Source organism: Salinisphaera japonica YTM-1, assembly GCF_003788585.1.
GTDB lineage: Bacteria > Pseudomonadota > Gammaproteobacteria > Nevskiales > Salinisphaeraceae > Salinisphaera > Salinisphaera japonica.
Window position 1 is genome coordinate 1 of record NZ_AYKG01000007.1, and the last position, 57671, is coordinate 57671.

A 57671-nucleotide genomic window follows, 5' to 3' on the forward strand; every position below is an offset into this window, starting at 1 on the left:
CGGTTACTTTCGTTTGGACAAGCAAACGAAAGTGACTCGCGCTGCAGCGCGAAACCGCACGGTTAAAGCGGCTCGTGGGTGCTAAAAGAGCTCGTAGGCGGTCGAAATTTCGAACGGCCGGCAAGACACGATCAGAGTAAGCTACCGCGCGTAATCACTCCCCATGCGCTCCAACTTACGCAATAACGCCGGCCAGGCCAGCTTGCCGGCCGCCCCAAGCCCCTTGGCCTGTTCGGCGGTGGTGTCGAGCGCGGCCTGGGACGGCATGTGGCCGGGGCCCATGGCCAGGGTTTTGACCTGGATTTCACAGGCTTTCATCAGAAAATACATATAGATGAAGGCCTCGCCGACGTTGCGCCCCACGGTCAGCGTGCCGTGATTACGCAGCAGCAGGATGTCGTGATCGCCCAGGTCGGCGACCAAGCGCTCGCGCTCGTCCAGATCCAGCGCCACGCCTTCGTATTCGTGGAAGGCGATATGGGGCCGCACGAGCATGGCGGTCTGGGACAGTGGCAGGACACCCTCGGGATGGGCGCTGACAGCCACGCCGTCAGCAGCGTGCAGGTGCAATACGGCACCGGCTTCTTCGCGCGCCATATGGACCGCGCTATGGATGGTGAAGCCGGCGGGGTTAACGTTGTTGGTGGCGCCCGGGTCAACGATGGTGCCGTTCTCGTCGACCTTGACCAGCGACGAGGCGGTGATTTCGTCGAACAGCCAGCCGTAGGGATTGATGAGGAAATGATGCTCGGGCCCCGGCACACGGGCTGAGAGATGGGTGAACACGAGATCGTCCCACCCATAGAGCGATACCAGGCGATAGGCGGCGGCCAGATCGACACGGGCCTGCCATTCGGCGTCGGTCATGTGATCGGGTTTGGGTTGGGTTTCGGCCATGACAAGCTCCGGCGGTGCGCGTGGTTTGAAAACAACCCGGGCGCTCCGCGCCGGGCGTGGATCCACGCTAGGCGGGCTGCGCCACGGCGTCCATGCGACCAACGGCGAGTCGCATCACGGCTTGATCTGCGTTAAAACGAAACACTGTTTCGAATTAATTCATCGGAAACCTGGCGATCATGCTCGATGCTTATATCTACGACGGCCTGCGGAGTCCGTTCGGCCGTCATGGCGGCGCGCTGGCCTCGGTTCGGCCAGATGACCTGCTGGCCACGGTCATGCGCACGCTCATCGAGCGCAATTCGTTCGCCGGTGAGCGCTTCGAGGACGTGACGATCGGCTGTACCAACCAGGCTGGCGAGGATGCGCGCAACGTGGCACGTCATGCCGCACTGCTGGCGGGCCTGCCCGTTTCTGTGGCTGCACAGACCGTCAACCGGCTGTGTGGCAGCGGGCTGTCGGCGATCATCGGCAGTGCCCGCGCGATCACCGTGGGCGAGGCCGAGCTGACAATTGCCGGCGGGGTCGAGTCGATGAGCCGGGCGCCGTTCGTCATGGCCAAGGCCGAGAGCGCTTACAGCCGCTCGATGCCGATGTTCGACAGCACCATCGGCGCGCGTTTTCCCAACCCCGCGGTGCTTGCGGCATTCGGCGGCGACACGATGCCCGAGACCGGACAGAACGTGGCCAGTGCCCATGATCTGGCGCGCACGGATATCGATGCGTTTGCGGCCCAGTCGCAGGCTCGCTACGAGGCGGCGCGGCTGGCCGGTTTCTATGACGCCGAGCTATGCCCGATCACCGTGTCCGGCGGGCGTAAATCGCCGGATATCGTCGTCGACGCCGACGAGCATCCCCGGCCCGGTACCACGGCCGAGAAACTGGCCAAACTACCGCCGATCGTGGATGGCCAGGCCGTAACGGCGGGCAACGCCTCGGGCGTCAACGACGGTGCGGGCGCGGTCATTCTGGGCTCGCGGGCCGCGGGCGAAGCCGCCGGTATGGCGCCTCGCGCGCGGCTGATCGCCGGTGGCGTGATCGGCGTGCCGCCGCGGGTGATGGGCCTGGGGCCGGTCGGTGCGATCAACAAGGTACTGGATCGGGCAGGGCTCACGTTGGCCGATATGGACGTCATCGAAATCAACGAGGCCTTCGCGGCGCAGGTGCTGGGGTGTTGTCGTGAGCTTGGGCTGTCGCCCGATGATCCACGCCTGAATCCCAACGGCGGTGCCATCGCCGTGGGCCATCCGCTGGGGGCCTCGGGTGTGCGGGTCGCGCTCACCGCGCTGCGCCAGCTCGAAGCCATCAACGGGCGCTATGCCGTGGTCAGCCTGTGTATCGGCATCGGCCAGGGCGTGGCGTTACTGATCGCCCGCGACTGAATACTTTTCTCCTTAACTTGCCACGAGAGACTGCATGAAATCGTTCACCTGGTCCGACCCGCTGAGCCTGGATGCCCAGCTTGATGAAGACGAGCGCATGATCCGCGACGCGGCCCATGACTACTGCCAGAACAGCCTCAAGCCGCGAGTGCTGGAAGCCAATCGCCACGAGATCTTCCACCGCGAGATCATGACCGAGATGGGCGAACTGGGCATGCTCGGCGCCACGGTCGACGAGGCCTATGGCGGTGCCGGGCTCAATCATGTGTGTTACGGGCTGATCGCGCGTGAAGTCGAGGCGGTGGATTCGGGCTATCGTTCGGCCATGAGCGTGCAGTCGTCGTTGGTGATGTTTCCGATCGAGACGTTCGCCAGCGAGGCAGTCAAGCAGCGCTATCTGCCCAAACTGGCCACCGGCGAATCGGTGGGCTGTTTCGGCCTGACCGAGCCCGACCACGGTTCGGACCCGGGTTCGATGTCGACCAAGGCGAAAAAAGTCCACGGCGGCTATGTCCTGAACGGTGCCAAGACCTGGATCACCAATTCCCCGATCGCTGACGTGGCGGTCGTCTGGGCCAATCTTGACGGCAAGATCGCCGGTTTCGTCGTCGAGCGCGATTTTGGCGGCATGACCACCCCCAAGCTCGAGGGCAAGTTCTCGTTGCGGGCCTCGATCACCGGCCAGATTCTGCTTGATGACTGCTTCGTGCCGGAAGAAAACCGGCTTGACGTTACCGGCCTCAAGGGCCCGTTCTCGTGCTTGAACAAGGCGCGCTACGGCATCGCCTGGGGCAGCATGGGGGCGGCCGAGTTCTGTTGGCACGCCGCGCGTGACTACACGCTCGATCGTAAGCAGTTCGGCCGGCCGCTGGCGGCCACCCAGCTCATCCAGAAGAAACTGGCCGACATGAGCACCGAAATCACTTTGGGCCTGCAGGGCGCGCTACGCCTGGGCCGGCTGATGGATCAGGGCGAATGGGCACCAGAAATGGTCTCGATGATGAAGCGCAACAACTGTGGCAAGGCGCTGGATATCGCCCGCATGAGCCGCGACATGCACGGCGGCAACGGTATTTCTGATGAATATCACGTGATTCGCCACGTGATGAACCTGGAGGCGGTCAATACCTACGAGGGCACACATGATGTCCACGCCCTGATTCTGGGGCGGGCTCAGACGGGTATTCAGGCCTTCGGATAACAAGCGCCGGCGGGCCGGCGCTGATGGCGATCGGCCCGTGCCCGCTACTCGCCGTCGTCGTAACTCTGGCTGCTGGCGCCGCCGCTGCGATTGTAGTTACGTACGTCCTGGCTCAGTTTCTGTGTGGCGCGTTGTTGTTCAAGTGTGCGTTGACGTTCGACCGTTGCGGGTTGTCGACCATCGATTGCCGAACTGCTGTCGTCGGGCTCGCTAGTGCGGTTGTAGGCATCCACATCACGGGCCAGATTCCGGGCTGCCGGATCAGCCGAGTGGTCGTTGGCCGGCGTACGGTTGGCGTTATTCAACGCCGGTGCGCTTGTCTTGCTTTGTGCGTTGTATTGATCGATTTGAGTGCCTATCGTGTTCTGATCCTTAATCTCCGAGGGTGTGCCATCGATCGTGGCTTTTGCAGCAGGCTCTGAGTGAGAGGCGCATGCGCTCAGACCACCAAGAATAGAAAGCAATAAACAATAGGTTAACCGTCTGTTGTTATTCATATTTTCCCCTTTAAAAGATTTAATTGTTTTATACAAGGTAAATATGATATCCGCTTTTCTTGTCGGGCGCTGTTATACGATTGGCCGACACCGAGACACAAAAAAGCCGGGGTGTGTCCACCCCGGCTTCTATCGACTGGCTATTTGTTGCCGACGTTACTGAATCATGGCGCTTGATTGGCCGATCCCGTCCAGCGAGCCGCCGGTCTGGTTGAAGCGCGTGATTTCGCGTCCCAGTGCCAGGGCCTGACGGTTGGGGCCGTTGCTGTAATTGGTTGTATCGCTCACCGGGCGGAGTTCGCCGTTATACGCGCGGATATCGAAAGCCAGGCGTCGAGCCGCCGGCGTGACTGGCGTATTGGTCACCGCAGTCGCGTCAATGGCGCTCGGCGCGACTGCGCCGGTGTTGGGCCGCGTGTTGTAGGCATCGATTGCGTTGGCCAGGCGCGCGGTACTCGCACTTTGGCTGGCCGCCGCCACGCTCGGCGAGGCGGGCGCTGTCGTTTTTGTCTGCATCGCCTCGAGCGTCTCCTGCTGGGCGAACGCTGTAACGCTGGTCAGCAGCAGGGTGGTCGTCAAAAGAGCGTATGTCTTAAAAGCCATGTCCAAACCTCCAATGAAGCCGGTGTCGATACATCAGGCTTCTGAATCTGGAGCGAACTATACGACTTTAGATGTATTGACACAAAGCGGCTGATTTATATTTCTATTAAGCCTATGTGTTGTTGCGGCGGGCATTTCGTGGTTCGGCATCGAAAAACAAAACCATTCAAAGGGTTATGTATTTCGGTGTGACACAACGCCACGGGCCGCGGTCGATTCGCGCGGATGCAGCTCGCGCAAAATGACATTGAAATACTGTTTTAGATGCGCCGTATTGGCTCGATAGTCTTACGCTTTAGTCGAAGTTGGCAACGACTCGCGAGCGCGTCGGCGCCGATATCTCAGCGCGAATAGTGTGGCGTACGAGCGTATCGGCGGCCAGTCGGGCTACACCTTTTGGCTTATATATTTTGAATGTCTTGGCGGCGAGCGTTCTGTTGGAGTGCGATAAGAGACTGTTTTTTATAAATTTTTAAAGATTGGCCGATGGTCGGCCGGTTTTGGCCGGTCTGCGTTGGGAGCATCCCTGTTTGCGCCGGCCGAGCGCGGCGCGCATACCCATGCAAAGACGTTGGGTTTGCCCGGCATCGTTTCGGGGTCGACAAGGCGTTTCCTATTCGCAAACGTTCAGCGGGAGAGCACCATGAACAAGTCCGGTATTGCCATCGCCACGGTCGGCGCGATCCAGCTCGTCTTGAGCAGCCTGCTGCTGTTTTTCTTCGCCCAGACCAGCGGCACGAATTTTTCGACCTACTGGTCGGCCAGCGGCTGGACGATCTGGTACCCACAATACGTGGCCGGCGCCACGCTCATCGTCGTGGGCCTGGTCATTCTGTTCGTGACGCCTGGCGAGCCAGGCAAGTCTCGGACCGCGCGTTAGGACATTATTTACGGGAGAACGCCCCGATGTCTCACCCGCCGTCGGGTGAGGGGGCGTTGTCGATCGGCCAGTCGAGGTTGGTCGGCGTGGATTCGGTGTCGCTCGGCTTGCCGCGCTTGTCGAAACGCGCGCCGCCGGCGGCTTCCATCGATACACTCATGCGCGGTGCACCGATATTGATGTACTCGGCCTCCATTCGGCGCTTGAGCGCCAGGTTGAAGGCACGTGAGACATCCCACTGATACTCGGGCGCGGTCCGCAGGCGCATGCGCAGAATCGGTGAGCCGTTGTCGAACTCGTGTATGCCCTGCATTTCCAGGTGTGAGCGGATCAGGCCGCGCATGAACGGGTCTCGGTGCAGGTCAGCGGCGGTCTTGCGCATCAGCTCGATCGCGTCATCGATACGCAGGTCATGCGGGATACGAATCTTCATGAGCGCGATCCCGAACTGTCGCGACATGTTGTGGATGGCATCGATATGCGAAAACGTCGTGATATGCACGACGCCGTCCAGGTCGCGCAGGCGCACCGTGCGCAGGTTCAGGCCTTCAACGGTGCCCATATAGCCGTTCATTTCGACGAAATCACCCACCGCCAGCGAATCCTCGATGAGGATGAAGATACCGGTGATCAGATCGGCGACCAACGACTGGGCGCCAAAGCCCAGCGCAATCCCGATCACGCCGGCGCCGGCCAGCAGCGGGGTGACGTTGACGCCGAGATTGGCCAAGCCGGCGATACTGGCGATGATCAGAATCGTGAACAGCGCGATATTGCGGATCATCGGTGTGATGGTCTGTGCGCGATTGCTGTTGCGTCGGCGTCCGCGGGCATCCTTGCCGTGCAGCGCGCGATGAATGGCGCCGTCCACGGCGATCCACACGAGCCAGGCGATGAGTACGGTCAGGCCGATACGAATCAGGGCATGGCCGATTTGAGAGCTGGTCGCCCCGGGCTCGCCAATGCCAAACAGCGAAAACCCCCAGACCCGCAGCGAGAGATCAGCGAACATCACCCAGACCGCGCAATGCGCGAGTGTGAAACCCAGATGACGCAGCCGGTTGGCGAAATGGCTTTTGAGCGTGCGGCGTGCTGCCCGCTCGTGTTGACGTCGAATGACGCCGGCGACCACCAGGGCAAGCACGAGAAAGACGGTACAGACCATGGCGCGGGCAAAGGCGGCATCGGTTTCGCCGCCGGTCACGAAGATCGCCACCAGCGAGGCGATGACCAGCAGCAGCGCCGGTACGTGCCACAGCCGGGCCGCAAACGTCACCAGATCGCGAAAATTGTTGTTCAGCCGGTTTTTCAGGCGTCGGTTACTGATCAGATGCGCGACCGGCCGGCGGATACGGATGACCAGAATGCCGCTCAACACGGCGGCCACGATATTGGCGGACACCGACAGCCAGTCCGACAGGCTGTATCCCAGTAGGCCGATCATGCGGTTGCTGTTGACGGCATCGCCGAATGCAACCAGCGCGCCAATGAAAAACAGCGGCACCAGCGCCTTGTCATGAAGAATCGATACCGCCACCCGGCGATGCCCGCGCGTGAACAGGGCGATCACGACATCGAAGACGGTCGAGAGCAGGCGACCACACAGCGCGACATAAGCCAGAACCAGCAACGTCGCGCGTGCCGGTGTCGCCGTTTGCAGCAGGCGCACGCTGGCCAGTAGCAGTCCGAACGTGAAAAGCCAGGGAAAGACACGGCGCATGAAATGCGCGAGCAGCATCCATGGTCGCGGCTCCGGCGGCAGCACAAGCGGCCAGCCGCGATAAACGAACAGCCGTCGCGCCGCGGCCATCAGCCCGGCCAGCAGCGTGGCCCATATCATAAGACCGATACCGATCTCGCCGAGGTTGCGGGCCAGGGCGCGTCGTTCGGTCTGGGCGATCAGCTCGTTGGCGCCGGCGGCGGCATTACTGGCGTGTGCTTCCCACACGGCTATCGGTGAGTCGTTGCTGGTCGACTGCGACGACAGATCTGAAAACGAATCGGCCAGAGCGCCGAGCAGGCCGCCGCTGGTGGTGACCGAGGTCTTGTTCTGGTCGGCTTCGGCCTCGGTGGTTTGCTTGAGCTGTTTGAGCTGCGTCAGGAGCGCGCGCCGCTCGTCCTTGTCTTCCAGTGTCTGGATCACCTCATCCAGCGATGCCGAGAGCTGTTCGCTATCGGCCCGCTTGTTTTCCGAGCCTTGCCCGGCCAGCGACTCGACGCTGGCAATACCCTGTGCCGATACGCCGGTGCTGAACGTGGTGATCGCGGCGAACACGACAAGGAACAGGCCGGCAACTAATGGGCGAGGCGCCAATCGAAGCATCATCGAACCGAGGTTGGAAGGAAAAAGCAGGCACGCGCGGCATCTGCCGATAGACGAAGTATCGAGCCCCGATCGTGTGCGAACAAGTCGACGGCGCGCTCGATTGTGTTTTCACCATGCACAGATTTGATGAATTGTGCGCAATCGGCCGCGGCGTTTTGTCGCAGTTACCATAGCGATATCGACGGTCGCTCAGGCCTCGGCACGAGCACAATGCCGATGATTGCTTGGTCCAGGCGTGTCCGGTCGTTAGTCAGCGCTCTCATGGCCTCGCCTCAAGATTGACCGCGACTTAACCGCCCATGTATTTTGCTCAACGTGAAACACGATTCGCGCAAGTGGTTCGTGCATTTCTACCGGGTCGGCGGCGGGTGCCGACCCCGCCGTTTTCACGAGCTTCGATAGCGCAGCCATCGCGATTCGCCGGTGGCCTCGATCGGCTCCAAGGCTTGAGACGCAATGCTTAGAAACAGTCTTCGCTTGTTCGCGGGCGCGATGATGATCGGCCTTACGTTGCTGGTCAGCGGTTGCGACTTCAGCTACATGTCCACGATGGACCCGGTCGGGCCGATCGGTGAGACAGAGCGCGATATCACGCTGCTCACGATCCTGCTCATGGCGTTCGTGTTCATCCCGATTCTGGGCATGACCATTGCCATCGCCTGGCGCTATCGCTCGACCAGCACCAGCTCCAAGTACACGCCGGACTGGGATCACTCCTGGCTGGTGGAATTGTTTGCCTGGGGCGGGCCGATCATCATTCTCATCATCCTGGCGGTGATGACATGGATATCGACCCACGATCTGGATCCCTACAAGGCGATCGAGTCGGATGCCAAGCCGATCCGTATCGATGCCGTGGCAACCGACTGGAAATGGCTGTTCATCTATCCAGAGGAAGGTGTGGCCTCGGTCAACGAGTTCGCCTTCCCCAAGAATGTGCCTCTGGAAATCCATCTGACGTCCAACTCGGTCATGAACGCATTCATGATCCAGCGCATGGGCACGCAGATCTTCGCCATGTCCGGCATGCAGACCAAACTGCATCTAATGTCGCGCGAAACGGGTAATTTCGATGGCGGCAACTATCAGTACACCGGCGACGGTTTCTCCAAGATGCGTTTCCTGGCCCGGGCGATGACCGAAGACAATTATCAGCAATGGCTGGATCAGGTCCGCAGTCAGGGCAGTGCGATCGATCTGGCCAAATTCCAGAAATTCGCCCAGCCCAGCGTAGCCGACGGCGTGACCTATTTCGCCCCGGTGCAGGACGGTTTGTTTGACAAGATCATCAACCAGTTCCGCGAGCCCGGCGCGCTGCCCGAGCAACAGATGGCCCCCGGCCACGGCGCGGGCGGCCATCAGGCTGCAACCGCCCATGAATGAGTTCGCCGCAAGCGATTTTCCGGTTCCCAGTGAGATGAAATCATCATGAACCTACTCGGCAAGCTGTCACTCGACGCGATACCCGACGAACCGATCATTCTCGCCGCCGACATCATGATGGTGTTGGTGGCCGTTGGTCTGGTCGCGGCGGTCACGTACTACGGCAAGTGGAAGTATCTGTATGACGAGTGGTTGACCACGGTCGACCACAAGAAGATCGGCGTGATGTATATCATCGTTGCCATGATCTTCCTGCTGCGCGGTTTCATCGACGCCTTGATGATGCGCGCCCAGCAGGCGTTTGCCAGCGGTGGCTCAGAGGGCTACCTGCCGGCGCATCACTTTGCCGAGCTGTTCACCGGCCACGGCACCATGATGATCTTCTTCATGGGCATGCCGTTTCTGATCGGGCTGATGAATATCGCCGTGCCGACACAGATCGGTGCCCGCGACGTGGCCTATCCGTATCTGAATGCGGTCAGCCTGTGGTTGACGGTATCGGCCGGCATGCTGGTCATGGCCTCGCTCGCGGTTGGCCATTTCTCCGACGCCGGCTGGACCGGTTATGCCCCGTACTCGGGCATCAAGTCCAACCCGGGCGTCGGCGTGGACTACTGGATCTGGGCGCTGCAGATTTCGGGTATCGGCACCACCATCACCGGTATCAACTTCTTCGTGACGATCATGAAGGAGCGCGCGCCGGGCATGAACCTGATGCGTATGCCGATGTTCACCTGGACATCGCTGTGCACGAACATCCTGATGGTACTGGCGTTTCCGGCGCTGACGGTCGTGCTGGCCCTGCTGACGCTTGATCGCTACGTCGGTACGCACTTCTTCACGTCGGACGGCGGCGGCAACCAGATGATGTTTGTGAACATGTTCTGGGTCTGGGGCCATCCCGAGGTGTATATTCTGATCCTGCCGGCGTTCGGTGTGTTCTCGGAGGTGACCGCCACGTTCTCCAACAAGCGTCTGTTCGGCTATGCCTCGCTGGTCTACGCGACCATGGTGATCGCGTTGTTGTCGTTCACCGTGTGGGTGCATCACTTCTTCACGATGGGCCAGGACGCCACGCGTAACTCGATCTTCGCCATCGCGACGATGATCATCGGCGTGCCCACGGGCGTGAAGATTTACGACTGGCTGTTCACGATGTTCCGTGGACGTATCCGTTTCAACCTGCCGATTCTGTGGACGCTGAGTTTCATCATCACGTTCACCATCGGTGGCATGACCGGCGTGATGCTTGCCATTCCAGGCATCGACTTCAAGATGCACAACGGCCTGTTCCTGGTCGCGCATTTCCATAACGTGCTGATTCCGGGCATGTTGTTTGGTCTGTTTGCGGGCTATCACTATTGGTTCCCGAAAGCCTTCGGTTTCTGCCTGGATGAAGTCTGGGGCCGACGTGCATTCTGGGGCTGGACCATCGGCTTCTATCTCGCCTTCATGCCGTTGTATATCCTGGGTTTGATGGGCATGCCGCGTCGTATGGTGACCTACGATGATCCGGCCTGGCAGCCGTTCTTGATTGTGGCCGCTATCGGCGCGTTGTTCGTGGCCTTTGGTGTGTTGTCGATGATCATCCAGCTGATCGTCTCGATCCGGGATCGCGAGCAGCTCAAGGATGTTTCGGGCGATCCGTGGAATGGCCGTACGCTCGACTGGGCGACGTCATCGCCGCCGGCCGAGTACAACTTCGCGGTCATCCCGGAAGTCAAGGATCGCGACGCCTGGACCGACATGAAGGCACGCGGCGTGGCCTATGCCCGTCCTGACAAGTACGACGATATCCATATGCCGAAGAACACGGCAGCTGGCTTCATCCTCGGCGCCCTGTCGTTCGTGTTCGGCTTCGCTCTGATCTGGCATATCTGGTGGCTGGTGGCCGCCAGTGGTGCGGCCATGATCGCGACGGTCATCATCCGTGGCTGTGACGACGACACCTGGTTCGTCATTCCGGCCGATGAAGTCAAGCGACGCGAAGACAAGCGTTTCGAAGCGCTCGAAAAAGCCGGCGTGGTCTAACGACCCGCCGGCCCGAGCCGCCCTTTTCGTCCTGCCTAGTCAACTGGAAAGCTAATATGAGTCACGGCGCCAACACCGTTCATGGCGCATCGAGGCCCGATACCATCGTCAACTTCGGGTTCTGGGTGTACCTGATGAGCGATGTGATCCTCTTCTCGATGTTGTTCACGATGTTCGTAGTGGTATCGGACAACACCTTCGGCGGTCCCGACGGGGCCGAGCTGTTCAAGCTCCGTGATGTCTTTTTCGAGACGATGGCGCTGTTGTTCTCCAGTATCACCTTCGGCTTTGCGATGCTGTCGATGCATGCCAAGCACAAGGGTGGGGTGCTGCTCTGGCTGCTGGTGACCTTCATCTTCGGCGTGCTGTTTGTCACGCTCGAACTGCATGAGTTCTACGAGCTCATTCACGAAGGCGCGACCCCGCAGACCAGTGCGTTCCTGTCGGCGTTCTTCACGCTGGTGGGCACGCACGGTACCCACGTGACCTTCGGCCTGATCTGGATTTTGGTGATGGTCGGTCAGGTCGCGTTCAAGGGCGTGACGCCGCCGGTGGCCTCGCGGTTGTTCCGCCTGGCGCTGTTCTGGCACTTTCTGGACATCGTGTGGATCGCGGTGTTCTCTACGGTCTATCTTTCGGGAGTCATGGGATGAGTCATTCTCCGGCCCACGAAGAACATCACGAAGACACCCGTCTTGGCGGTCTGAACGTCAAGACCTATATCACGGGCTTCGTTCTGTCGTTGATTCTTACCGTTATTCCGTTCGGGGCCGTTGGCTTTGAATGGTTCAGCATGGGCACCACGCTGATCGTGGTGGCTGTGGCTGCGGTGGTGCAGATTCTGGTGCAGATGTTCTTCTTCCTGCATCTGGACTTCTCGGCCGAAAACGCCTGGAACACCGGTTCGGCGCTGTTCAGCCTGCTCATTCTGGCGGTGCTGGTCGGCGGTACGCTCTGGCTCATGTATAGCCTGGAAATGCGTACGATGGCGGGCATGTAAGCCGACGCCGAACGAAGAAAAAGCCGGGTCGTCGAAAGGCGATCCGGCTTTTTTGCGTCTGGCGTTTGGGCTTTGTTGTTTTGTTTATCTGCAGATTGCGCAGATGACGCAGATTGGCTCACGGGTGCGGTAGCTCACCGAGTCATCGCGGCTCACCAGTCGACTTATCTACCGATCGCGAACGCCTGAAACCCGCGGATAACCGCCCGTATTCATTCGCTTTTATTGGCGTTCATTCGCGGACGTTGTCGAAAGAAGCGTTCTCTTGGCACAGATCGCGATCAAGGTCCTTCCTTCTAGTTCGCGACGTCTGCGTTTGTTGGCGTCCATCTGGGGATAAAAGAAGGCGCCCAAGCGCTAAAACGCAGCCCGCAACGCCGGGTAAAGCCGCGTGAAGGTCTCGTAGCGCGGCCGATATACGGCGACAAGATCTGCATCGGGCTGTTCGAACTGGGTGGGCAGTTCGACCATCGCGGCGACGGCGCTGTGGACGTCGTCGTAGACGCCGGCCCCGACGGCGGCCAATAGCGTGGCGCCGTAGGCCGGGCCTTCCTGATCATCCTGTACGGCCACGGGTTTGTTCAACACGGCGGCAATGATCGCGCGCCAGACCGAGCTGTGAGCGCCGCCGCCGCCGAGCATCAGGCGCTGCGGCACCACGCCCTGGGCTTCGATACGCGTGAGTGAATCGCGCAGCGAGAATGCGACACCTTCGAGAATCGCCCGGATCATGTGGCGTTTGTCGTGCGATAGCGTCAAGCCGATCCAGGCGCCGCGGGCCGTGGCATCCATATGTGGCGTGCGTTCGCCGGCCAGATAAGGCAGAAAGAACAGGTCGTCGGCGCCGGGCGCCACGGTCGCTGCTTCATCAGCCAGTAGGCCGTGTAGATTCACGCCCAGGCGCTCGGCCACGCCGGCTTCTTCCTGGGCGAACTTCTGGGCAAACCAGGCAAGGCTGCCGCCGGAGGCCAGTGACACGCCCATCAGGTGATAGGCGCCGGGTACGGCGTGACAGAAGCAGTGCAACTCGCCGCTGGCATCCGGGGTCGCGGTGTCGCTGTGGGCAAATACGACCCCGGAGGTGCCGACCGAGACCAGTGCGGTCTGCCCGTCGACGATGCCGCCACCCACGGCCGCTGCGGCATTGTCACCGGCGCCGGCAACGATCGGTGTCGCTTCAATCAGGCTGGTGGCGGCCGCGCCGTCTGCCGACACGCTGGCACAGATCGCCGGGCTTTCGTAGACGTCCGGCAGCCAGGCGCGCGGAATATCGAGAGCGCTCAGAATCTCTGCCGACCAGTCGCGCGTTGCCAGGTCGAGCAGCAGGGTGCCCGCGGCATCGGAGGCGTCGGTGGCCAACGTGTTCGACAGCCGATAACGAATATAGTCCTTGGGCAAGAGCACATGGGCCAGCCGCGCGTAGTTTTGTGGCTCGTTGTCGCGCAGCCAGACGATCTTGGGCGCCTGAAACCCGGTGAGCGCCGGATTGCCGGCGATTTCACGCAGGCGGGTCTGGCCGACGGCGGTTTCGATCTGATCGCATGCAACGCTGGTGCGCTGATCGTTCCAGAGGATGGCCGGGCGAATCACGTCGCCGGCCGTATCCAGGAACACGGCACCGTGCATCTGCCCGGTCAGGCCGATGGCGCTGATGGTGGCATCGGTTTCGTCGGCCAGCTTGCCCAGGACATTGCCCAAGACCGTGCAGGTAGCGGCCCACCAGTCTTCCGGGTGTTGTTCAGTCCAGCCGGGCTGTGGCGTCAGCAACGCATAATCAGCCGAGGCCCGGGCCAGCACGCGGCCGTGCTCGTCCACCGCGACGGCCTTGGCCGAGCTGGTGCCGATATCCAGGCCGATAAAGCACTTGCGCGTGGGGCTGCCCATTTGTGAATCTCCTCGTGCCAGAATGATGACAAGCCGTCACGATCCATGGCCTTTGTTTTTTGGGTCAATCGTGGGACCGAAACCATACACCAGCCGTAACCGGCCCGCGGCGGCCGATTCGCTGTCAGCTCAAAGGAAAGCATATGAAGTTCTTTGTCGATACCGCCAATGTGGATGAGATCCGCGAACTTGCCGATGCAGGCCTGCTCGACGGCGTGACCACCAACCCGAGCCTGATCAACAAGGCCGGGCGCGATTTCATCGAGACCATTACCGAAATCTGCAAGTTCGTGGATGGCCCGGTCAGCGCCGAAGTGGCCGCGACCGATTATGAAACGATGATGAAAGAGGGCGAGAAGCTGGCCACCATCGCCGATAACGTCTGCGTCAAGGTGCCGCTGACGCCGGCCGGTCTGAAAGTGGGCAAGAATCTGGTCGATAACGGCCAGGCCATCAACGTCACGCTGTGTTTTTCCGCGGCCCAGGCATTGCTGGCCGCCAAGATCGGTGCGACCTATATCTCGCCTTTCATCGGCCGCCTGGATGATATCGGCCAGGAAGGCATGACGCTGATCCGCGAGATCAGCGATATCTATACCGCCTATCCCGAGATCGATACCCAGGTGCTGGCCGCCTCGATCCGTGGGCCGCAGCACGTGGTGCAGGCCGCGCTGTCCGGCGCCGATGTCGTGACCGTGCCGCCCAAGGTGCTGCACCAGATGTTCAACCATCCGTTGACCGACAAGGGTCTGGAGCAGTTCGTGGCGGATTGGCAGGCCACCGGTCAATCGATCCTGTAAGCGGGCGCTCTCATGACCGATATCGTGACGTTCGGCGAAGTGCTGGCCGAGTTCATGGCGCTGGAGACCAACCAGTCGCTTGGCGCGCCCGGCCACTTCGCCGGCCCGTTTCCCGGCGGCGCGCCGGCGATCTTCATCGATCAGGCCGCCAAGCTGGGTAGTGGCGCGGCCATGGTCAGCTGTGTGGGTGATGATGCCTTCGGGCGCATGCTCGTTGAGCGCCTGGCGGCTGACGGTGTGGATGTCTCGGCGATCGCCACGCGGCCTGATGCCACCACGGCCAGCGCGTTCGTGACCTACCATGACGACGGCCAACGGGATTTCATCTTCAATATCGCCAATGGCGCCTGTGCCGAGATCGCACCGCGTCAGTTCGACGGCGTGCTTGCCGGCTGCAAGCTGTTTCATATCGCCGGCACCTCTCTGTTTTCCGGACACATGATCGATCTGGCCCGTCAGGCGGCCGACCGCGTGAAAGCCGCCGGCGGGCGTGTATCGTTCGACCCGAACGTGCGCAAGGAAACACTGGCTCGTTCGGGGGCGCGGCAGGCGCTGACGGATCTGCTCTCGCGTACCGATATCCTCTTGCCCAGCGACAGCGAGCTGAACCTGCTGGTCGATATCGACGACGACGAGCAGGCCGTCGAGCGTGCGCTGGCGCTGGGCGTTAGCGAAATCGCATGGAAGAACGGCAGTCACGGCTGTCGGTATTACGACGGCGCCACGGTCACCCATCACGAGAGCTTTGCCGTGAGCGAGGTGGATCCGACCGGCGCCGGGGATTCCTTCGGCGCGACGTTCTGCACACTGCGCACGCAGGGCATGGCCGCCGCCGATGCCCTGGTCTATGCCAATGCCGCCGGCGCCACCGCGGTGTCTCGACGCGGGGCGATGGAGGGAACCTCCACACGGGCTGAACTCGATGCGTTCATCGATAGCCACGGCTGAGCGTGGCACCGGGCCACTCGAACCGTCGTCCTTGGATAGGGCGGCGGTTTTTTTATGCCCGCGGCCTGCGAAGTGGCTGTCTACGATGAAAGGCGAATAGCCGCGGGCTGAAACTTTTTCCATCATGAGAAAAATATTGCACGTCGCCACCGAGGATCGGCGCGCGTCGTTTCATGGGGAAGGAGTAAGGCATGACGTTCAAGTATCTGACGGCACAGGGGCTGATTGGCGGGCTGATCTTCAGCGCGGCGGCGCTGACGAGCGCTCAAGCGGCCACCCAGGTCACGATCGCCACGGTCAACAATCCCGATATGGTGACGATGCAGAAGATGACGCCGGCGTTTGAGAAAACGCATCCGCAGATCAAGCTCAACTGGGTCACGTTGCCGGAAAACGAGCTGCGACAGAAAGTGACCACCGATATCGCCAGCAATGCCGGGCAATACGATGCGGTCATGCTCTCCAACTACGAGGCGCCCATCTGGGCCAAGAACGGCTGGCTCGTACCCTTCGACAACCTGCCGGATTCATACCACGCCGACGATCTGCTGGAATCGGTGAAGCAGGGGCTGACGGTCAAGGACAAGCTCTACGCGCTGCCGTTCTACGCCGAATCCTCGATCACGTACTACCGCACCGATCTGTTCAAGAAAGCCGGCCTGTCGATGCCCGAGCAGCCGTCCTATGACCAGATCGAGACATTCGCGGCCAAGCTCAACGATCCGAAGAACCATACCTACGGCATCTGCCTGCGCGGCCTGCCGGGTTGGGGCGAGAACATGGCGTTCTTCTCCACCATGGTGAATACCTATGGCGGGCGCTGGTTCGACATGAGCTGGAAGCCGCAGCTGACCAGCGACGCCTGGAAGCAGGCCGCCACGCAGTACAAGAAGCTGCTGACCCAGTACGGCCCGCCCGGCGTAACCTCCAACGGTTTCACCGAATCCGAGACGCTGTTTGCCAACGGCCAGTGCGGGATGTGGATCGACTCGACCGTGGCCGCGGGCTATCTGTCCGACCCGGAGAACTCGAAGGTCGCTGAATCCACGGGCTTTGCCCAGGCCCCGGTGGCCAAAACAGAAAACGGCTCCAGCTGGCTTTATAGCTGGGCGCTGGCGGTACCGAAATCCTCAAAGAAGCAGGATGCCGCCAAGGCGTTTGTCGAATGGGCCACCTCACAGGATTACATCCAGCTCGTGGCTGACAAGCGTGGCTGGGTGGCCGTGCCACCGGGCACGCGGCATTCGACTTATGACAGCGCCGAGTACCAGAAAGCCGCTCCCTTTGCCGGGTTGGTCGAAAAAGCGATCGCAAGTGCTGATCCCAAGCATCCGACCGCGGAGCCGGTGCCCTATACCGGTATTCAGTTCGTTGATATCCCGCCGTTTCAGGCCATCGGTACCCGCACCGGCCAGATCATGGCCGGCATCCTGGCTGGCCAGACCAGCGTGGAGCAGGGGCTGAATCAGGCCCAGGCATTCACCAAGCGCATGATGATGCAGTCGGGCTATCCGAAAAAATGATCGCGTGCCGATGACGGTTTTCGATGCGAGCCGGACCGGTTCCGGCCCGCGTCGTCTTTTTGACGCTTTGGCGTTTCGTGAGAGACACGCCTAACGCAACAGGATCTGCTCTTGGCATCCACCACAACACACGACACCGCGACGGCCCGGGCCGCGGCCCGGCGCGAGAAGGCACGTCGCGCCCCGGCCAAGTGGTTGCTGGCCCCGGCCGTGATCTTCCTGCTGGTCTGGATGATCGTGCCCTTGGCGATGACCGGCTATTACTCGTTTCGCAACTACAACCTGATGATGCCGTCCATCACGGGCTGGGCCGGCTGGACGAATTACAAGATCCTCTGGAGCGACCCCACGTTCTGGTCGGCCCTCGGTATCACGCTGCTGATCGTGATGATCTGTCTGGCCGTGACCGTGGGCCTGGGCTTAGCACTTGCGCTGCTGTTCCATCGCAATTTCGTGGGGCGCGGCGTGGCGCGCACGCTGGCCGTGGCCCCGTTTTTCGTCATGCCGGTGGTCACCGGTCTGATCTGGAAGAACATGCTCTTTCATCCGGCCTACGGCCTGCTGGCCTGGCTGTTTCGCACCCTGGGGCTCGAGCCCATCGACTGGCTGGCCCAGTTCCCGTTGACCTCGATCGTCACCATGATCAGCTGGGAATGGACGCCGTTCGCCATGCTGGTGCTGCTGACCGGCTTGCAGTCGTTGCCCGAGGATCAGCTGGAGGCGGTACGCCTGGACGGTGCCAACAAGTGGCATGAGTTCCGTCATATTGTGATCCCTCATCTCGGCCAGGTGCTTTATGTGGTGGTGATGCTGGAGTCGATCTTCTTTCTGACCTCGTTCGCCGAGATCTATACCACCACCAGTGGCGGCCCGGGTACGGCCACGACCAACCTGCCGTACTACATCTTCCAGGGCACGTTCGTGCAGTACGACATCGGCGTGTCCTCGGCGGCGGCCATCGGCGCGGTGATTCTGGCCAATATCTTCGCGATCTTCCTGATTCGTTTCGTGGCCGGTAATCTCAACGCAGGAGAGGCCCGATGAGCGCACAGGCCAAACGTTTTTCCGGCGCCAATATCGCCTTCGGGGTGCTCGGCTGGGCGGTGGCACTTTTGATGTTCTTGCCGCTGATCTGGCTGGTGGTCACTGCGTTCAAGACCGAGGCCGAGGCGTTCACCGTCACGCCGCAGCTGTTCTTCGAGCCCACGCTGGAAAGCTTCAAGGCCGCACTCGCCCAGGGCGGCGGCTACTGGCACTACGCCTGGAACTCGGTGTTCACGGCCGTGGCCTCTACATTGATCGGCCTGGTGCTGACCGTGCCGGCGGCTTATGCCATGGCGTTCTATCCGTCCAAGCGCACGGACTTCACGCTGGTCTGGATGGTCTCGACCAAGTTCATTCCGGCGGTGGGCGTGCTGGTGCCGATCTTTCTGGTCTACAAGACTATCGGCCTGCTGGATAACGTCTGGGGGCTGATCGCGCTCTACACCGCCATGAACCTGCCGATCATGATCTGGATGGTGTATTCGTATTTTCGCGATATTCCGAAGGATCTCGTCGAGGCCGCGAATATCGACGGCGCCTCGATGGGCCAGACCATGCGCAAGGTGATCCTGCCGCTGGCGACCCCGGGCCTGGCCTCGACCGGCCTGCTGGCCTTGATCCTGGCGTGGAACGAGTCGTTCTGGTCGATCACCATGACCAACCATGCTGCCTCCACGCTGCCGGTCTATATCGCCTCGTTCAAATCGGCCGAAGGCATGTTCTGGGCCAAGATGTCGGCGGCCTCGGTCCTGTCGATCGCCCCGATCATCGTGCTCGGCTGGTTCGCCCAGCGCCAGATGGTGCGCGGGCTGACCTTTGGCGCGGTTAAATAAAACGATGCCGGTCCGCGAATGAACGCCAATGAACGCGAATAAGACAAACACAAAGAAAGACAATCCGCAGATGGACGCCGATTAACGCAGATTAAAAAGATAAAGACGAAAGAAATTTATTTTAAGCGGTCGGCGGGCGTGTTTAGTCGCGCGCTACAACTCGGATCGCGCCCTGCCACTAGGGTCATCTGCGGATAAATGACTGTATTCATTAGCATTTATTCGCGTTCATTGGTGGACGAATAAAAAACTTCTGAGAGATCAACATGGCAGTCGTAGCACTCAAGAACGTCGGCAAGCAGTATCCCGGTGCGGCCGGTCTGGCGGTCGAGGATTTCAATCTGACGACCCATGACGGTGAGTTCATCGTGCTGGTGGGCCCGTCGGGCTGCGGCAAGACGACCACCATGCGCATGATCGCGGGGCTGGAGGAGCACACCCAGGGCACGATCGAGATCGGCGGGCGCGACGTGACGGGCGTCGTGCCCAAGGACCGCGATATCGCCATGGTCTTTCAGAGTTATGCGCTGTATCCCCACATGAGCGTGCGCGACAACATGGCGTTTTCATTGAAGCTCAAGAAATACGCCAGGGCCGATATCAAGCAACGCGTGGAAGAGGCCGCCGAGGTGTTGGGCATCACGCCGCTTCTGGATCGCAAGCCGCGGGCCTTGTCGGGCGGCCAGCGCCAGCGTGTGGCCCTGGGCCGGGCCATCGTGCGCCAGCCGCAGGTGTTTCTGATGGACGAGCCGTTGTCCAATCTGGATGCCAAGCTGCGCGTGGACATGCGTGCCGAGATCATCAAGCTGCATCGCAAGCTGGGCGTGACCACCTTCTATGTCACCCACGACCAGACCGAGGCCATGACGATGGGCCAGCGGATCGCGGTGATGAAAGACGGCGTCGTCCAGCAGATCGACAGCCCCAATAACCTGTATCAGCAGCCGGCCAACGTGTTCGTCGGCGGCTTCATCGGTACACCGGCCATGAACTTTCTTGATGCCGCGGTGGAAAACGGTACGGCAACCGGCAGCGGCTTCTCGTTGGTGCTGGACGCGGCCCGGCGAGATGCCGCCGGCACGCGGGAGCGTCTGCACGTCGGAATTCGGCCCGAGCATCTGCATTTGGCCGGCAACGAGGCCGATGGCCAGTCACTGAGGGGCGAGGTCGAGGTCGTCGAGCCCCTGGGCGCGCTGACCATGATTCAGGTGCGCGTGGGTGACACCAAGGTCACGGCCCAGATCGAGCCACACCAACAGGTCGCGATGGGCGATGCCGTTGCGCTGACCTGTGCCGCGGACAAGCTCTATCTGTTCGATGCCGACAGCGAAGACACGCTCATGGGTATCGATTCCGGCGTGGCCGACCAGCCCGCTGCCTGATTCCAACTGTCCCTGACTCGGCGATCGGCAGGGCCGGTCGCCGCTTTTTCTGGAGCCTTGATATGCCCGCACTCAACAACGCGGCACTCGGCCAGCTCGACGCCGGCGTGGCCACGCCGACCTATGACCGCAGCCAGGTCACTGCCGGCATCGTGCATTTCGGCGTGGGTGGGTTTCATCGTGCCCATCAGGCGATGTATCTCGACGACCTGATGAACGCCGGCCAGGCGCTGGATTTTGGTATCTGCGGCGTGGGCGTCATGCCGTCGGACAAGCACATGGCTGATGTCATGGCTGCTCAGGACGGGCTGTATACGCTGGTCGAAAAACACGCCGACGGCACCTACGCGCCGCGCGTGATCGGCTCGATCATCGACTACAAGTTTGCCCCGGACAACGTCGAGGACGTGCTGGCCACCATGGCTGCCGAGACGACGAAGATTGTCTCGCTCACCGTCACCGAAGGCGGCTACAACTTCCATCACGTCACCGGCGAGTTCGACTTCGATAATGCCGATGTGGCGCACGATCTGAGCGATAGGGCAGCGCCCAAGACCACGTTCGGCCTGGTCGCCGAAGCGCTGTGCCGGCGCCGGGCGGCCGGCACGCCGCCGTTCACGGTCATGTCCTGCGACAATATTCAGGGCAACGGCGATGTGGCACGTGAAATGTTCACGGCCTTTGCCAACGCCAAGAACGCCGAACTCGGCGCCTGGATCGTGGACAACGTGGCGTTTCCCAATTCCATGGTCGATCGCATCACGCCGGTGACCACTGATGCGGATCGCGGCGAGATCACCGAACGTTTTGGCATTACCGATGCCTGGCCGGTGGTCTGCGAGCCGTTCACCCAGTGGGTGCTCGAAGATCATTTCACCCTGGGGCGGCCGGCCTATGACGATGTGGGCGTGCAGATCGTCGACGACGTCATGCCCTACGAGCTGATGAAGCTGCGCCTGCTCAACGCCAGCCATCAGGCGTTGACGTATTTTGGCTACCTGGCGGGTTATCGCTATGCCCACGAGGTGTGCCAGGACCCGCTGTTCGCCGATTTCCTCATGGCCTACATGACCCACGAAGGCCAGCCCACGCTACGCCCTGTGCCCGGCGTGGATCTCGACGACTACAAGCAGACCTTGATCGCGCGGTTTTCCAACCCGGAGATCCGCGACACGCTGGCCCGGCTATGTGCCGAGTCGTCCGACCGGATTCCCAAGTGGCTGATGCCGGTGGTGCGCGAGCAGCTGGCCGCCGGTGGTGATATCCATCGCAGCGCGGCGGTGGTGGCCAGCTGGGCGCGCTATGCCGAGGGCACGGATGAGGCCGGTGAGCCGATCGAGATCGTGGACCGCCTGGCCGAGTCGTTAAAAACCACGGCCAAGCACAATCGCGACAACCCCACGGCCTTCATCGAAAACCGTGAACTGTTCGGTGACGTGATCGACGACGAACGCTTCGTGTCGGCTTATACCCAGGCGTTGGACTGCCTGCACCGTGACGGCGCGCGCGCCACGCTGGAGATGCTGGCCCGGAAATAGCCGCAGAGTGCAGCCAGTCTTGCAAATGAGAATGATTCTTAATAAAGTCTGTCGCGGCTGATCATCTTCAGCCAGCGCCTTGCTGCGCTTTATCGATAGGAAGTCTAATGTCAGAACAGATGCCGATTCGGCGTCGGCATTGCCGATTCGCCATCGCCGGGGTGAGCGCAGCGCTCGCGACGACGGCTTTTTCTGCGGCCTATGCCCAGACCGAGCGGGCCCCCGTACCCGCGGCACCAGCGCCCGCCGCGCCGGTTCCCGCAGCGCCCGAGGGATCGGCTACGACCACGCTGGCGCCGGTGGTCGTTACCGAAACCGCGCTGAAGATCGCGATTCCCCTGAGTGAGACGCCGCGCTCGGTGTCGGTTGTCGATCAACAAGAGCTCATCGATCGTAACGTCCAGTCCCTGGACGATGCGCTGCGCTATCGCGCGGGTATCCTGACCGGCCAATTCGGCGACGACAACAACACCGACTGGTTCAAGGTGCGCGGCTTTGATGCCATCACCTATCAAGACGGGCTGCGCATCTATCAGGAAGGGTTCTATCAGTGGATGGTGCCGCCTTACGGCATTGAGCGGGTCGAGGTGTTCAAGGGCCCGTCGTCTATTCTTTATGGTCAGGCGCCGCCCGGCGGCTTGATCAACACCATCAGCAAGCGGCCCGCGGATGAAACACGGGGGCGCGTGGACGCCGGGTTCGGTAATCGCAACTATCGCCGGCTGGGGTTTGATGTCTCGGGCCCGATCAAGAACCACGACAACGTTCAATATCGGCTCGTGGGCCAATACAAGGCGCGCGAGGGCCAGGTCGACTATAGCGAAAACACGCGTTATTACATCGCCCCCAGCCTGAACATCGATTTCACCGACGACACCCAGCTTACGATTCTCACCAGTTTCCAGCGTGATAACGGCCGCCCCACCAATCCGTTCAAGCTGGCCTACGGCACGCTCAACGACACCCCATTCGGCAAGGTTGATCGTGGGACCAGCTACAGCGAGCCAGCCTACGATCGCAACCAGGCCGAGCAGAACCAGGTCGGTTATCAGTTCAGGCACGCCTTCGACGACACATGGACGTTCAAGCAGAACGCCCGCTACAGCCATCGGGAACTCGAGCTGCGCAGCAGCTACGTGCTGGCGCGCGTGGGCGAGCGCCAGGGCTCTCGCGGGCTGGTTTATCGCGACGGCGAGCTGGATGCCTGGACCATCGATAACCAGCTCGTCGGCGAGTGGCAGTGGGAGAACGTCGAAAACACGCTGCTGCTGGGGTTGGATTATCAGCACATCGATCAGGACGGCCAGGAGGGCAATCTGTCGTCCTTCGGCCAACCGATTGATCTGTTTGATCCGGAGTACGGTAATTTTCAGCCGATTGCCGACGGCGACCTCGTCAAGCGCCAGATCAAGGGCAAGCAGACCGGGCTGTATGTTCAAAATCAGACCAAGCTCTATGACCGGCTCGTGCTGCTGGGCGGCGTGCGCTATGACATGGCTGATCAGACCAACACCAACCGCACCGCCGGCACCGCCCAGGGTTATGACGTCGACAACTATTCCTACACCGGCGGCATCCTGTTCGAGGCGGGCTACGGGCTGTCGCCGTATTTCAGCTATACCGAGTCGTTTGATCCGTTGGGCCGGACAACGGAGGCCGCAGAACAATACGAGCCGCGTCAGGGGCGTCAGTACGAAACCGGCATCAAGTTCGCCCCGAACGGCTGGGACGGCTACGCCACGCTGGCCGCGTTCGATCTGACCGAAACCAATACCCTGATCACATCGCCGGCCGGCTTTCAGGTCCAGAGCGGTGAGCGACAATCCCAGGGCATCGAGTTTGAAACCGTGGGCTATATCGGCCGTGGCGTGCAGCTCATCGGCAGCTATTCGTATACCGATACCGAAGTCGATGTGTCAGAAGCCGTACGTGGGGCACGCGCTGCCCTGATTCCGCGCCACCAGGCTTCACTGCGCGCGGAATACGAGTTCGCCCCGAACACGGTCTTGTCCAATTTCAAGGTCGGCCTGGGCGCACGCTATGTCGGTGAAAGCGTCGACGGCGATCTGACCGTGCCGGATTACACGGTTTTCGACGCGCTGGCCATCTACGATGTGGACGAGCATTGGCAGGTCCAGGTCAACGGCACCAATATTTTCAACAAGGATTACGTCGCAAGCTGTGACTACTGGTGCTACTACGGCGCACCGGCCAGCGTGATCGGCAACATCAGTTATCGGTGGTAATCGTGTGGTGCTGCGACGAGCTGTATTACTCGTCGCAGCCTCGTCTGCGGGCTGCCCGGCGTCCGTTGCCCAGGGCAGGGCTAGCCCGCTAGTCCTGCTCGCTCAGTAGAAAATCCGAGGGCAGACGCACCAGCGTGGCGCCCCAGGACAGGCCCACACCAAAGCCCACGAGCAGCACCAGCGCGCCGGGTTTGATCTGGCCGGTCAATACCGCCCGTTTGAGCGCGATCGGCACGCTACAGGACACGGTGTTGCCGATGTCCTCCATACAGACCACGAACTTTTCGTCCGGCAGGCCCAGCCGGTCACGGATGCCACCCAGCACCATGGCGCTGGCCTGGTGCGGCACCACGGCATCGACATCGTCGAGCGTGATGCCGGCCTTGTCGCAGGTCTCGCGCACGGCCCGCGGAACTTCTCGCAGCGTGAACTCGACCACGGCCCGGCCGTTCATGAAGATGTTGTGATCCGAGCGCGTGTTGCCGTGGCGATCGGTATATTCCTCGGCCTCGGTATCGGCCGCGCGTCGGCGCATGCCCGAGGTCGGCACGATTAGATCGTCCGCGCCGCGCCCGTCGGTGCCGTAGACGAAGGGCCCGATACGCGGCTCGCCCTCGGCCTCGCGATCGGTGAGCAGTGTCGCGGCCGCGGCATCGCCGAACAGCGCCCGCACGCTCTTGTCGCCCGGGTTGACGAACTTAGAATACGTATCGGCGGTGATCAGCAGCAGGCGTTTGGCCTGGCCCGACTCGATCAGTGCCTTGGCCACGCCCAGCGCATAGATATAACCGGAACAGCCCAGGTTGATATCCAGCGCGCCGATATGCGTGGGCAGGCCCAGACGCTCTTGCACCAGGCATGCGGTGGTCGGGGCCAGATAATCCGGTGTCTGGGTGGTGAAGATCAGGTAATCGATCGAGTTCCGGTCGATGCCGGTCTTTTCGATCAGGCGTTCGGCGGCCACGACGCCGAAGTCCGACGCACACTCAGCCTCGCCCGCGACATGCCGGGCTCGGATGCCGGTCTTTTCAGCAATCCGCTCGAGTGGCCAGTTGGGAAAGCGCGCCGCGATCTCTTCGATGGATTCGGTGCGCTCGGGGAGCATGTATTCGATGGCGTCTATGACAGCAGACATCGGACCTCTGCGGGGCTAGTCGTGGATCGGGGCAAGGCAGTACATCGCGCGGGAGGCTCTTGTTGGCCAGTATCTGCGCGATACACGTATTATAACGGGTTACTCGACCGGATAACCGGCGTCGTGCCAATCGGCGAACCCGCCGGTCATGACTTGGACATCGGCGTAGCCGGCAGCCCGCAGGATTTCAGCCGCACGTTCGGCGCGGGCGCCGACTTTGCAATACGTGATCACGGGCGTGCCAAAGGCCAGATCCAGATCCGGATCGCTGGCAACCCGGGGCAGCGGATGCAATCGCGCCCCGGCAATATGGCCGGCGGCCCATTCATCGGGCTCGCGCACGTCGATCATCGTGGCGCCTTCTTTTTGCGCGGTGCGTGCCTGATGATGATCGAGCACGGGCAGGGTGTCGTCCTCGGGCGCTTTGTCGGGGCCGTTGAGCGTCTTGTTCACGGCGCGGCGGAGATGATCGAGCATGGTCGGGCGGTTCGACGAGCATTGAATACCCGTTAGATTACGCCATTCGTCGGATACTGTCGTGCCGCCGCCGCGGCCGGCGAGCACTGCTTTGATGTGTCATTGATACTCATTCGTATTTAGCATAAGGTTGCGGCGTCACCCACGATGCGTCGACCACGCATCCGGAGTTTCGATGTTCGAAGTCAATGCCTGCCGTTTCGAAGTGCAAGGACGCTGCCTGCTCGAGGCATCCGGCCTGTGTTTCGAGGAAGGAAAGGTCTACGGGCTGATCGGACACAACGGCTCCGGCAAGTCGACGCTTCTGAAGCTTCTGGCCCGCCAGCAGTGTGCAAGCTGCGGCGAGATCTGTCTGAACGGCCGGGCCGTGGATTCCTGGGGCAATCGTGAGTTCGCGCGTAACGTGGCTTATCTGCCACAACACTTGCCCAGTGCCGAAAGCCTGACGGTGCGTGAGCTGGTGGCGTTTGGCCGCTATCCCTGGCACGGCCTGTTCGGCCGGCTGTCGAAGAAAGACAAGGCCCAGGTTCAGCAGGCCATGGAACGGACCCAGACCGATGGCTTTGCCGATCGCATGGTCGATACGCTGTCCGGCGGTGAGCGCCAGCGCGTATGGCTGGCCATGCTGCTTGCACAGGGCAGCCGTTTCCTGCTGCTGGACGAGCCGCTCTCGGCGCTGGATATCGCCCACCAGGTCGATACGCTCTCGCTTATCCGTACCCTGTGTCGCGAGCTTGGCGTGGGCGTGATCATCGTGCTCCACGATGTGAATATGGTCTCGCGCTACTGTGACCAGCTGGTGGCGCTGCGTGGCGGCCAGCTGCTGGCCCAGGGCAGCCCCGGCGAGCTGATGGACGATGCCACGCTCGAGGCCATCTACGGCATCCGCATGAGCGTGATGTCGCACCCGACTGACCACCACCCGATCGCCGTCGTTCAGTGATCCCGCGGCCGTGCGTGGCACAACCGGCGGCCATACGGCCCGGCCCGGTGCCACGCGCGCTGGGGTGGTTGTTGCTTGTCGCCGGTCTGCTGGTCGGTACGGCCGCGCACGCTGCGCCGCGTCTGGTCACGGTGGATTGGGGCATTGCCCAGAACCTGACCGCGATGGGCGCGGCGCCGATCGGCGTGGGCCAGATCGACGGGTATCGATCCTGGGTCGCCGGCCCGCGGCTGCCGAGCGCCACGCGCGAGATTGGGCTGCGATCCCAGCCCAATATGGAGCTGCTCTCGCAACTCGCCCCGGACCGGATCCTGATCACAGAACTCTATGCCGGGCAGGCGGATCGGCTGGCCGAGGTAGCGCCTGTTTCGATCGTTGATGTCTATTTCAGCCATGGCGATGGCGACAGTGATGTCTGGGACAGCACGATCGCCGCGGTCAAGAAACTGGGCAGGATTGCCGAGCGCCCGGCCGCGGCCCATGCGTTGATCGCACGCACGCAGTCGGCGATTCAGAAACAGACCGCTCGCCTGCCGGCCGATACGAAGCCGCTCCTGATCGTGCAATTCGTCGATGAAAGCCATGTTCGGGTTTATGGCGACGGCAGTCTCGTGGCGGCCACGGCCGAGCGCATGGGTCTGGACAACGCCTGGCAGGAGACGACCACGCGCTGGGGCGTGGCCACGGTTGCACTGGATCGACTGGCCCGGATTTCGGATGCCCGGATTGTGGTCATGGGCCCGGTGCCGGTCGGCGTGACCGACAAGATCGCTGATAATCGGATCTGGCAGACGCTGCCGGCGGTGCAACACACGCCGCCGATCTATATCCCGGCCGTGTGGAGCTTTGGCGGGCTGCCCTCGGCCAGCCGCTTTGCACGTTTGATTGCCGATGCGCTGGTCAATGCGCAGACCAAGGCCCCGGCCCCCGACGCCGGTTGGCCGAACGCGGCGCCCGAGGCGTGAGCCGCTCGGGTGTCATGACGCCTGCGCGGCTGTGCGGGGTGGCGGTGCTGGTCGTGCTCGGGCTGGCCGCGGCGGCTTTCACGAGCGTGGCCGGCGGGCTGGATCTGCATCGTCTGCTGGCCGCGGAGACCGGCGATATAACGCGTGTCCTCATCCAGGACAGCTGGCTGCCGCGGCTGGTGGTGGCGCTGGTGGCCGGCGCGGGGCTGGCGCTGGCCGGGGTGCTCATGCAGCAGACCCTGCGCAACCCGCTGGCCGCGCCGACCACGCTCGGCGTGGCGGCCGGTGCCCAGTTCGCGTTATTGATCGCTACGCTGTTTGCGCCCGTGCTGCTGGTTTATGGCCGCGGCCTCATCGCGTTTGCCGGCGGCGCGGTATCGATCGTGCTGGTTTTTGCTCTGGCCTGGCGGCGCGGGCTGGCCCCCAATGTGCTGGTGCTGGCCGGTCTGGTGGTCAATCTGTATTTCGGCGCGGCCTCATTGGCCTTCATCCTGTTCAATCAGGAAAAGCTTCACGGCCTGATGGTCTGGGGCGCCGGCTCGCTGTCTCAGAACAACTGGGCCGACGTGCTCTATCTGGTTCCGCGGCTGGTGGTCACGGCCATTGGTGCGGGTATTCTGGTGCGCTCGCTGGCGCTGCTGGATCTCGACGAGCTCAACGCCCGCAATCTGGGGGTGTCGCTGCCGTGGCTGCGCCTGGCCAGCCTCGGGCTGGCGGTGTTCATCACGGCCAGCGTGGTGGCTGCCGTGGGGCTGATCGGTTTCATCGGCCTGGCCGCGCCTGCGATCGTGCGCCTGGCCGGCGCGCGTACGCTCATGCAACGGCTGTGCTGGGCGCCCCTGTTCGGCGCGTTGCTTCTGGCGATGACCGACCTGGCATTGCAGTGCCTGACCGGCGCCAACGCCACCCTCATCCCGACCGGCGCGACCACGGCCGCACTGGGCGCACCGCTGCTGCTCTGGCTCATTCCGCGCCTGTCGGCTGCGCGCAGCGCCCCGCGCCCACGTGTCAGCGTGCCGATCGCTCGGCATCGGCATCCGGAACGCATGATCGGGCTCCTGTTGGCCGGCGTGGCCGTGATGACGATCATCGCGTTGCTGGCCGGGCAGGGCGCAGATGGCTGGGCCGCGCCGTTCACGCTGCCCTGGGCCGAGACCGGTGCCTGGCGACTGCCGCGCGTGCTGGCTGCCGGTGTGGCGGGCGTATTGCTGGCCCTGGCCGGGACCATCATCCAGCGTGTGTCGGGCAACCCGATGGCAAGCCCGGAAGTGCTGGGGGTATCGGCGGGTACCGGCCTGGGCCTGCTCACGCTGACCTGGTTCGTCGCCGCCCCCGGGGTGTGGGCCATGCTGGGCGCGGGCCTGGCCGGCTCGCTCGGGGCACTGGCGCTGCTGATCGTCATCAACGCCCGGGCTCAGTTCGAGCCCGAACAGCTGCTGTTGACCGGTATCAGCATCATGTTCGCCTTTGATGCGCTGCAACGTATCGTGCTGGCCGGCAATGATCCACGCACCCAGGCGGCGCTGGCCTGGATATCCGGCTCGACCTATCACGTCACACTGGCCACCGCGGTCGCAGTGGCGGTCGTGGGGGTAGCTGCCGTGGCACTCGCCTGGCCGCTGTCGCGCTGGCTGGATATCCTGCCCCTGGGCGCGCCCACGGCGCGGGCCGTGGGGATTCACATCACCGTGAGCCGCCTGGCGCTGCTGGGGCTGGTGGCCGTACTCACGGCCGCGGCGACACTTATCGTGGGGCCGCTGTCGTTCGTGGGCCTGCTGGCGCCGCATCTGGCCCGGCTCGCCGGCCTGGCCCGGGCCCGTGCCCAGATGGGCGGGGCGATGGCCATCGGCGCGCTGTTGATGATCGCGGCCGACTGGGTGGGGCGCGAGGTGCTGTTTCCGATGGAAATACCGGCCGGCCTGGTGGCCACGCTGATCGGCGGCAGCTATTTCATGTATCGGCTGCGACGGATTTAGGCGACCCGGACAGCGCGGCCAGAATGCCGCAGTCGGCGATGGCGTGATCGCCGTGGCAGCAATCCTCGAGCCTCACCAGGCTGGTCTCCAGACGTGCCAGGTCAGCCTGGCGGGCACGGACCTCGGCGATCTTGTCGGCCACCAGCGCATCCACATCGTTGCAGGGCGCACTCGGATGATCGGCCAGGCGTAACAGGCTGGCCACGGCTTCCAGAGAAAAACCAAGTACACGGGCGCGATGGGCAAACGCCAGACGTGACACCGCGGCCGCGTCGTAATACCGATAGCCGTTGTCGCCCCGTGTTGCCGCGGGCACAAGGCCGATCTCTTCGTAATAACGGATAGTCGAGGCCGGGCAGCCGGTGTGCGTGGCGGCCTGGCCGATAGACAATGACATTGCTTGACCTTCAAGTGGCTTGAAGCTCGATGATGCCGCTTTAACCGATTGGATGTCAGCTTATGGCCGGCTGTTGCTGCAACGAACACGAGATTGCCAGTCGGGGGTTACAGGCCCGCCAGAAACGCATGCTCTGGCTCGTGCTGACGATCAACGCCGTGATGTTCGTCACCGAGTTCACGGCCGGCCTCATCGCCGGCTCGACCGCGCTGTTGGCGGATTCGCTCGATATGCTGGGCGATACGATGGTGTATTCGTTGAGCCTGCTGGTGTTGGCACGGTCCCCGCGCTGGAAAGCCCTGTCTGCTGGCGTGAAGGGCACGATCATGCTGGGCTTTGGCGGGCTGGTGTTGATCGAGGCGGCCTACAAGGCCTATGCCGGGAGCGCGCCGGTCTCGGTAGCGATGATGAGCGTGGGCGCGGTGGCGCTGGTGGCCAATATCGCCTGCCTGATCTTGCTGACCCGTCACCGCGAGGACGACGTGAACATGCGTTCGGCCTGGATCTGCTCGCGCAACGATCTGTTCGCCAATTCCGGCGTCATCATCGCCGGCGCGCTGGTCTGGGCCACGGCAAGCGTCTGGCCCGACGTGCTCGTGGGCAGTGCGATCGCGGTGTTGTTCGTGTCTTCCGGCTGGGGTGTCCTGCGTGATGCTCGGGCGCGTTATCGCCAGGCCGGACAGCTGCGTCCCGATTCGTCCACCGCGTAGTCGACACACGGCTCACACATCGCGCTATGGTGCGTAAAAACGACTTGCCAGCCAACGCATGACCGAATCGCGATTTCAGGCCCGTCATATTCTCATCACCGGCGGTGGCGGCGAGATCGGCCAGGCTGCGGCCGAGCGCCTGACCGCCGAGGGCGCCCACGTCTCGTTGCTGGATATCGACGGCGACAAGCTCGCCGCGGCCGCCGCCCGGCTGGCCGAACTGGGCAACGCGCCCCGTACTTATGCCTGTGATATCACCGATGCTGCTGCCGTAGCCGATACCGTGGCCCAGGTGATCGACGATGGCGGACCACTGGTGGGGCTGTTCAATAACGCCGGTTATCAAGGCGCGTTCGCCCCGGTTCAGGATTACCCCGGCGACGATTTCGCCCGGGTGATGCAGATCAACGTGGTTGGCGCATTCAACGTGCTGCAACGGGTGAGCCGGGCCATGATTACAGCCGGACGCGGCGGGGCAGTGGTCAACACCGCCAGCATGGCCGGGTTATCGGGCCCGCCCAACATGCCCGCCTACGGCACTTCCAAGGCCGCCATCATCGGTCTGACCCAGACCGCGGCCAAGGACCTGGCACCCCACGACATCCGAGTGAACGCCGTAAGCCCTGGCTTCATCGGCCCCGGTTTCATGTGGGAACGCCAGGTCGAACAACAGGCCAGCGTGGCCAGTCCGTACTACGCCGACGAGCCAGATGCCGTGGCGGCCCAGATGATTGCCAGCGTGCCCATGCGCCGCTACGGCCGGCTGGATGAGATCGCTTCGGCCGTGGCGTTTCTGCTCAGCGACGATGCCAGCTATATGACCGGCACCAACCTGCCCTTGTCGGGCGGCGGCGCTTGAATCGATTCGTCCGCGAATGAACGCCAATACACGCGAACAACAGAAAGACAATCCGCCGATTCACGCCGATGGCCGCAGATTAGTGACAAACATGTTTCTGTGCCCAGTTCAGTCGAACGCTTATGAACGCTTCAATTGGCGTGTGACGTATTCTTCCGCGGCCTTATATGCGTTTGCTTGCGGACAGAGTGTCCTCTGGGTAGCGGTGCCGAGTCTCGTACAGAAAACAAGACTGTGTCGGTGAACACGGTCAAATGCGAAGAACCAAAAAATGTAGAGATATTGGCGACGTGTCGGCCCATTCGGCCGGAACGGGTCGCAAAGATCATCTTTTTTCATCTGCGGCCATCGGCGTCTATCGGCGTTCATCGGCGGATAAATGCCTGTATTTATTCGCGTTGATTGGCGTCTATTCGCGGACCAACAATAAGTCTTAGCTGATACGCGCCACGGCATCGCGGCTGGCGGCCGCGCGCTCGGTACCGGTAAGTTCGTGCAGTTGACCGGCGCGCATTTCCAGCAGCCGGTCGGCGTGTTCGAAGTAGTGATCATCGTGGCTGATGGCGATCACGGTATGGCCGGCTGCGGCAAAGGCGGGCAGGAGTTCCTGGTAGAACACGCGCCGAAAAGCCGGGTCCTGGTCCGCGGCCCACTCGTCCAGCAGCAGGATATCGCGCTGCTCGGCCAGCGCAGCCAGTAGGGCCACGCGTTTACGCTGGCCCTGGGAAAGCTGGGTATCCAGTAGCTGCATGCCGTCGCGCGAGAGCTTGTCGGTCAGGCCCAGCCGGGCAAGCCAATCGCGTACAAGGGCCTCGTCGGCGTCCTGGCCGTCGTTGCCCAGCAGCCGGTCGAAGAGATAGAAGTCGGTGAACACGGCCGAGAACAGGCCACGGAGCTGCGTGCGATCGGCCGGATCGATCGGCGTGTCGTCCAGACGGATCGTGCCGCGCGTGGGGGCCGTCAGCCCGCTCAGTAGCCGGGCGAACGTGGTCTTGCCCGAACCGTTGCCGCCGATGATGAAGACCAGCTCGCCGCGGGTCAGCGTCAGATCGATCGGGCCGATGGAAAAGCCGCCGCCGGCGTAATCAAAGCCGATATCGCGCAGAATGAGTTGATGCCATGTCGGCCCGGTCGCGGCGGCCTCGAAGCCGGGCCGTGCCGGCGCCAGGGCCAGGCCGGCCAGCTTGTTGAAGGCGACCTGGGCATTGAGCAGCGTGGGCAGCGCCCCCACGGCCTGGATCATTGGCGTACGCAGGAACAACAGGGTCAGCGCATAAGTGGCGGCGGTGGCATTGTTGGCCCAGCCCAGCGTATTGGCCAGAAAGAACACCAGGCCGATCGCGCCCAGCATCATGATATTGGCCCAGTTGTTGGCCGACAGATGATAGGTATCGGCGCGAATCACGTGTGCCCGGTAAGTTCTGGCGTGGTACTCGAAGCGGCGATGATAGACATCGGCCGCCCGCGCCCGGTTGAGAGCCAGCTCCTTGCGTCCGTGCAGGATCGTTTCATAGTCGCTGTAGAGCGCGTCCTCGGCCTCGCGCACGGTATTCAGATGGGCATAGACGCGGCGCACCAGCCAGGCGCCCACGGCCAGGGTGACGAGGATCCACGCCGCGGTAATCAACAGGATCGGCCACGACAGCCAGCCCAGATAAGCGACGCTGGCCAGTGTGAGCACTACGCCCTGGACCAGCTCCGGCAGGCGTACGAAAGCGATCGTGACGTTGCGGATATCCGCCGACAGGCTGGCCAGCAGGGCCGCGCTGCCGATGGCCTCAAGACGGGCGATATCGGTATCCAGAATCTGCTTGACCAGCCGTGTGCGCAGCCCATAAACGAAATGATGGCCTAGAACAGTCAGCCCGAGCTGGGCTGCGAGGGCGATGACCAGCAGCAGGGCGATCAGCCCGAAAAAGACCGGCAGCGCCGACAGGCTGTCCGCGGCGCCGGCGATCAGACGCTGATTGATGAAGGCAATGACGCCCACGCCCAGCAGCGCGTTGGCCAGGCTGGCCGCCATGACCGCGATGAAGGCGAGGCGATACTCGCGCATGACCAGACGCAGCAGTTCCATGAGGCGACCGTAGACAGGGAATTAATGAACGCAGGCCGTGACCACGCGCCCGCGCGGATAGCGCCGGTGCGACGGCGGTCGATCAGCCGGTGGCGGTTGCCGGCGCGCTATCGTAAGCGATCACCCGAGGACAGTTCGAGCACAGGCCCCAGGCCGCGTCGAGATCGCGCACGCAGCACAGGCGCCGACACTCGGTGGCGGGCATGCCCTGGCCATCGCGTGCGCCGGGCGCCAGGGCCTTGAATGGCGCATGAAACGGGTTCGACCCGCCGTCCGGGCGGTGTGGGGTTTCGGTCAGGGCGAGCGCGGCCGCGCGGGTCGTGTCCACGCCGCGTTCTTGTGCCGTGAGCTGCTCGAGCGCCCAGCAGTAATACATCGCCGCGTTCGAGCCATACACCCGTGGCGATAACCCGGGCCCGCGACAAAGAGCGGCGATCACCGGCGCCAGCGCGTCATCGATCAGCGATGAAAAATCATGCCCGGTGCCGGGCGCACCCAATGGCGGTGCCGCAAACACGAAGCGCGTCGGCGTGCCGTCGGTGTCGATATCGAAACCCGCCGGGTGTGCGGTGAAATCGATGCGCCGATTCAGGCTGCACTGCAGCACCACGCTGGGGATGATCAAGCGCGCGAACACCCATTTCGACCACTGCGAAGCGATCGCGCGGCGCTCCTGTGCATCGTTGGCGGCGCCGTGCGCGGCCAGCAGATCGCCCAGCACGGCAGGGTCGGCCAGCGCTGCCCGGCCGTGCGTCGGCGTTACTCGGTCATCGACAACGAAAAGGCCGGCGGCAAACGCCAGTTGATCGTGGAAACACTCGCCGTGCATGACGCCGCACAGTCACAGATGAGAATGATTATCGATACGGTACGCCGATCGGGCGTCTGGGCCAAACGCGTTTGTATCGATTTATCTGACATGGCGTATTGTCAGATTATCCGAAGATTGCTATTTTCAGAAAATAAAGGGCGCATGCAGCGCACTCGTTTCCCACGCGACGGAGGTCGCCATGGCCGTCACCAGTCTTTTCACCCGACTCAATCCGCTGGCTCCCAAGTCCGTGGATACCGATATGGACATCGCCATCGTGGGCGCCGGTTTCTCCGGGCTCGGCATGGCCATTCAGCTCAAGGAAGCCGGTATCGAGAACTTCACGATTCTCGAGCGCGCGGCCGAGGTCGGTGGTACCTGGCGGGACAATCACTATCCCGGTGCGGCCTGTGACGTGGCGTCGCATCTGTATTCATATTCCTTCGAGCAGAACCCGAACTGGTCACGCGCGTTCGGCCAGCAGCCGGAAATCTTCGACTACATCAAGCGCACAGCCGCCAAATACGATCTGTACAAGCACATCCGTTTCAACACCTCGATCGTCAAATCCTGGTTCAACGAGGATGAAGGCCGCTGGCACGCCCAGACCGCCGACGGCGAAGAGCTGACCGCCCAGGTCGTGGTTTCGGCCGTGGGTGCACTGTCTGACCCGGCCTATCCGAAGATTCCCGGCCTGGATGATTTCCAGGGCAAGCTCATGCATACCGCCCAGTGGGACGACGATTACGATCTCGGCGGCAAGCGCGTGGCCGTGATCGGCTCCGGGGCCTCGGCCATTCAGGTCGTGCCCGAGGTACAGAAAGCCGCGGCCCAGATGACCGTCTTTCAGCGCACGCCCTCATGGATCATGCCCAAGCCCGACCGGCCGATCCCGGAGAAAGAGCAGGAGGAATACGCCGAGCGCCCCTTCAAGCTGCACAAGCGCCGCTTTCGTATCTACTGGATGAGCGAGCTGTTCGCGCCGTTCATCATCTCCAACAAGAAATTCTTCAAGACCCAGGCCGAGAAGATGGCCAAGCAGCACATCCGCAAGCAGGTCAAGGATCGTGACTTCCAGAAAGCCGTCACGCCCGACTATGCGATCGGCTGCAAGCGCATTCTGATCTCCAACGACTGGTATCCGGCCATCCAGGCCGACAACGCCGAGCTGATCGCTGACGGCCCGGCCGAGATCAAGGCCAACAGCATCGTGCTGAAAGACGGGCGCGAGATCGAGATCGATGCCATCGTCTGTGCCACCGGCTTCAAAGTGCCCTCCAAAGCCGCACCGTTCCAGGTTCAGGGCCTGAACGGGCTGGACATGAACGACGCCTGGGACGACGGCGCCGAGGCCTACAAGGGCGTGGCGGTCTCCGGTTTTCCGAACCTGTTCTTCCTGATGGGCCCCAACACCGGCCCGAGCCATACCTCGGTACTGGCCTTCACCGAAATGCAGATGGAGTACATCGGCAAGGCGGTGGGCCACATGGCTCGTAACAACTTGAAATGGATCGACGTGAAGAAAAGCGTGCAGGATCGCTTCAATCGCGGTATCCAGAAGCGCATGGAAAACACCTCGTGGACGTCCGGCTGCAACAGCTGGTACCTGACCGACTCCGGCAAGAACACCACGCTGTATCCCGGTTTCAACTGGGAATATCGCGTACGGCTCTGGCTGTTCCGGCCCAGTGAGTATCACGAGCAGCCGGCCGACAAGAGCAAGAAGAACAAGGCGGCATAACGAGCCTGTGGCAGGCAGAAGTCCGGGCCATCGGCCCGGGCTTTTCTGTGTCGAGCGTGCCGGTTGTCAACGATCAATCATCGCTGGCCCGAAGCGCGCGCCAGGCGGGTTGGCGGCGCACGTCACCCAGCGCGGCCACACCGGCCGTCGCAATGCCGAAAACCGCCAGGCTGAGGGCAATAAGCCAGATGCCCGGGCGGGCGTGATAAGCCACGTGCAGGGCTTGGCTGGCGATCAGGCGGGCGGCGATCTGGCCGGCGAATGCGGCCGGCAGCGCGGCCAGGGCGCCCAGAATCAAGCACTCGGTCCAGGCGGCGCGGCGCAGGCGCGCCGAGGTGGCTCCCAGCGCCCGGAGCACGGCGGCCTCGCGCCGGCGTTCATCGCGGTGGATGCTCATGGCAGCGATCAGCACCACCAGCCCCGCGGCCAGGGTAAAGCCAAAGACCAGTTCCACGGCCAGGCTCACGCGCTCGACCAACGTGCCCAGCCGGGCCAGCAGCGCGCCGATATCGATCACGTTGAGGTTGGGAAACGCCTCGACCAGCCCGGCCATCACGTCGTCGCGCCCGGCCGGTAGATAGAAGCTCGTGATCCAGCTTTCGCCGTAGCGATCCAGCGTGCCCGGGCGAAACAGAATGAAGAAATTGGGCTGCAGGCTGGACCAGTCGATATGACGAATACTGATGACCTCGCCGGTGAGCGGCTGCCCGGCGATATCGAAGGTCAAGCGATCCCCCAGCCCGATATCCAGCCGCCGCGCCACGGAATCGGCAATCGACATGGCCGGCGGCGCATCGTCGGCGCGCGGGGCCATGCCGGGCCACCACGCGCCGGTGGTCAGCGTGTTGTCGGCCTTGAGCGACTCGGTCCACGATAGATTGAGCGCGCGCTCGGCCAGCCGCCCGGCACGTTCGATGGTCTGCGGGTGCTCGGCCAGCGGCGCGCCGTCGATCGCGGCAAGCCGTGCCCGCACGATGGGATAGAACACGGGCGAGGCGATATCGCGCGCGGCGACAAACGCACGAATCGGGCCGCGCTGATCGGCTTCAACGTTGATCACGAAACGGTTGGGCGCGTCATTGGCCACCTGGGTCTGCCAGCCGGCCAGCAGATCGCCGCGCACGATCACCAGCACGAAGATCACCGTCAGCCCAAGCCCCAATGCCACGCTCTGAATGACCGTGGGCCCACGCCGGCGCAGCAGGCCATCGATACCCAGCCGCGTGGCCGGCGAAAGCCGCGTATCCAGCGCGCCGCGCAGCCGGGCCAGGCCGGCCAGCAGCGCCGTGACGACGAGCGCGAACGACGCGGCGGCCACGCCCAGCCCGCCGAGCACCCACAGGCTCAGACGCCAGTCGCCCGTCGCCGCGATGGCCAGCAGCGCAAGCGCGGCGACCGCTGCCACATAGGCCGGCCAGCGGCGTGTGCGTATCGGTGCCACGCTGCCGGCCAGTACCTGCGCCGGCGGCGTGGCCAGCACGCCGGACAGGGCAGGCCAGGCAAAACCGGCCAGTAGCACAGCCACCACGCCGCCTGCCGGCCAGGCCGCGACGATATGCCCGCCCGGCAGGCCCACATCGAACAGGCGCGCCACGATCGCGCCCAGCCCCCGCTGCGCCAGCTCGCCGATCAGGCCGCCAAGTACCAGGCCGATGATGCCCATCAACATCAGCTGGCCGGCCAGGATGCGACGAATCACCCCGCGGGCGGCCCCCAGGGTCTTGTAGAGCGCGATGGTTTCGCGCTGGGCCACGCCGTGGCGAAGTGCCGAGAGCGTGATCGCCACGCCGGCCAATACCACGGCTGAAAGCGCGGCCAGGTTCAAAAACGTGGCGGCCTTGGCCATGGCCGAGGCCAGGCCACGGTTGGCCTCGGTCGGATCCATGATCGACTCGCCCGGGGCAAGCGTTTCCGATAACCGGGCACGCAGATCGTCGCGCGTATCGGCCGGTGCGTTGACGAGCAGGCCGTGATCCAGGCGTGCCGTGGGCCCGGCCAGCCCGGTGGCCGCCAGATCGGCCCGGTTCATGAGAATGCCCGGCGCGGTATCAAACAGCTGCCCGCCGCCGCCCGGCTGGGCATCCAGACGAGCGGCGACGCGCAGTGTTGACCGACCAACGGCTATCGTGTCGCCGATGGCGATATGCAGGCGTGCCAGCACGCCGGCATCCACCCAGAGCGTGCCGGCGGCCGGGCCATGGGCCCGTTCTTTCGTCTGGCCGCTGGCATCGGTGATGGCGATCCTGCCGGTCAGCGGGTAGCGCGTGGGTACGGCGGTGATACGGGCGCGTAGCAACCGATCGCCACGGGCGAGTGCGGTGGTCAGTTGTGTCGTGTGTGCACTGGCTGTTGCCGCCGCGGCCAGCAGGGCGCGTTGTTGTTTGTCCGGCGGGCCGTTCAATTCGAGCTTGAGATCGGCGCCCAGTGTCTGGCCGGCCTCGGCCACAACCGCGGCTTCCACGCGATCGGTCACACGGGTGACGGCCACCACGGCGGCCACGGCCACGATAAGCGCCACGACCAGAATACGGGTGGCGCCGGGCTGGCCCAGGGCCGTGCGTGTGGTCTGGCCGACCAGGCGCGCAACCAGCCGCCATTGCCCGCTCACGAGGCCGCCTCGAGCCGGCCGCCGGTCAGACGCAGGCAGCGATCACAGCGCGCGGCCAGGCTCTCATCATGGGTGACCAGGATGAGCGTCGTCGCGTGGGCTTCGTTCAGCGCGAACAGGCGCGCGATGATCTGTTCGCCCGTGGCGCTGTCGAGATTGCCCGTGGGCTCATCGGCGAACAACAGCGCGGGCTTCGTGGCAAAGGCGCGTGCCAGGGCGACGCGCTGTTGTTCCCCGCCCGAGAGTTGGCGCGGGGTATGCGCGCCGCGGTCGGCCAGGCCCACCTCGGCCAGCAGTTCGGTGGCCCGGGCACGCGCGGCCCCGCGCGGCGTGCCGGCCAGCTCCATGGGCAGGGCGATGTTATCGATCGCACTGGCCCCGGCCAGCAGCTGGAACGACTGAAAGACAAAACCCACGCGCCCGGCCCGCCAGGCCGCGCGTGCGTCCTCGTCCATGACGCCTAGATCCTGGCCAAGCAGCGACAGGTCGCCGTGGCTGGGCTGATCCAGGCCGGCCAGACAGGCCAACAGCGTGGACTTGCCCGAGCCGGAGGTGCCGATGATCGCCAGGCGCTCGCCGCCGGCCACCTCCAGGTTCAGATTCGACAGGATCGTGAGCGGCTGCTGGCCGCTGGTCACGGTCTTGGCTATGTTGGTAGCCGATACTGCCGACGTTGTCGATAGGCTCATCTATGTCTACCTGTCTGAAAAATCCGCTGCCCCTGCGACAGATCATGCGCCGTTGGCTGGTTGTCTGTCTGTTCGTGGCCGCTGCCGGCCTCGCGGGCCAGAGTGTGGCCGCCGAACGTACGATCCTGGTCTTTGGCGATAGCCTGAGCGCGGCCCACGGCATGCCCCAGGCCCAGGGCTGGGTGGCGCTCATGGAAAAACGCCTGGCCGCGCGCGACGCCGATATCCGTGTCGTCAACGCCAGTGTCTCGGGCGAAACCACGGGCGGCGGGCGTAAACGCTTCGACGCGGCCCTGGCCCGCAGCCAGGCCGATATCGTGATTCTGGAACTGGGCGGAAACGACGGTCTACAGGTGCTGGACGTCAAACAGATGCGCACCAACCTGGCCGCGATGATAAAACGCGCCCGCGATGCCGGCGCCAAGGTGCTGTTGCTGGGCATGCGCATACCGCCCAACTACGGCGCGGCGTACGCCAACCGCTTTCACGACGTCTTCGAGCACCTGGCCGAGCAATACGACACCGCCTACGACCCGTTCTTCCTTGAGCCCATCGCCTCTGACCGGTCCAACTTCCAGTCCGACGGGATTCATCCCACGGCGGCTGTCCAGCCGATGCTGGCCAAGCGCGTTCTGGCCGATCTGCAGCCTCTGCTTGAGCGCCAGGGTTCTTGAAGACGCTTATCCGCAGATTACGCAGATTTCACAGATTGAAAAGATAAGGCGGTTGTCCGCCGATGGACGCAGATCACGCCGATGTGGGCTTGGTGGCGCGACTAGATCATGGCCGGACGTGATGCCGGCGGCCGCCAACCGACGGCGAATCAATGAAGACACTTTGTTCTATTGTCTTCATCCAACGCCAAGTGTCAGCCGCGCCGCCGACCGCGACCCCAGACGTGGGCCCGTCCCATACGCCAAGCCCACATCGGCGCAATCTGCCTCCATCGGCGGATAAAAAAGAACAACCCCAACCGGAAAACTACTCGAACCCGGGCGGGCGGCTGATACCGATGCCGGCCGCTTTAAGCGCGCCGGCGAAGGCGATGGTGGTGTGATCGGCCCCGTAGGCGCCGACGATCTGGAGGGCGATGGGCAGGCCCTCGGGTGAGATACCGATCGGCGCGGTGGTGGCCGGCAGGCCGGCGAGTGTCGCCGGGGCGATCCAGCGGAACAGCTGGGTATAGGCCACATCCTGGCCGTCGATCGGGATCTTGCGATCGAACAGGCTGCCCTTGTGCTGGTGTTCGATCGCCGGCACGCCCACCACGGGCATGAGCAGGACATCGTAATCGGCGAAAAACGCTTGCCAGGTCTCGCGTAGGGCCTGGCGAGCCTCGTTGCGCTGGGCCCAGTCGCGATGGGTGTCGGTGGCGCGGGTCGCAAAGCCGCCCAGGGTGCCGCGTTCGGTGCGCTTCAAAAGCCCCATCAGGGCGGCGCCGCGCCGGGCCTTGGTATAGAGCTTGTCCGGCAGGCCGGCGCCGACCAGCGCGTTGAGCAGCCGGTCATACAGATCATAGCTGTCGGCAAAACCGCCGGGTAGCGCGGCCACGGCCGTCGCTGCCGCGCCGTGATCGGTCAGCGCGCTGCGCATGGCTTGAATGGCCGTACCCACGCTCTGGGCGATGGGGGCGAAATCGTCGCCGAAGTAAGACGCGATACGGAAATCCGCCAGCCGCGTGGCCGGGGAGGCCGGCAGGGCGACGTGCCAGGCACTGGCCTCGATGGCCGAAGGGCCGGCCAGCGCATCCAGCATCAGCGACAGGTCGCCCGGATGGCGTGATAGGGGCCCGGCCACGCACAGATCGGGCTCGGCCCGAGTGCCGGGCGGGCCGGGGATATGCCCGCGCATGGGGACCAGCCCGTAGCTTGGTTTGTGCCCATAGATGCCGCACCACGCCGAGGGCGTACGGATGGAGCCGGCCAGATCCGAGCCCAGCTCGATCGGCGTGATGCCCGCGGCCACGGCCGCCGCCGCACCGCCGGATGAGCCGCCCGAGGTGCGGCTCGTATCCCACGGGTTGTTCGTGGTGCCGTAGATATCGTTGTAGGTCTGTACGTCCTGAGCCAGACGCGGGGTGTTGGTCTTACCGAAGACGATGGCGCCAGCGGCTTTCAAACGGGCCACGGCGACCGCGTCGTGCGGGGCCACGTAGTTGGCAAGCCGCGGCTCGCCGACCACCGTTGCCAGGCCCTCGGCCTCGAAGGTGTCCTTGACCGTCATCGGTACGCCGGCCAGCGGGCCCAAAGGCTCGCCGGCGGCCACGGCGGCATCCACGGCGTCTGCGGCTTCGCGGGCGCGTTCGAAGTCTTGCACCACGACCGCATTGAGCGGGGCGTTCAGGGCGTCGTGGCGGGCGATGAAATGCTCGAGTGCGGCGCGCGCCGTGGTCTCGCCCTCCCGGATGGCACGGGCGAGATCGCCGGCAGAGCGGTCATGGATCGTGCTGGCCTGGGTCTCGGTGCTCGTCTGGTTGTTCATGCGCCCTCGCGGGTCGGTTTCTTGTCGGTGGCGGGCCGGGCTTCGGCCGCGGGGGCGTCGATGCCCAACGTATCGGCCAGGGCGCGTCGAAACCGTGCCGGGGCTTCGATGAACGGCAAATGGCCCACGCCGTCGAACAGGATGCGCTGACCGCGGGGCATGGCGGCAACGGCGGCCTTGGACAGTGCGGGGTAATCGCCAAGACGCGCGGCCACGTCTTCGGCGACCAGATCCTTGCCAAGGGCCGTGCGATCCAGCGCGCCCACCATCAGCGTTGTGGGCATGGCCAGATCATCGAACTCGTAGACCACCGGTTCGTTGTAGATCATGTCGTACGTGGCTGCGCCCACCCAGGCCAGGCGTTTCTTGTCCGGGCTGGCGTACATGCCGGCCAGCGTGCGCGCCGGGCCTTCATAGGCCGGTTTCCAGGTGCCGTGGTAGTAGCTTTTTTCCTGATAGGCCTGGATCGCGGCATAGTCTTTTTTCATGTCGCGGGCATACCATGCCGCCATGCCGCGATACGGCACACCCTTGGCTTTCCAGTCCTCAAGCCCGATGGGATCGACCAGCACCAACTGGCTGACCTCACCCGGGACCATCAGGCTGTAGCGCACGGCCAGCATGCCGCCCATCGAATGGCCGAGCACGGTGGCCTCATCGATATCCAGATCGGCCAGCAGCGCGTGCGTGTTGGCGGCCAGATGCGCGAACGTATAGCTATAGGCCCGCGGTTTGTCGGATTTACCGAAGCCGATCTGGTCGGGCACGACCACGCGCCAGCCGTGCTGGGCCAGCCAGGCGGCCGTATCGCCCCAGTAGGCGCCGCCGAAGTTCTTGCCGTGCAGCAGCACGATGACCGGCGCCGAGGCGTCGCCGTCTGCGGGCGGGATATCCATATAGGCCATATCGACTGGGCCGCCGGGCTCATCGAGTGCGAGATGAGAGACCGGATAGGGATAATCATAATCGGCCAGGTCGATGCCCAGCGGGGCAACCGCCGGCTCGGCCGCGGTCGCGCTCGTGCAAAGTGCGCCCGCTGTGAGCAACACCGCGACCAGGCGGCGGATATATCGGCGATCGATCATGCAAGCACCATTGTCGTGAGTCCGATTTTTCGAGCATAGCGCGCATGACTTGAAAAGCCGATGCCCTTGCCAGATATATTGCACACGATATTTTATTGCCGGGAGCACCCGCATGGCCAAGCCCGATCTGTTTCAGCCTTGGGCGATTCGCGACGTCACGTTTCGTAATCGCATCTTTGTCTCGCCGATGTGTCAGTACTCGGCCGAGGACGGCTATCCCAACGATTGGCACTTCGTGCACCTGGGCTCGCGGGCCGTGGGCGGCGCCGGCATGGTCATGCTCGAAGCCACGGCAGTGACACGGGCAGGGCGCATCACGCCGGGCGATCTGGGCATCTGGTCGGATGATCATGTTGCCGAGTTCAAGCGCAACGCGGATTTCATTCGCGCGCAAGGCGCCACGCCCGGCATCCAGTTGGCCCATGCCGGGCGAAAAGCCTCGTGCGTGGCACCCTGGCAAGGCGGCCGGGCGTTGACCGACGACGAAGGCGCCTGGGAAACCATGGCGCCAAGTGCGGTCGCGTTTTCCGATAACGCCCCGGTGCCGCACGCACTTACCACGGATGAGATCGCTGATCTTGTGCAGGCCTTTGTCGACGCGGCCAAGCGCGCGGATGCCGCCGGCATGGATGTCATCGAACTCCACGGCGCCCATGGCTATCTGCTGCACGAGTTCCAGTCACCGCTGGTCAACAAGCGCACGGATGATTACGGCGGCAGCCTGGAAAATCGCTGCCGGTTCTCGCTGGAGGTGGTGCGCGCGGTCAAGGCCGTCTGGCCGGCCAACAAGCCGCTGTTCTTCCGTATCTCGGCCTCGGATTTCGAAGACGGCGGCTGGACCATGGACGACACCGTGGCCTTCGCCCACTGGCTGAAAGAGGCCGGCGTGGACGTGCTGGACTGCTCGGGCGGTGGCAATACGCCGAGCCCGAACATCCCCGTCGGCCCTGGCTACCAGACCGAGTTCGCAGCCCGCGTGAAGCGCGAAGTGGGCCTGGCTACAGGGGCGGTCGGCATGATCGAAGACCCGGTGCAGGCCGAACACGTCATCCATTCCGGCCAGGCCGACTGCGTGCTGCTGGCCCGCGAGATGCTGCGCGACCCGTACTTCCCGCTGACCGCCGCGCGCCGGCTGCACGGTGATGCCTTCGAGCTGGCCGATATTCCCAAGCAGTACGAGCGGGCGTTCAAGTAGGCGTTTACCGGGCTGCGAACCAGCCCGGGTTTCGTGCTAAAAATACCGGTCATTGTTGCGACGAGGGCCGATCGCGCTACATGAGCCGAGCGCAAGAAATCGATATTCAGGTACGAATTCTGATCACGCTGTTCACGGTAACGACCGCCGGCTTGTTCGGCAGCGTTGCAACCGGCTATGTCGCGCTGGTCAATAGCAAATTGTCACTGCTTTGGGGATGCGTGAGCGGGGCGGTGTTATGCAGTTTGATGGGAACCGCGCTCGCGCTCATACTCGTCAATAGAGCCAAAACAGCGCGTGAGGTGTGACAACGATGATCGAATATATCGCGTTCGGCGGGATGGTTGTCCTGACCGTGAGTACTGTTATAGGTATTGCGCTTTATGTGGCGCGTTAGACCGAACACCGCATCGACCGGCGTATCATGAAAGCCCGCATCGATGCGATGCGGGCTTTTTACGGTTGAAGAATAACGGCAGGACGCGAGAACATCGGCATAATGATCGGCTTTGCTGATCGCCGCTTGAAGCGGTACGAGATCGGGTAATGCGTCGTGACGCATGCCTGGAACGCGTCCAATTTTCTGCGCCCGGTATTTGTCTAGCCGTGGAGCGTGGGCAAACGCCAATTTTGAATCTGCGTCATCGGCGGATAACTCTTCAAAGAACGTAGGAGCTATTGCCGTTTCGTATGATTCCGCGCCAAGCGCTCCATAAAATCGACTATGGGCGGCAAGACGAGGCGTAGCACGCGCCTCGCAGTCGTTCTGCGCTAGCGTGCTAAAACGCTGTATTGCCGACGTGTCGTAAATTCTAGGGCGCTTGTCCCGAAGGGTTGGGCCCAAAATCTGGCCATGCCGCTGGCTCACCTTGATCGTGGCACGCCACGACGCTACGGCTCGCGCCTTGCCTGGCCGGATTTTGGACGCCAACGCGGCGCCCGTACGAAACGGCAATAGCCCCTAGCCTCTTAGCCCAAGGTTTCCGAAGAAACGAGCTTGCCGCCTTGATCCACCCAGCGGGTCTCAGCCGTCGCACCCTCGGCGTCGATCGTCAAGGCGACATGATGCCGGCGTGCGCCCTCGGCTTCGATACGCGGCACGCGGGCGGCATTGATGTGCAGGGTGTCGTGGCTGTCGCGCCGGTGGGTACGGCGCCAGGTTTGGCCGTCCTTGCTGCGATGATGCATGTGCCCGGCGACGGTGGCGTGAATGCGATGGCCTGTCTGGCGGGCATAGTCCAGGGCATCGGCCAGATCACGATCGCCGAAATCGCCGCGCTTGGGGTCGAAGTCACAGCCGAAGGGGGCGTCGGGTGCCTCGCCCAGCCCGGCTGGGCCGTTGTGGGCGAGTACGACGAGATCACGCGGGGCGTTATCGATCAGTCGGCACAACGCGTCGCGGCTGCCGGCCAGATCGGTCACGCCGTATACGCGCCGCAGATAATCGGCGAAATAGAGCCGGTCACCGCCCATCGCGTGCGGCCGGGCCATGATCAGGCCAAGTTCGGGTTCAAGTTCGTGCCGGCTATAGCCGCCGAGCGTGATCGGCCCCAGAGCGGCGTCCAGCTCGGCCACGCGCTCGGGCATGCCCAGGGCGGTGAGCCGTGTCAGGCGGGCATGGCCTGACATTTCAGCATAGAGCTGGACCAGCCCGGTGGCATCGTGGTTGCCGGCAATCATGTAGGCCGGCGGGGTGAGTGCGGCCAGTTGGCGCGCCACGGGGAGGGCGCCCACGAAGCGCGGCAGGTCGCCGGTCAGCAGCAGGGCGTCGTAGCCTGCGCGGTTGAAAAAACGCGTGTCGTGCTCGTCCCACGCGCCGTGGATATCGCCGATGATGCCGATCTTCATTGCGCTCTTATACGAAGCGTGGCGGCGTTCGTCAAAACGCGCGACGTTATGCCGCATGGTCGCTCGCCGTACGTCCCTCTAGTCTCGAATACGGACAATACAGACGGGGGATCGTCATGGTAATCAAGGGATACGCACGACTCGTGGCAGGGGCCGTGATCACGGGATGCTGGGTAACGACACAGGCCGCGCCGGTGGCTCCGGCCCCGGCCACGCCGGCCACGACAGCGTCTGAGCCGATCGATCTGGCGCCCGTGGCCGTGCGCGCGCGGGCCAGCGAGGCCGAGATCGTCTCGCCGTTGGTCTTTCCCGATCTGGTCGATACGGCCGAGGTGATGGATAACGTGCCCGGCGGGGCGGCGCTGGATAACGGCGGGTTGGCCGGGCAGGTGCAGTTTCGCGGGCTGACGGGCTATCGCAATCAGGTGACCATCGACGGTATGGGAATCGCCTCGGGCGGGCCGAACTGGATGGATCCGCCGCTGCACTATGCCCCGGCTACCCTGGTGGACAACGTATCGGTCACGCGCGGTATTCCTTCTGTGACGGACAGCGTGGATGCCATCGGCACGACGGTGAATGCCACCACGCGTCGGAGTGAATACGCGCTGGACAGCGACTACGCCGTGCATGGCGGGGCCCAGTCACGTATCGAGAGCGTGAACAACGGCTACGGCCTGGCCGGGCAGGCCAGCGTTGCCAACGAGAACAATCGGCTGGGGGTGACGGCGGCCACCGATCAGGCGTCCAATCTGCGCACTCCCTACGGCGTGTTGAATGCGACCTCTTATGATCGCAAGCAATACGGCATCGACGCCGGCCATCGCGGGCGTTTCGGTGAAACCTCGGCGTTTGTACGCGCCCAGCGCACGGGCGATTCCGGCAACGCCGATCTGCCGCTCGATACCGATTTCTTTCATACCTGGATGGGCCAGCTCGAGCACGAAATCGAGATCGCCGACTGGCAGCTCTCGGGCCAGGTATCGGGCAGTCACGTCGAGCACCGTATGGCCAACGATCTGCTGCGCCCCGCGCCGGATTTTTCGCCCTTGAACGGGGCCACGGCCGACCCGCGCTTTATCCGCGCCCGCAGCCAGCAATACGCCACCGAGCTACGCGCAGCCCATGATCTGGCCGGCGGGCGGGCTACGTTGGGTTTTGACGGACAGTTTGCCCAGCACGATGCCTTCGTGGGCAACCCGGACAACGCAGCCTTTCGGGTCAATAACTTCGACGCGATCCGGCGCAATACCTATAGCGGCTTTGCCCAGTGGGCCGGCGCGCTGGATCGCCTGACCAATAATGTCCTAAGCGATGCTTGGCGCGGCGAGCTGGGCCTGCGCTATACCCATATCGACATGTCGGCCGGGCCGGGCGGCGTGGCCCCCGGCCTGCCTGCACCGGCCCAGCGTCTGGCGGCCGGGTTTGCTGCCACCGATCGTGATCAGGGTGATGACAACATCGATATCGTCGGCAAGCTTTCCCGGGCCTTTGGCGAGCGCTGGCAGGCCAGCCTGGGCCTGGCGCGCAAGACCCGCTCGCCGTATTACATCGAGCGTTACGCCTTCATCCCGCTGGAGGCCTCGGCCGGAGCAGCCGATGGCAACAACGTGATCGGCGATACGGGCCTGGATCCGGAGGTCGCTTATATGGCCGATCTGGGCCTGTCGTTTACCGGTACGCGCTTGAGTGTGTCGCCGCAGGTCTATTATCACCGTATCAACGACTATATCGATGCCGTGGACTTTGACGACACGCCGGGCGTGGTGGATTCCGACGTCGAGCGGGTCTCGCGCGTCAACGGCGATGCCACCCCGCTGCAATATGCCAACGTCCAGGCCGAGATCTACGGCGCGGATATCGCGGCCGCCTATGCGCTGACCGAGCACTGGCAGCTCGACGGTGGTGCCGGCTATACCCGCGGCAAGCGCGTGGACGTCAACGACAATCTTTATCGTATCGCCCCCGGCCACGTACGCGCCCAGCTGACCTGGGCCAACACCGACTGGCAGCTGCGCCTGGCCGAGCGGTATGTCTTTGCCCAGAACGACACGGCCGATTATCGAACCGATGCCAGCGTGGCCGATCCGGCCACCGGCGGCTATGCCTTGACGGATGTCGGCGCGCGTTATCAGGCCAGCGAGGCCGTCTGGGTCGAGGTGGGCGTCGATAATCTGCTGAACCGCGGCTATCGCGATTTTCTGGCCGGTTTCAACCGGGCGGGCAACAGCGCCGTGCCGGTGGGCGCCCGTCTGCCCGGCGCCGGTCGCAATGCCTATGCCACACTGAACTGGTCGTTCTAGAAACATGGGCCGATGACGCCGCGCTCGTTTTTCCAGCTGGTATCGCTGCAGCCGGCCTCTATCCTGCGGCTGCTGGCCGCACTGCGCTATGTTGCCGCGGCCCTGCTGGCCACGGCCCTCGCCCTGATGCTGGCCTTCGGGCTGCATACCGGGCTGGCGGTCTGGGGGCTGCCCCTGCTGCTGCTGGTCTTCAACCAGCGCATCGCCCGGCCCGGCCCGGGGGATATCGATGTTCGGGCCAACCGGGCCCTGGTCGGGCATCTGGTTTTCGACACGGGCGTTCTGTTCGCTTTCTTCTGGGCGATCGGCGGGGCCACCAACCCGTTCGTGTCGTTGTTCCTGTTGCCGGTGGCCTTTGCCGGGGCAGCGCTGGATATTCGCGGCGCGCTGGCAGTGACCGGTGTCTGTGTGGCCGGCTATACGGCGTTGCTGTGGCGCTATCTGTTGCATCTGGGCCATCCCATGACGGTCATCGGCTTCGAACGCCACGTGATCGGCATGTGGGCCACGTTCGTGCTGGCCGCGGGTCTGTTGTTGGTATTTCTGCTGGCGCTGGCCGAACGGGTACGGGCCGGCGAGCGCGAGCTGGCCGCCCAGCGCGAGCGCCTCATGCGCGACGATGCCGTGGTCGGCGTGGCCACGGTGGCCGCCGGGGCCGCGCACGCGCTCAACACGCCGCTGTCCACGATTCTGATCGCCGCGGAATCGCTCCGGGACGAGCCGAATCTGGCCCAAGACGTGCAAGAGGATATCGCGACCATTCATAACCAGGCCGAGCTGGCCGCGCGTGAGCTACGCGCGCTGGTGGCCGCGCGTGATCCGCGGGTACAGGCTACCGTGGCCGCGGAGGTGTTCTTTGACGGCGTGGTCAGCCGCTGGCGTGCCCGGCGGCCCGAGATCGAGCTGGACATGACGGGCTGGCAGCCGTTGGCCGCCACCGCCATACGCAATGACCCCGCGCTGGGCCAGGCCCTGCATAACCTGCTGGATAACGCCGCCGATGCGGCCCTGGCCGCCGGCCTGCCGCGCCTGGCATTGACGCGCCACGAGCAGGCCACGAGCTATGTCATGGCCATCGATGACCCGGGCGCGCCGGATATCGCCCGCCTGGAAGGCCCCGAGACCGGCTCGACCAAGCCGGGCGGGCTGGGCCTGGGGCTCACGCTGGCTCGGGCCAGCCTCGCGCGGATCGGCGCGAAGCTGTCGTTCGAGGCCGCCGACAGCGGCGGCACCCGTACCCGTATCGTGTTCGAAAAGACCGGTCTGGCGCCGATGGACAACGCTTGATATGCAGATTCTGCTCGTTGACGACGACCCTGTATTCAGCCGCACGCTCTCCCGCGCCATGAACCGTCTTGGGCATGAGGTCGAGGCTGTCACGACCCCGGAAGCGGCACTCGAACAGGTGGGCGCCGCCCCGGCGCGTTTTGACGTCGCCGTGGTGGATCTACGCCTGGGTGAGCGCAGCGGGCTGGCCCTGATCGGTCCGTTGCATGCGGCCGCACCTGCCGTGCGGATCCTCATGCTGACCGGCTATGCCAGCATCGCCACCGCGATCGAGGCGATCAAGCAGGGCGCGTTCAATTATCTACCCAAACCGGCCACCGCCCGCCAGATCCTGGCGGCCCTGGACGACACGGCCCCGGAGGCCGCCGCCGAAACCGCCACGCTGAACCCCACCTCGCTGCGCCGGCTGGAATGGGAGCATATCCAGCAGGTGCTGGCTGACCACGACGGCAATATCTCGGCCACCGCCCGGGCGCTGGGCATGCATCGGCGGACTTTGCAGCGCAAACTGGCCAAGCGCCCCACGCGAGAGCGCTGAGCCCGATAGCCCAATCGTTTCTGCACTGGTTGGGCTATACACCGAGATATGGGAAAAGCCGACAAACAGGATAGTCTCGAAGACACTTACGCAAACCAAAGAGTTTTTATGCGCAACAACATCGTTCGTCAGGCTACTTTCGCTGCCAGCCTTGTTTTGGCCCTGGGTCTGGTCGGTTGCGGCCAGAGCAACACCGAAGACAACATGGCCAGCGAAGACGCGGCCACGCCCAACGCCGAGCGCCACGACGATGCCGCGCAGGCCGACGAATCGAGCATGGATCACAGCGACAGCTCGGACATCGCCAACAAGATGGACGAAGCCGCGATCCGCAAGCACATCGTCGACCACACCGTGACCGGTAGCATGAGCACCGGCGGCAACTACGGCGAGTACTACGATCCGAACGGCAAGATTCTGGCCGCCGATTACAGCGCCAAGTGGACCATTGAAGACGACAAGCTGTGCTTCGACTACGGCGACGGCGTGGACTGCTATGTCGCGGCCATGGACGGCCTGGACGTGGTCTGGTACCTGGATGGCGAGAAAGTCGGCACGGGCAGTCTGCAGGAAGGCAACCCGAACGACTTCACCGGCGACGCAGACAGCGAGAACGACAGCGACAGCTGATCACAGGCGGAATTCGCGACATGCACGCCAGAGGGTAACGACATGCTGGGCATCATCATCTTCGCCGTGGCCGCCGTGCCCTTCATCGGCCTGATGATCTTTCTCGGCGTGAAGGTTCTGGGCAGCGATCGCGACGAGCGCTGACTCATGCAGTGCTAATCTAGCGTTCCAGGCGCAAGAGTCGGGGTCTCGATCGAGGCCCCGCTTTTGTATCGAGGATCACGCAAGAGAGCAGGCATGAGCGACGAACGCCAGCGTCAGGCCGATACCGACCCTTCTAACGCACCGCGCCCGGCCGACGGCGGCGGGCCAAGACGCCTGGTCAAACGTGGGGCACGCGAGTATCTGCTGCTGGGCACCGCCCATGTCTCTCGCGCCAGTGCCGATGAAGTGCGCGCCGAGATCGAGACCGGCGACTACGACGAGATCGCCATCGAGCTCTGTGATGCCCGCCACGCCACACTGACCCGCCAGGCCGAAGTTGCCGAGATGGATCTGTTCGCGGTCATCCGTAAAGGCCAGGCCGGAATGGTGGCGGCCAGCCTGGCACTGGGCGCGTATCAGCAACGCCTGGCCGATCAGTTCGGTATCGAGCCGGGGGCGGAAATGCGCGCGGCCATCAATGCCGCCGAGGCCGGCAACACGCCGCTGTCGCTGGTTGATCGTAATATCGGCATCACGCTCAAGCGGGTCTATCGCAATATCCCCTGGTGGCAGCGGGCCACGGTGCTCACCGGTCTGGCCACCAGTCTCGTGTCCTCGGACAAGATCAGCGAGGACGATATCGAGAAGTTGAAGGAGGGCGACATGCTCGAATCCACCTTCAACGAGTTCGCCGCCGAGTCCAGCGCCATGCACGCCGCGCTCATCGATGAGCGCGATCAGTACATGGCCGCCAAGCTGTTGGCCGGCCGGGCGGATGCCGGGCGCACCCTGGTGGTGATTGGGGCCGGGCATCTCAAGGGGCTGGCCGGCTATCTGGAGGCCGGCATGGATGATCCGGCCGCCCGCGTGTCCACGCTCGATACCGTGCCGCCCGGTGCGCGCTGGGTACGCTGGATCCCGTGGATCGTGGTCGCCCTGGTCTTTGCCGGTTTTGCGCTGGGTTTTTCCAAGAGCGCAGGGCTGGGCCAGCAGCTCGTCATCGAGTGGGTCGTCATCAACGGCGCGCTGTCGGCGTTGGGCACGGCGGTCGCACTGGGCCATCCGTTGTCGATCGTGACGGCCTTCATCGCGGCCCCCATCACCTCGCTCAACCCCACCATCGGGGCCGGCATGGTGGTGGCCGCGGCCGAGGTCTGGCTGCGCAAGCCACGCGTGGGTGATTTTTCGACGCTCAAGGCCGATGTCACCTCGCTCAGGGGCTGGTGGCGAAACCGTGTATCGCGCACACTATTGGTGTTTCTGGGGGCCACGCTCGGCTCGGCGGCGGGTACGTATATCGCGGGTTTCCGGATCGTGGGGCAATTGTTCGGCTGATCAATTGACGAGGACCGATGCAGCGCGGGGGACTACAACGGCTGGGGCTTACACTGGGGCTATGGGCCGGGGTGGCCACAGCACAGCCGGGGATCGAGGGCACGCTAGGCCAGTCCTCGACAATCATTGAAGCACTCGGCCAGCGCGGGATCACGCTGGATATTTCGATCATCGGTGATCATTCGACCGTACTCGAAGGCGGCCGCAATCCGCGATCCAGCGCGGACCGGGTGCTGGCCCAGGCCGGCCTCATCATCGATACGGACAAGGCGGTGGGCCTGCCGGGCGGCACGCTGACAATCAACTATCTGGGGTTTCACGGCGACGACGGTTCGATCGATACCGGCGATACCCAGGTCTACTCGAATATCGATGGCCCATCCTTCGATGCGCTGTACTCGCTCTGGTACCAACAGGATCTGATCGACGATCAGCTGGCCATCAAGTTCGGCAAGATGGACGCGAACTCGGATTTCGCCTACGTGCTCAACGGCACGGCCTTCATCAATTCCTCACCCGGGTTTTCTCCGACGATTATGGGCTTTCCGTCGTATCCGGACCCGTCGACGGCGATCAATATCTTCTGGCGCGACAAGCACGGGCCGTATATCGGGGCCGGCGTTTATGACGGGGCGACGCAAAACCGCCTGAATACCGGCACGCGCGGGCCGTCCAGCTTCTTCGGCGCGCCGAACGCCACCTTCTATATCGCCGAAGTGGGCACGAGCTACATGATCGGCCAGGAGCGAGGGCGTATCGGTGTGGGCTACTGGCATCACTCGGGACGTTTCACGGATATCACGACCGGCGCCAATCGACGTGCCGACGGCTCGTACCTGGTCTGGGATCAGGGCATCTATTCCAGCCCCAACGATATGACCGCGGTGGATGTCTTTGCCCAGTACGCCAAGACAGACGATGCGATCAGCGCCATCGATACCCATATCGCCGGAGGGGCCGAGTTCACCGGGCTGCTGAACGGCCGGCCCAAGGACATCAGCGGGCTGATGGCCAGCTATGTCGGCTTTTCCGATGCGCCGGGAGCGGGTTTCGTGGCTGATTACGAACTGGCCGTGGAGGCGTTCTACGGAATCCGGCCGGTGCCCTGGTTCGAGCTCAAGCCGGATATGCAGTACATCATCAACCCCGGCGGGCGTGGCATCGACGATGCGCTGGTGGGCACGCTGCGGGCACGGCTGGCTTTTTGATTCGAGCCTAGTCGCCACCGGCCCGGCGTGACTGATCCAGCCCCAGCACGGTCTCGGCGATGGATTCGGTGGTGGCCAGGGTATCGATGGTGCCGGTACGTAGCGCCCCCAGAATACCGCCGACCTTGGTCGGCTCGCTGGCGGTCGCGATCACGTCGGGAATATGGCGCAGATGCTCGATGGTCAGCCCGATCACCCGGCCGACCAGCGGCGTGTCGGCCAGGGCGCCGTCCATGTCGATGAAGTCATAGCCCATGATGTCGCCCACCACGCCCAGCCGGCGTACGGCGTTGATCTCTTCCTGGGTGAACCAGCCCATGCGCACCATGTTGCTGTCTTCCAGGATATCGCCCACGCCCACCAGCGCCATGTCGGCCTGCTGGGCGCGCGTGAGTGATTGGCGCACGGTGTCGTTGGCCATCAGCGCATCACGGGTATCACGGTTGGCCACGATGGCCGGGGCATAGAGGGTCACGCTCTCGCCGCCGAAGCGCTCGGCGAAGCGCCGACAGGTCTGGTCGGCGTTCATCGCCTCACCGCCCCGATACGAGCCGCCAATCGCACACACGAACGTGCAATGTCGATGCTGACGGGCCACGACTTGGCGCGGCACAGCCGAGACGTTACGCCCCATGCCCACGGCGACCACGCTGGTATCGCCAAGCCGCTGATCAAGATAGCGCGCGACCAGGCCGGCCAATAGCTCGCGCTGACGCTCGGCGTCGCGATGATCGACCGAGATGATCGCGCGCTTGATACCAAAACGCGCGATCAGAGCCTGTTCCAGGGCCGCCGTACGATCCGGCGGGTGCGACAGGCGCACGCAGATCTCGACGATGCCCTCGGAGACCGCGCGCTTGAGCAGGCGGCCGATCTTCACCCGCGACACATCGAAGCGCTGGGCCAGCGCTTCCTGGGTCCAGCCGTCGATGTGATAGAGCTTGGCCAGTTCGGTCAGTTCGTCGGCGGTCATCGGCAGCTCGCGGGAAATCGACGTGTTCATGTGAACACGCCTTGAACGCATGTTCTTGGTCAGTCGATCCTACGTCCATTCCGGTAGAAAGCCAATCGCCGCCGTGCTTGTGACGGGGCAACGACGCAAGTGCCTGCGAGGGATCGGTTTCAGGCTTAGACCAAAGTCTAGGCCTGGAACGGCCGGTTTCAATTGATCTCGCTCTGGGGCCGGCCTACCATCAATCTTAAGAAAACAAATGAATACGCGATGATCAAATGTTCATCGCGTCGATCGAGCGGCACGGCCGGCCCGGCCGCGGATGAACCCAGGAGATCACGATGTCGGACGTCATGGAACGCGCTGAAACCAAGCAGCCCACGGGCGAGATCCCGAAGACCATGCAAGCCGTGGTCTGCTACGTGCCGGGCGACTATCGACTGGAAGAGGTCGAGGTGCCCACGCCCGGCCCGGGCGAGATCCTGTGCCGCGTGGAGCTGGTGGGCATCTGCATGTCCGACGTGAAAGTGTTCCACGGTGCGCCTTCGTTCTGGGGCGACGACACCCAGCCACGCTACGTCAAGCCGCCGATGATTCCGGGGCATGAGTTCGTCTGTCACGTGGTCGCCCTCGGCGAAGGCGCGGGTGAGGCCAAGAACGTCAAGATCGGCGATCGCGTGATCTCCGAGCAGATCGTGCCCTGCTGGGATTGTCGCTTCTGTAACCGCGGCCAGTACTGGATGTGCGACAAGCACGATCTCTACGGCTTCCAGTCCAACGTCAACGGCGCGTTTGCCCAGTACATGATCTTCACCAAGGAAGGCATCGTGCATCAGGTGCCCCATGAGGTGCCGGCCGAGGAAGCCGTGCTGGTCGAGCCTCTGGCCTGCTCGTTGCACGCCGCGGACCGCGCCCAGGTCACCCCCGACGATGTCGTCGTGGTGGCCGGGGCCGGCACGCTGGGGCTGGGCATCATCGGCCAGATCGCGCTGTCCAACCCCAAGAAACTGATCGTGCTCGACATGAAGCCCGATCGCGAGAAGTTCGCCATGCAGATGGGAGCCGACGAGGTCTGGAACCCGGCCGAGGTGGATGTCTATCAGAAGATCAAGGACATCACCGAAGGCTATGGCTGTGACATCTACGTGGAGGCCACCGGCCACCACGCGGCGGTCAACCAGGGCATCCACATGCTGCGCAAGCTGGGGCGGTTCGTGGAGTTCTCGGTCTTTGGCAGCGAGGTCACGCTTGACTGGTCGATCATCAGTGATCGCAAGGAGCTCGACATCCTGGGCTCGCATCTGGGGCCTTATACCTATCCGCGGGCCATCGATTTCGTGGCCACCCGCAAGCTCGATATGCGCGGCGTGGTGACCCATACCTATCCCATGTCCAGGTTCCATGAAGCGCTCGAGGTCATGGAAAAAGGCGATCAATCAATGAAGGTCGCGATCGATCCGCATAACTGATCCGGCCGGTGCGTCTGATCCAGCGATTTCCAGACTAGCCAGACAGGCCGCGGGGTCGAAGCCGTGGTCGGTCACCCGGGGCAGATGCCCCGGTTTTATTCAACGACGGCCCGCAGGGTAGTGACATGACAACGGCGACAAAGACGCAGGCCCAGAACCAGCGCCGGTCCGGTCTATCGCCGGCTGCCAAGCGGGGCATCGGTATTGGCGTGGTGGCAGCACTCATCGTCGTGATGGGCCTGGACACCACGTTTGTTTCAAACACGGGCGACAGCGCGGCCGTTGATGCCGGCTTCTCGCCCGAGGCTTATGGCGAAAAGACGTTCCCGGAAATCAAGAAGACCGTGACCCAGCGCGCCGCGCCGGCTCCGAAGCTGGCCCAGGCGCTTTCCGATGACGAAGATGCGGCGATTGCCGACTACGGCGTGGAAGGGGCGGTTGCCCCCGTGCTGTCGGTTGAAGCCACGGGGACGGTCGAATCCTGCGACGGCGGTATCTGCACGCTCGACGTGGCCGATATGCCGGAAGGCCAGGTCATGCGGGTGCAGGTCGGCCCGGCCGTCAACGGCACCGCGCTGCGCGACGGGGCTGGCGGCATCGCCTTTGGCGATTTCAAGAACCAGATCGAGTATCAAAACGCCGCCGCCGGCATCAATAACGCCATGAAAGAAGCGATCCTCTCCGATCTGGATCGCGACGCGTTGCCCGGCCAACAGCTGCACGTGATCGGTGTGTTCCAGCGCATCATCCCGAACAACTGGCTGATCACGCCGGTGGCGCTGGAGACCGGCGCATGAGTGTGGCCGCCCCCGACATCGACGCCAATCCCGTGCTCTCGGCGCGTGACGTCGTCAAGCACTATGGCGGCGTGCAGGCCTTGAAGGGCGTGGATTTCGATATCTACCCCGGCACGGTGACCACGCTGTTCGGTGAGAACGGCGCAGGCAAATCCACGCTGATGAAGATCCTGTCCGGCGTGGAGCAGCCGACCGCCGGCCAGTTGATCCTCGACGGCGCGCCGGTGGTCTTCACCTCGACGGTGGATGCCCGAGACCGCGGTATTTCGATCATCCATCAGGAGCTGTCGCTGTCACCCAACATGTCGGTGGCCGACAATATCTTCATGGGCCGCGAGATCCTGCGCTTCGGCCAGGTCGATTATCGCGAGCAGGCCCGCCAGGCCGCGGCGCTGATGACCGAGCTGGAAGAGGATATCGACCCGGCCACACCGGTCGGCGAGCTGCGCGTGGGCCAGCAACAGATCGTGGAGATCGCCCGCGCGCTGTCGGCCCGTTCGCGCATCCTGATCATGGACGAGCCCACCTCGGCGCTGTCGGCCGCCGAGATCGAGGTGTTGTTCAAGGTCATCCACGACTTGACCGAACGCGGCGTGGCCATCGTCTATATCTC

At 63.4% G+C, this 57671-nt stretch carries 49 protein-coding genes (1 of these 49 running past the window's edge); 32 read left to right on the forward strand and 17 right to left on the reverse strand.

Features of this window, described 5'->3' with window-relative positions; translation table 11 throughout:
* Window positions 1-141: 141 nt before the first annotated feature.
* Complete coding sequence (locus SAJA_RS03230) at window positions 142-897, reverse strand: class II aldolase/adducin family protein (protein WP_123657221.1); 756 nt, start codon at window positions 895-897, stop codon at window positions 142-144.
* 179 nt (window positions 898-1076) lie between these two features.
* On the opposite strand from SAJA_RS03230, the gene SAJA_RS03235 reads away from it, so the two are divergent.
* A complete protein-coding gene (locus tag SAJA_RS03235) occupies window positions 1077-2279 on the forward strand; it encodes a 3-oxoadipyl-CoA thiolase (RefSeq protein WP_123657222.1) in 1203 nt (400 codons plus the stop codon).
* Between the two features lie 34 nt (window positions 2280-2313).
* The gene (locus SAJA_RS03240; RefSeq protein WP_123657223.1) at window positions 2314-3480 is read left to right on the forward strand and encodes an acyl-CoA dehydrogenase; all 1167 of its coding nucleotides are present in this window, start codon (window positions 2314-2316) and stop codon (window positions 3478-3480) included.
* Between the two features lie 44 nt (window positions 3481-3524).
* Here the strand turns inward: SAJA_RS03240 and SAJA_RS03245 are convergent, their stop codons facing one another.
* Both SAJA_RS03245 and SAJA_RS03250 read right to left on the reverse strand, forming a co-directional pair.
* Window positions 3525-3977, reverse strand: coding sequence for a hypothetical protein (locus SAJA_RS03245; protein ID WP_123657224.1), 453 nt, complete (start codon window positions 3975-3977; stop codon window positions 3525-3527).
* Between the two features lie 156 nt (window positions 3978-4133).
* Entirely contained in the window at window positions 4134-4580 is a 447-nt protein-coding gene (locus tag SAJA_RS03250) for a hypothetical protein (protein WP_123657225.1), read from the reverse strand.
* Window positions 4581-5223: 643 nt separating this feature from the next.
* Here SAJA_RS03250 and SAJA_RS03255 point away from each other — a divergent pair.
* Window positions 5224-5460 (forward strand): hypothetical protein, encoded by a 237-nt coding sequence (locus tag SAJA_RS03255; protein WP_123657226.1) that lies wholly within the window; start codon window positions 5224-5226, stop codon window positions 5458-5460.
* Between the two features lie 31 nt (window positions 5461-5491).
* Here the strand turns inward: SAJA_RS03255 and SAJA_RS03260 are convergent, their stop codons facing one another.
* The gene (locus SAJA_RS03260; protein WP_184999723.1) at window positions 5492-7783 is read right to left on the reverse strand and encodes a mechanosensitive ion channel family protein; all 2292 of its coding nucleotides are present in this window, start codon (window positions 7781-7783) and stop codon (window positions 5492-5494) included.
* 498 nt (window positions 7784-8281) lie between these two features.
* On the opposite strand from SAJA_RS03260, the gene cyoA reads away from it, so the two are divergent.
* From cyoA to cyoD, 4 genes are read left to right on the forward strand one after another with little or no spacing between them, the layout of a single operon-like run.
* Window positions 8282-9169 (forward strand): ubiquinol oxidase subunit II, encoded by an 888-nt coding sequence (cyoA, locus tag SAJA_RS03265; protein WP_221180104.1) that lies wholly within the window; start codon window positions 8282-8284, stop codon window positions 9167-9169.
* A 45-nt stretch (window positions 9170-9214) separates the two neighbouring features.
* Window positions 9215-11200, forward strand: a complete 1986-nt coding sequence (gene cyoB, locus SAJA_RS03270) for a cytochrome o ubiquinol oxidase subunit I (RefSeq protein ID WP_123657229.1) — start codon at window positions 9215-9217, stop codon at window positions 11198-11200.
* A gap of 56 nt (window positions 11201-11256) precedes the next feature.
* Entirely contained in the window at window positions 11257-11853 is a 597-nt protein-coding gene (gene cyoC / locus SAJA_RS03275) for a cytochrome o ubiquinol oxidase subunit III (protein ID WP_123657230.1), read from the forward strand.
* On the forward strand, window positions 11850-12200 hold the full coding sequence (gene cyoD, locus SAJA_RS03280) for a cytochrome o ubiquinol oxidase subunit IV (protein ID WP_123657231.1): 351 nt from the start codon (window positions 11850-11852) through the stop codon (window positions 12198-12200). Before cyoC ends, cyoD begins: the two co-directional genes overlap by 4 nt.
* Before the next feature lie 357 nt (window positions 12201-12557).
* On the opposite strand, the gene xylB is transcribed toward cyoD, so the two are convergent.
* A complete protein-coding gene (gene xylB / locus SAJA_RS03285; RefSeq protein ID WP_123657232.1) occupies window positions 12558-14084 on the reverse strand; it encodes a xylulokinase in 1527 nt (508 codons plus the stop codon).
* A gap of 143 nt (window positions 14085-14227) precedes the next feature.
* Here xylB and fsa point away from each other — a divergent pair, with 143 nt between their 5' ends.
* The 8 genes from fsa (at window position 14228) to SAJA_RS03325 (ending at window position 24398) form a co-directional block, all read left to right on the forward strand.
* Entirely contained in the window at window positions 14228-14884 is a 657-nt protein-coding gene (gene fsa / locus SAJA_RS03290) for a fructose-6-phosphate aldolase (RefSeq protein ID WP_123657233.1), read from the forward strand.
* A gap of 12 nt (window positions 14885-14896) precedes the next feature.
* Window positions 14897-15832, forward strand: a complete 936-nt coding sequence (locus SAJA_RS03295; protein ID WP_123657234.1) for a sugar kinase — start codon at window positions 14897-14899, stop codon at window positions 15830-15832.
* A 191-nt stretch (window positions 15833-16023) separates the two neighbouring features.
* Window positions 16024-17355: an ABC transporter substrate-binding protein gene (locus SAJA_RS03300; RefSeq protein ID WP_123657235.1), complete on the forward strand. Its 1332-nt coding sequence runs from the start codon at window positions 16024-16026 to the stop codon at window positions 17353-17355.
* Between the two features lie 105 nt (window positions 17356-17460).
* Window positions 17461-18399 carry a carbohydrate ABC transporter permease gene (locus tag SAJA_RS03305; protein WP_123657236.1) on the forward strand — a complete coding sequence of 313 codons (939 nt, stop codon included), beginning with the start codon at window positions 17461-17463 and terminating at the stop codon, window positions 18397-18399.
* Window positions 18396-19232 carry a carbohydrate ABC transporter permease gene (locus SAJA_RS03310; RefSeq protein ID WP_123657237.1) on the forward strand — a complete coding sequence of 279 codons (837 nt, stop codon included), beginning with the start codon at window positions 18396-18398 and terminating at the stop codon, window positions 19230-19232. Before SAJA_RS03305 ends, SAJA_RS03310 begins: the two co-directional genes overlap by 4 nt.
* Before the next feature lie 266 nt (window positions 19233-19498).
* Window positions 19499-20614, forward strand: coding sequence for an ABC transporter ATP-binding protein (locus SAJA_RS03315; RefSeq protein ID WP_123657238.1), 1116 nt, complete (start codon window positions 19499-19501; stop codon window positions 20612-20614).
* Between the two features lie 62 nt (window positions 20615-20676).
* Window positions 20677-22152: a mannitol dehydrogenase family protein gene (locus SAJA_RS03320; protein WP_123657239.1), complete on the forward strand. Its 1476-nt coding sequence runs from the start codon at window positions 20677-20679 to the stop codon at window positions 22150-22152.
* Between the two features lie 107 nt (window positions 22153-22259).
* Window positions 22260-24398 carry a TonB-dependent siderophore receptor gene (locus SAJA_RS03325; protein ID WP_221180106.1) on the forward strand — a complete coding sequence of 713 codons (2139 nt, stop codon included), beginning with the start codon at window positions 22260-22262 and terminating at the stop codon, window positions 24396-24398.
* Window positions 24399-24486: 88 nt separating this feature from the next.
* Here the strand turns inward: SAJA_RS03325 and SAJA_RS03330 are convergent, their stop codons facing one another.
* Both SAJA_RS03330 and SAJA_RS03335 read right to left on the reverse strand, forming a co-directional pair.
* A complete protein-coding gene (locus SAJA_RS03330) occupies window positions 24487-25533 on the reverse strand; it encodes a 3-oxoacyl-ACP synthase III family protein (protein ID WP_123657240.1) in 1047 nt (348 codons plus the stop codon).
* A gap of 99 nt (window positions 25534-25632) precedes the next feature.
* A complete protein-coding gene (locus SAJA_RS03335; RefSeq protein WP_123657241.1) occupies window positions 25633-26010 on the reverse strand; it encodes a rhodanese-like domain-containing protein in 378 nt (125 codons plus the stop codon).
* A 175-nt stretch (window positions 26011-26185) separates the two neighbouring features.
* On the opposite strand from SAJA_RS03335, the gene SAJA_RS03340 reads away from it, so the two are divergent.
* The 3 genes from SAJA_RS03340 to fhuB are packed head-to-tail and all read left to right on the forward strand — an operon-like array spanning window position 26186 to window position 29894.
* Window positions 26186-26953 carry an ATP-binding cassette domain-containing protein gene (locus SAJA_RS03340; RefSeq protein WP_123657242.1) on the forward strand — a complete coding sequence of 256 codons (768 nt, stop codon included), beginning with the start codon at window positions 26186-26188 and terminating at the stop codon, window positions 26951-26953.
* A gap of 14 nt (window positions 26954-26967) precedes the next feature.
* On the forward strand, window positions 26968-27918 hold the full coding sequence (locus tag SAJA_RS03345) for an ABC transporter substrate-binding protein (protein WP_123657243.1): 951 nt from the start codon (window positions 26968-26970) through the stop codon (window positions 27916-27918).
* A gap of 14 nt (window positions 27919-27932) precedes the next feature.
* Entirely contained in the window at window positions 27933-29894 is a 1962-nt protein-coding gene (gene fhuB / locus SAJA_RS03350; protein ID WP_123657244.1) for a Fe(3+)-hydroxamate ABC transporter permease FhuB, read from the forward strand.
* On the opposite strand, the gene SAJA_RS03355 is transcribed toward fhuB, so the two are convergent.
* Window positions 29869-30291 (reverse strand): MerR family DNA-binding protein, encoded by a 423-nt coding sequence (locus SAJA_RS03355; RefSeq protein ID WP_123657245.1) that lies wholly within the window; start codon window positions 30289-30291, stop codon window positions 29869-29871. The genes fhuB and SAJA_RS03355 overlap by 26 nt on opposite strands.
* Window positions 30292-30353: 62 nt before the next feature.
* Here SAJA_RS03355 and SAJA_RS03360 point away from each other — a divergent pair, with 62 nt between their 5' ends.
* Window positions 30354-31001 (forward strand): cation diffusion facilitator family transporter, encoded by a 648-nt coding sequence (locus SAJA_RS03360; RefSeq protein ID WP_123657246.1) that lies wholly within the window; start codon window positions 30354-30356, stop codon window positions 30999-31001.
* Between the two features lie 58 nt (window positions 31002-31059).
* The gene (locus tag SAJA_RS03365) at window positions 31060-31860 is read left to right on the forward strand and encodes an SDR family NAD(P)-dependent oxidoreductase (RefSeq protein WP_123657247.1); all 801 of its coding nucleotides are present in this window, start codon (window positions 31060-31062) and stop codon (window positions 31858-31860) included.
* A 433-nt stretch (window positions 31861-32293) separates the two neighbouring features.
* Here the strand turns inward: SAJA_RS03365 and SAJA_RS03370 are convergent, their stop codons facing one another.
* Together SAJA_RS03370 and fhuF are read right to left on the reverse strand one after the other, a co-directional pair.
* Entirely contained in the window at window positions 32294-33937 is a 1644-nt protein-coding gene (locus tag SAJA_RS03370; RefSeq protein WP_123657248.1) for a multidrug ABC transporter permease/ATP-binding protein, read from the reverse strand.
* A gap of 82 nt (window positions 33938-34019) precedes the next feature.
* The gene (gene fhuF / locus SAJA_RS03375; RefSeq protein ID WP_123657249.1) at window positions 34020-34766 is read right to left on the reverse strand and encodes a siderophore-iron reductase FhuF; all 747 of its coding nucleotides are present in this window, start codon (window positions 34764-34766) and stop codon (window positions 34020-34022) included.
* 181 nt (window positions 34767-34947) lie between these two features.
* Between fhuF and SAJA_RS03380 the strand changes: the two genes are divergently transcribed.
* On the forward strand, window positions 34948-36489 hold the full coding sequence (locus tag SAJA_RS03380; protein WP_123657250.1) for a flavin-containing monooxygenase: 1542 nt from the start codon (window positions 34948-34950) through the stop codon (window positions 36487-36489).
* 73 nt (window positions 36490-36562) lie between these two features.
* Here the strand turns inward: SAJA_RS03380 and SAJA_RS03385 are convergent, their stop codons facing one another.
* Window positions 36563-39097, reverse strand: a complete 2535-nt coding sequence (locus SAJA_RS03385; RefSeq protein ID WP_123657251.1) for an ABC transporter permease — start codon at window positions 39095-39097, stop codon at window positions 36563-36565.
* Window positions 39094-39786, reverse strand: a complete 693-nt coding sequence (locus tag SAJA_RS03390; protein ID WP_123657252.1) for an ABC transporter ATP-binding protein — start codon at window positions 39784-39786, stop codon at window positions 39094-39096. Before SAJA_RS03390 ends, SAJA_RS03385 begins: the two co-directional genes overlap by 4 nt.
* 2 nt (window positions 39787-39788) lie before the next feature.
* Here SAJA_RS03390 and SAJA_RS03395 point away from each other — a divergent pair, with 2 nt between their 5' ends.
* Window positions 39789-40460: an arylesterase gene (locus SAJA_RS03395; protein ID WP_245963215.1), complete on the forward strand. Its 672-nt coding sequence runs from the start codon at window positions 39789-39791 to the stop codon at window positions 40458-40460.
* 307 nt (window positions 40461-40767) lie between these two features.
* On the opposite strand, the gene SAJA_RS03400 is transcribed toward SAJA_RS03395, so the two are convergent.
* Together SAJA_RS03400 and SAJA_RS03405 are read right to left on the reverse strand one after the other, a co-directional pair.
* On the reverse strand, window positions 40768-42267 hold the full coding sequence (locus SAJA_RS03400) for an amidase (protein WP_123657253.1): 1500 nt from the start codon (window positions 42265-42267) through the stop codon (window positions 40768-40770).
* Window positions 42264-43352: an alpha/beta fold hydrolase gene (locus tag SAJA_RS03405; protein WP_123657254.1), complete on the reverse strand. Its 1089-nt coding sequence runs from the start codon at window positions 43350-43352 to the stop codon at window positions 42264-42266. Before SAJA_RS03405 ends, SAJA_RS03400 begins: the two co-directional genes overlap by 4 nt.
* 112 nt (window positions 43353-43464) lie before the next feature.
* Between SAJA_RS03405 and SAJA_RS03410 the strand changes: the two genes are divergently transcribed.
* Window positions 43465-44547, forward strand: coding sequence for an NADH:flavin oxidoreductase/NADH oxidase (locus SAJA_RS03410; protein WP_123657255.1), 1083 nt, complete (start codon window positions 43465-43467; stop codon window positions 44545-44547).
* A gap of 175 nt (window positions 44548-44722) precedes the next feature.
* Here SAJA_RS03410 and SAJA_RS15210 read toward each other — a convergent pair whose 3' ends face one another.
* Window positions 44723-45415: a hypothetical protein gene (locus SAJA_RS15210; protein WP_221180107.1), complete on the reverse strand. Its 693-nt coding sequence runs from the start codon at window positions 45413-45415 to the stop codon at window positions 44723-44725.
* A 101-nt stretch (window positions 45416-45516) separates the two neighbouring features.
* Entirely contained in the window at window positions 45517-46395 is an 879-nt protein-coding gene (locus SAJA_RS03420) for a metallophosphoesterase (protein ID WP_184999724.1), read from the reverse strand.
* 116 nt (window positions 46396-46511) lie between these two features.
* On the opposite strand from SAJA_RS03420, the gene SAJA_RS03425 reads away from it, so the two are divergent.
* The 6 genes from SAJA_RS03425 (at window position 46512) to SAJA_RS03450 (ending at window position 53840) form a co-directional block, all read left to right on the forward strand.
* Entirely contained in the window at window positions 46512-48698 is a 2187-nt protein-coding gene (locus SAJA_RS03425; RefSeq protein ID WP_123657258.1) for a TonB-dependent receptor, read from the forward strand.
* 12 nt (window positions 48699-48710) lie between these two features.
* Window positions 48711-49985, forward strand: a complete 1275-nt coding sequence (locus SAJA_RS03430; RefSeq protein WP_123657259.1) for an ATP-binding protein — start codon at window positions 48711-48713, stop codon at window positions 49983-49985.
* A 1-nt stretch (window position 49986) separates the two neighbouring features.
* Entirely contained in the window at window positions 49987-50523 is a 537-nt protein-coding gene (locus tag SAJA_RS03435; RefSeq protein WP_123657260.1) for a response regulator transcription factor, read from the forward strand.
* Between the two features lie 108 nt (window positions 50524-50631).
* Window positions 50632-51153 carry a hypothetical protein gene (locus SAJA_RS03440; RefSeq protein WP_123657261.1) on the forward strand — a complete coding sequence of 174 codons (522 nt, stop codon included), beginning with the start codon at window positions 50632-50634 and terminating at the stop codon, window positions 51151-51153.
* A gap of 237 nt (window positions 51154-51390) precedes the next feature.
* On the forward strand, window positions 51391-52632 hold the full coding sequence (locus tag SAJA_RS03445) for a TraB/GumN family protein (RefSeq protein WP_123657262.1): 1242 nt from the start codon (window positions 51391-51393) through the stop codon (window positions 52630-52632).
* 17 nt (window positions 52633-52649) lie between these two features.
* Complete coding sequence (locus SAJA_RS03450; RefSeq protein WP_123657263.1) at window positions 52650-53840, forward strand: carbohydrate porin; 1191 nt, start codon at window positions 52650-52652, stop codon at window positions 53838-53840.
* A gap of 7 nt (window positions 53841-53847) precedes the next feature.
* Here the strand turns inward: SAJA_RS03450 and SAJA_RS03455 are convergent, their stop codons facing one another.
* Window positions 53848-54813 carry a sugar-binding domain-containing protein gene (locus tag SAJA_RS03455; RefSeq protein WP_123657286.1) on the reverse strand — a complete coding sequence of 322 codons (966 nt, stop codon included), beginning with the start codon at window positions 54811-54813 and terminating at the stop codon, window positions 53848-53850.
* Between the two features lie 320 nt (window positions 54814-55133).
* On the opposite strand from SAJA_RS03455, the gene SAJA_RS03460 reads away from it, so the two are divergent.
* The 3 genes from SAJA_RS03460 to SAJA_RS03470 all read left to right on the forward strand — a co-directional run.
* Complete coding sequence (locus SAJA_RS03460) at window positions 55134-56261, forward strand: alcohol dehydrogenase catalytic domain-containing protein (protein WP_123657264.1); 1128 nt, start codon at window positions 55134-55136, stop codon at window positions 56259-56261.
* Between the two features lie 125 nt (window positions 56262-56386).
* On the forward strand, window positions 56387-57058 hold the full coding sequence (locus SAJA_RS03465; RefSeq protein ID WP_123657265.1) for a DUF2291 family protein: 672 nt from the start codon (window positions 56387-56389) through the stop codon (window positions 57056-57058).
* Window positions 57055-57671, forward strand: partial view of a sugar ABC transporter ATP-binding protein gene (locus SAJA_RS03470; RefSeq protein ID WP_123657266.1) — the beginning only. 913 nt of this gene lie beyond the right edge of the window; 617 of the gene's 1530 nt are visible here — the first part of the coding sequence; the start codon lies at window positions 57055-57057; its stop codon lies beyond the right edge, outside the window. The genes SAJA_RS03465 and SAJA_RS03470 overlap by 4 nt, the downstream gene beginning before the upstream one ends.

Bases quoted from the DNA above. Each gene is read 5' to 3' on its own strand.
- SAJA_RS03460 (WP_123657264.1), top strand. From the start codon at position 55,134: ATGTCGGACGTCATGGAACGCGCTGAAACCAAGCAGCCCACGGGCGAG.
- SAJA_RS03455 (WP_123657286.1), bottom strand. From the start codon at position 54,813: ATGACCGCCGACGAACTGACCGAACTGGCCAAGCTCTATCACATCGAC.
- cyoC (WP_123657230.1), top strand. From the start codon at position 11,257: ATGAGTCACGGCGCCAACACCGTTCATGGCGCATCGAGGCCCGATACC.
- SAJA_RS03250 (WP_123657225.1), bottom strand. From the start codon at position 4,580: ATGGCTTTTAAGACATACGCTCTTTTGACGACCACCCTGCTGCTGACC.
- SAJA_RS03355 (WP_123657245.1), bottom strand. From the start codon at position 30,291: ATGTCATTGTCTATCGGCCAGGCCGCCACGCACACCGGCTGCCCGGCC.
- SAJA_RS03300 (WP_123657235.1), top strand. From the start codon at position 16,024: ATGACGTTCAAGTATCTGACGGCACAGGGGCTGATTGGCGGGCTGATC.
- SAJA_RS03320 (WP_123657239.1), top strand. From the start codon at position 20,677: ATGCCCGCACTCAACAACGCGGCACTCGGCCAGCTCGACGCCGGCGTG.
- SAJA_RS03390 (WP_123657252.1), bottom strand. From the start codon at position 39,786: ATGAGCCTATCGACAACGTCGGCAGTATCGGCTACCAACATAGCCAAG.
- SAJA_RS03240 (WP_123657223.1), top strand. From the start codon at position 2,314: ATGAAATCGTTCACCTGGTCCGACCCGCTGAGCCTGGATGCCCAGCTT.
- SAJA_RS03400 (WP_123657253.1), bottom strand. From the start codon at position 42,267: ATGAACAACCAGACGAGCACCGAGACCCAGGCCAGCACGATCCATGAC.
- SAJA_RS03395 (WP_245963215.1), top strand. From the start codon at position 39,789: ATGTCTACCTGTCTGAAAAATCCGCTGCCCCTGCGACAGATCATGCGC.
- SAJA_RS03360 (WP_123657246.1), top strand. From the start codon at position 30,354: ATGGCCGGCTGTTGCTGCAACGAACACGAGATTGCCAGTCGGGGGTTA.
- fsa (WP_123657233.1), top strand. From the start codon at position 14,228: ATGAAGTTCTTTGTCGATACCGCCAATGTGGATGAGATCCGCGAACTT.
- SAJA_RS03440 (WP_123657261.1), top strand. From the start codon at position 50,632: ATGCGCAACAACATCGTTCGTCAGGCTACTTTCGCTGCCAGCCTTGTT.
- SAJA_RS03255 (WP_123657226.1), top strand. From the start codon at position 5,224: ATGAACAAGTCCGGTATTGCCATCGCCACGGTCGGCGCGATCCAGCTC.
- SAJA_RS03245 (WP_123657224.1), bottom strand. From the start codon at position 3,977: ATGAATAACAACAGACGGTTAACCTATTGTTTATTGCTTTCTATTCTT.
- SAJA_RS03445 (WP_123657262.1), top strand. From the start codon at position 51,391: ATGAGCGACGAACGCCAGCGTCAGGCCGATACCGACCCTTCTAACGCA.
- SAJA_RS03310 (WP_123657237.1), top strand. From the start codon at position 18,396: ATGAGCGCACAGGCCAAACGTTTTTCCGGCGCCAATATCGCCTTCGGG.
- SAJA_RS03335 (WP_123657241.1), bottom strand. From the start codon at position 26,010: ATGCTCGATCATCTCCGCCGCGCCGTGAACAAGACGCTCAACGGCCCC.
- SAJA_RS03465 (WP_123657265.1), top strand. From the start codon at position 56,387: ATGACAACGGCGACAAAGACGCAGGCCCAGAACCAGCGCCGGTCCGGT.
- SAJA_RS03435 (WP_123657260.1), top strand. From the start codon at position 49,987: ATGCAGATTCTGCTCGTTGACGACGACCCTGTATTCAGCCGCACGCTC.
- SAJA_RS03235 (WP_123657222.1), top strand. From the start codon at position 1,077: ATGCTCGATGCTTATATCTACGACGGCCTGCGGAGTCCGTTCGGCCGT.
- cyoB (WP_123657229.1), top strand. From the start codon at position 9,215: ATGAACCTACTCGGCAAGCTGTCACTCGACGCGATACCCGACGAACCG.
- cyoD (WP_123657231.1), top strand. From the start codon at position 11,850: ATGAGTCATTCTCCGGCCCACGAAGAACATCACGAAGACACCCGTCTT.
- fhuF (WP_123657249.1), bottom strand. From the start codon at position 34,766: ATGCACGGCGAGTGTTTCCACGATCAACTGGCGTTTGCCGCCGGCCTT.
- SAJA_RS03405 (WP_123657254.1), bottom strand. From the start codon at position 43,352: ATGATCGATCGCCGATATATCCGCCGCCTGGTCGCGGTGTTGCTCACA.
- SAJA_RS03330 (WP_123657240.1), bottom strand. From the start codon at position 25,533: ATGTCTGCTGTCATAGACGCCATCGAATACATGCTCCCCGAGCGCACC.
- SAJA_RS03365 (WP_123657247.1), top strand. From the start codon at position 31,060: ATGACCGAATCGCGATTTCAGGCCCGTCATATTCTCATCACCGGCGGT.
- SAJA_RS03260 (WP_184999723.1), bottom strand. From the start codon at position 7,783: ATGCTTCGATTGGCGCCTCGCCCATTAGTTGCCGGCCTGTTCCTTGTC.
- fhuB (WP_123657244.1), top strand. From the start codon at position 27,933: ATGACGCCTGCGCGGCTGTGCGGGGTGGCGGTGCTGGTCGTGCTCGGG.
- xylB (WP_123657232.1), bottom strand. From the start codon at position 14,084: ATGGGCAGCCCCACGCGCAAGTGCTTTATCGGCCTGGATATCGGCACC.
- SAJA_RS03410 (WP_123657255.1), top strand. From the start codon at position 43,465: ATGGCCAAGCCCGATCTGTTTCAGCCTTGGGCGATTCGCGACGTCACG.
- SAJA_RS03425 (WP_123657258.1), top strand. From the start codon at position 46,512: ATGGTAATCAAGGGATACGCACGACTCGTGGCAGGGGCCGTGATCACG.
- SAJA_RS03295 (WP_123657234.1), top strand. From the start codon at position 14,897: ATGACCGATATCGTGACGTTCGGCGAAGTGCTGGCCGAGTTCATGGCG.
- SAJA_RS03370 (WP_123657248.1), bottom strand. From the start codon at position 33,937: ATGGAACTGCTGCGTCTGGTCATGCGCGAGTATCGCCTCGCCTTCATC.
- SAJA_RS03380 (WP_123657250.1), top strand. From the start codon at position 34,948: ATGGCCGTCACCAGTCTTTTCACCCGACTCAATCCGCTGGCTCCCAAG.
- SAJA_RS03420 (WP_184999724.1), bottom strand. From the start codon at position 46,395: ATGAAGATCGGCATCATCGGCGATATCCACGGCGCGTGGGACGAGCAC.
- SAJA_RS03340 (WP_123657242.1), top strand. From the start codon at position 26,186: ATGTTCGAAGTCAATGCCTGCCGTTTCGAAGTGCAAGGACGCTGCCTG.
- cyoA (WP_221180104.1), top strand. From the start codon at position 8,282: ATGATCGGCCTTACGTTGCTGGTCAGCGGTTGCGACTTCAGCTACATG.
- SAJA_RS03325 (WP_221180106.1), top strand. From the start codon at position 22,260: ATGTCAGAACAGATGCCGATTCGGCGTCGGCATTGCCGATTCGCCATC.
- SAJA_RS03450 (WP_123657263.1), top strand. From the start codon at position 52,650: ATGCAGCGCGGGGGACTACAACGGCTGGGGCTTACACTGGGGCTATGG.
- SAJA_RS03315 (WP_123657238.1), top strand. From the start codon at position 19,499: ATGGCAGTCGTAGCACTCAAGAACGTCGGCAAGCAGTATCCCGGTGCG.
- SAJA_RS03230 (WP_123657221.1), bottom strand. From the start codon at position 897: ATGGCCGAAACCCAACCCAAACCCGATCACATGACCGACGCCGAATGG.
- SAJA_RS03430 (WP_123657259.1), top strand. From the start codon at position 48,711: ATGACGCCGCGCTCGTTTTTCCAGCTGGTATCGCTGCAGCCGGCCTCT.